This window comes from Mucilaginibacter sp., from assembly GCF_025359345.1.
Classification (GTDB): domain Bacteria; phylum Bacteroidota; class Bacteroidia; order Sphingobacteriales; family Sphingobacteriaceae; genus Mucilaginibacter.
Window position 1 is genome coordinate 1 of sequence record NZ_JANYGQ010000011.1, and the last position, 55866, is coordinate 55866.

59 protein-coding genes (1 of these 59 only partly in view) are annotated in these 55866 nt (G+C 45.0%); 26 read left to right on the forward strand and 33 right to left on the reverse strand.

Features of this window, described 5'->3' with window-relative positions:
• Positions 1–169 precede the first annotated feature (169 nt).
• From Q0R52_RS05815 to Q0R52_RS05840, 6 genes are all read right to left on the reverse strand, one after another.
• Positions 170–655 (reverse strand): hypothetical protein, encoded by a 486-nt coding sequence (locus tag Q0R52_RS05815; RefSeq protein ID WP_295793007.1) that lies wholly within the window; start codon positions 653–655, stop codon positions 170–172.
• 41 nt (positions 656–696) lie between these two features.
• The gene (locus Q0R52_RS05820) at positions 697–984 is read right to left on the reverse strand and encodes a hypothetical protein (protein WP_295793008.1); all 288 of its coding nucleotides are present in this window, start codon (positions 982–984) and stop codon (positions 697–699) included.
• Positions 985–1053: 69 nt separating this feature from the next.
• Positions 1054–2082 carry a hypothetical protein gene (locus Q0R52_RS05825; RefSeq protein WP_295793010.1) on the reverse strand — a complete coding sequence of 343 codons (1029 nt, stop codon included), beginning with the start codon at positions 2080–2082 and terminating at the stop codon, positions 1054–1056.
• A gap of 252 nt (positions 2083–2334) precedes the next feature.
• Positions 2335–2790: an ATP-binding protein gene (locus Q0R52_RS05830; RefSeq protein ID WP_295793012.1), complete on the reverse strand. Its 456-nt coding sequence runs from the start codon at positions 2788–2790 to the stop codon at positions 2335–2337.
• The gene (locus Q0R52_RS05835) at positions 2735–3583 is read right to left on the reverse strand and encodes an RNA-binding domain-containing protein (RefSeq protein WP_295793160.1); all 849 of its coding nucleotides are present in this window, start codon (positions 3581–3583) and stop codon (positions 2735–2737) included. Before Q0R52_RS05835 ends, Q0R52_RS05830 begins: the two co-directional genes overlap by 56 nt.
• Positions 3584–3641: 58 nt before the next feature.
• Positions 3642–4850, reverse strand: coding sequence for a site-specific integrase (locus Q0R52_RS05840; protein WP_295793014.1), 1209 nt, complete (start codon positions 4848–4850; stop codon positions 3642–3644).
• 382 nt (positions 4851–5232) lie between these two features.
• Between Q0R52_RS05840 and Q0R52_RS05845 the strand changes: the two genes are divergently transcribed.
• Entirely contained in the window at positions 5233–5637 is a 405-nt protein-coding gene (locus tag Q0R52_RS05845; protein ID WP_252791736.1) for a DUF2262 domain-containing protein, read from the forward strand.
• A gap of 426 nt (positions 5638–6063) precedes the next feature.
• Positions 6064–6759 carry a phosphatase PAP2 family protein gene (locus Q0R52_RS05850; protein WP_295793017.1) on the forward strand — a complete coding sequence of 232 codons (696 nt, stop codon included), beginning with the start codon at positions 6064–6066 and terminating at the stop codon, positions 6757–6759.
• An 88-nt stretch (positions 6760–6847) separates the two neighbouring features.
• Here Q0R52_RS05850 and Q0R52_RS05855 read toward each other — a convergent pair whose 3' ends face one another.
• A complete protein-coding gene (locus tag Q0R52_RS05855) occupies positions 6848–7873 on the reverse strand; it encodes an LLM class flavin-dependent oxidoreductase (RefSeq protein ID WP_295793018.1) in 1026 nt (341 codons plus the stop codon).
• Between the two features lie 161 nt (positions 7874–8034).
• Between Q0R52_RS05855 and Q0R52_RS05860 the strand changes: the two genes are divergently transcribed.
• The 5 genes from Q0R52_RS05860 (at position 8035) to Q0R52_RS05880 (ending at position 11523) form a co-directional block, all read left to right on the forward strand.
• Complete coding sequence (locus Q0R52_RS05860; protein WP_295793019.1) at positions 8035–8580, forward strand: alpha/beta hydrolase; 546 nt, start codon at positions 8035–8037, stop codon at positions 8578–8580.
• Between the two features lie 89 nt (positions 8581–8669).
• Positions 8670–9386 (forward strand): class I SAM-dependent methyltransferase, encoded by a 717-nt coding sequence (locus Q0R52_RS05865; RefSeq protein WP_366520857.1) that lies wholly within the window; start codon positions 8670–8672, stop codon positions 9384–9386.
• A 123-nt stretch (positions 9387–9509) separates the two neighbouring features.
• Positions 9510–10091: a Crp/Fnr family transcriptional regulator gene (locus tag Q0R52_RS05870; RefSeq protein ID WP_295793023.1), complete on the forward strand. Its 582-nt coding sequence runs from the start codon at positions 9510–9512 to the stop codon at positions 10089–10091.
• An 82-nt stretch (positions 10092–10173) separates the two neighbouring features.
• On the forward strand, positions 10174–11064 hold the full coding sequence (locus Q0R52_RS05875; RefSeq protein ID WP_295793025.1) for an MBL fold metallo-hydrolase: 891 nt from the start codon (positions 10174–10176) through the stop codon (positions 11062–11064).
• 69 nt (positions 11065–11133) lie between these two features.
• Entirely contained in the window at positions 11134–11523 is a 390-nt protein-coding gene (locus Q0R52_RS05880) for a nuclear transport factor 2 family protein (RefSeq protein ID WP_295793026.1), read from the forward strand.
• 22 nt (positions 11524–11545) lie between these two features.
• On the opposite strand, the gene Q0R52_RS05885 is transcribed toward Q0R52_RS05880, so the two are convergent.
• The 9 genes from Q0R52_RS05885 to Q0R52_RS05925 all read right to left on the reverse strand — a co-directional run bounded on the left by Q0R52_RS05885 (position 11546) and on the right by Q0R52_RS05925 (position 18198).
• The gene (locus Q0R52_RS05885; RefSeq protein ID WP_295793028.1) at positions 11546–11695 is read right to left on the reverse strand and encodes a hypothetical protein; all 150 of its coding nucleotides are present in this window, start codon (positions 11693–11695) and stop codon (positions 11546–11548) included.
• A 410-nt stretch (positions 11696–12105) separates the two neighbouring features.
• Complete coding sequence (locus Q0R52_RS05890) at positions 12106–12522, reverse strand: DoxX family protein (protein ID WP_295793029.1); 417 nt, start codon at positions 12520–12522, stop codon at positions 12106–12108.
• Positions 12523–12628: 106 nt separating this feature from the next.
• Positions 12629–13810: an NRAMP family divalent metal transporter gene (locus Q0R52_RS05895; RefSeq protein ID WP_295793031.1), complete on the reverse strand. Its 1182-nt coding sequence runs from the start codon at positions 13808–13810 to the stop codon at positions 12629–12631.
• Positions 13807–14568, reverse strand: coding sequence for a 5-oxoprolinase subunit PxpA (locus tag Q0R52_RS05900; RefSeq protein WP_295793033.1), 762 nt, complete (start codon positions 14566–14568; stop codon positions 13807–13809). Before Q0R52_RS05900 ends, Q0R52_RS05895 begins: the two co-directional genes overlap by 4 nt.
• A gap of 15 nt (positions 14569–14583) precedes the next feature.
• The gene (locus Q0R52_RS05905; protein ID WP_295793035.1) at positions 14584–15576 is read right to left on the reverse strand and encodes a biotin-dependent carboxyltransferase family protein; all 993 of its coding nucleotides are present in this window, start codon (positions 15574–15576) and stop codon (positions 14584–14586) included.
• Complete coding sequence (pxpB, locus tag Q0R52_RS05910) at positions 15573–16310, reverse strand: 5-oxoprolinase subunit PxpB (RefSeq protein ID WP_295793037.1); 738 nt, start codon at positions 16308–16310, stop codon at positions 15573–15575. The genes Q0R52_RS05905 and pxpB overlap by 4 nt, the downstream gene beginning before the upstream one ends.
• Positions 16311–16620: 310 nt before the next feature.
• Positions 16621–17112, reverse strand: a complete 492-nt coding sequence (locus Q0R52_RS05915; protein WP_295793039.1) for an SRPBCC domain-containing protein — start codon at positions 17110–17112, stop codon at positions 16621–16623.
• Positions 17113–17207: 95 nt separating this feature from the next.
• Positions 17208–17660, reverse strand: a complete 453-nt coding sequence (locus tag Q0R52_RS05920) for an SRPBCC domain-containing protein (RefSeq protein ID WP_295793041.1) — start codon at positions 17658–17660, stop codon at positions 17208–17210.
• Positions 17661–17760: 100 nt separating this feature from the next.
• A complete protein-coding gene (locus Q0R52_RS05925; RefSeq protein ID WP_295793042.1) occupies positions 17761–18198 on the reverse strand; it encodes a VOC family protein in 438 nt (145 codons plus the stop codon).
• 332 nt (positions 18199–18530) lie between these two features.
• Here Q0R52_RS05925 and Q0R52_RS05930 point away from each other — a divergent pair, with 332 nt between their 5' ends.
• On the forward strand, positions 18531–19985 hold the full coding sequence (locus Q0R52_RS05930; protein ID WP_295793044.1) for a TonB-dependent receptor: 1455 nt from the start codon (positions 18531–18533) through the stop codon (positions 19983–19985).
• A 37-nt stretch (positions 19986–20022) separates the two neighbouring features.
• On the opposite strand, the gene Q0R52_RS05935 is transcribed toward Q0R52_RS05930, so the two are convergent.
• Positions 20023–21909: a beta-L-arabinofuranosidase domain-containing protein gene (locus tag Q0R52_RS05935; protein ID WP_295793046.1), complete on the reverse strand. Its 1887-nt coding sequence runs from the start codon at positions 21907–21909 to the stop codon at positions 20023–20025.
• A gap of 168 nt (positions 21910–22077) precedes the next feature.
• Here Q0R52_RS05935 and Q0R52_RS05940 point away from each other — a divergent pair, with 168 nt between their 5' ends.
• The 5 genes from Q0R52_RS05940 to Q0R52_RS05960 all read left to right on the forward strand — a co-directional run bounded on the left by Q0R52_RS05940 (position 22078) and on the right by Q0R52_RS05960 (position 26170).
• A complete protein-coding gene (locus tag Q0R52_RS05940) occupies positions 22078–23772 on the forward strand; it encodes a WG repeat-containing protein (protein WP_295793049.1) in 1695 nt (564 codons plus the stop codon).
• Entirely contained in the window at positions 23760–24002 is a 243-nt protein-coding gene (locus tag Q0R52_RS05945; protein ID WP_295793050.1) for a YARHG domain-containing protein, read from the forward strand. The genes Q0R52_RS05940 and Q0R52_RS05945 overlap by 13 nt, the downstream gene beginning before the upstream one ends.
• Positions 23999–24634 (forward strand): DUF2306 domain-containing protein, encoded by a 636-nt coding sequence (locus Q0R52_RS05950; RefSeq protein WP_295793051.1) that lies wholly within the window; start codon positions 23999–24001, stop codon positions 24632–24634. The genes Q0R52_RS05945 and Q0R52_RS05950 overlap by 4 nt, the downstream gene beginning before the upstream one ends.
• A gap of 205 nt (positions 24635–24839) precedes the next feature.
• Positions 24840–25688, forward strand: a complete 849-nt coding sequence (locus tag Q0R52_RS05955; RefSeq protein WP_295793052.1) for a CHAD domain-containing protein — start codon at positions 24840–24842, stop codon at positions 25686–25688.
• A 5-nt stretch (positions 25689–25693) separates the two neighbouring features.
• Complete coding sequence (locus Q0R52_RS05960; protein WP_295793054.1) at positions 25694–26170, forward strand: CYTH domain-containing protein; 477 nt, start codon at positions 25694–25696, stop codon at positions 26168–26170.
• Between the two features lie 9 nt (positions 26171–26179).
• Here Q0R52_RS05960 and Q0R52_RS05965 read toward each other — a convergent pair whose 3' ends face one another.
• Positions 26180–26665, reverse strand: coding sequence for a peptide deformylase (locus Q0R52_RS05965; RefSeq protein WP_295793055.1), 486 nt, complete (start codon positions 26663–26665; stop codon positions 26180–26182).
• Positions 26666–27000: 335 nt separating this feature from the next.
• On the opposite strand from Q0R52_RS05965, the gene Q0R52_RS05970 reads away from it, so the two are divergent.
• On the forward strand, positions 27001–27489 hold the full coding sequence (locus Q0R52_RS05970) for a hypothetical protein (RefSeq protein ID WP_295793056.1): 489 nt from the start codon (positions 27001–27003) through the stop codon (positions 27487–27489).
• 325 nt (positions 27490–27814) lie between these two features.
• On the opposite strand, the gene Q0R52_RS05975 is transcribed toward Q0R52_RS05970, so the two are convergent.
• Entirely contained in the window at positions 27815–28399 is a 585-nt protein-coding gene (locus tag Q0R52_RS05975; RefSeq protein ID WP_295793058.1) for a DUF4142 domain-containing protein, read from the reverse strand.
• A gap of 232 nt (positions 28400–28631) precedes the next feature.
• Positions 28632–29282 (reverse strand): YceH family protein, encoded by a 651-nt coding sequence (locus tag Q0R52_RS05980; RefSeq protein WP_295793059.1) that lies wholly within the window; start codon positions 29280–29282, stop codon positions 28632–28634.
• 186 nt (positions 29283–29468) lie between these two features.
• Between Q0R52_RS05980 and Q0R52_RS05985 the strand changes: the two genes are divergently transcribed.
• A complete protein-coding gene (locus Q0R52_RS05985; RefSeq protein ID WP_295793061.1) occupies positions 29469–30305 on the forward strand; it encodes an MBL fold metallo-hydrolase in 837 nt (278 codons plus the stop codon).
• An 88-nt stretch (positions 30306–30393) separates the two neighbouring features.
• Here Q0R52_RS05985 and Q0R52_RS05990 read toward each other — a convergent pair whose 3' ends face one another.
• Complete coding sequence (locus Q0R52_RS05990; RefSeq protein ID WP_295793066.1) at positions 30394–31053, reverse strand: GntR family transcriptional regulator; 660 nt, start codon at positions 31051–31053, stop codon at positions 30394–30396.
• Between the two features lie 203 nt (positions 31054–31256).
• Between Q0R52_RS05990 and Q0R52_RS05995 the strand changes: the two genes are divergently transcribed.
• Positions 31257–32165 carry a metallophosphoesterase gene (locus Q0R52_RS05995; protein ID WP_295793068.1) on the forward strand — a complete coding sequence of 303 codons (909 nt, stop codon included), beginning with the start codon at positions 31257–31259 and terminating at the stop codon, positions 32163–32165.
• A 40-nt stretch (positions 32166–32205) separates the two neighbouring features.
• Here Q0R52_RS05995 and Q0R52_RS06000 read toward each other — a convergent pair whose 3' ends face one another.
• The 4 genes from Q0R52_RS06000 to Q0R52_RS06015 all read right to left on the reverse strand — a co-directional run bounded on the left by Q0R52_RS06000 (position 32206) and on the right by Q0R52_RS06015 (position 37266).
• Positions 32206–32970, reverse strand: coding sequence for an MlaD family protein (locus Q0R52_RS06000; RefSeq protein WP_295793070.1), 765 nt, complete (start codon positions 32968–32970; stop codon positions 32206–32208).
• Positions 32967–33755 (reverse strand): ATP-binding cassette domain-containing protein, encoded by a 789-nt coding sequence (locus Q0R52_RS06005; protein WP_295793072.1) that lies wholly within the window; start codon positions 33753–33755, stop codon positions 32967–32969. Before Q0R52_RS06005 ends, Q0R52_RS06000 begins: the two co-directional genes overlap by 4 nt.
• Before the next feature lies 1 nt (position 33756).
• Positions 33757–34536 (reverse strand): ABC transporter permease, encoded by a 780-nt coding sequence (locus Q0R52_RS06010; protein ID WP_295793074.1) that lies wholly within the window; start codon positions 34534–34536, stop codon positions 33757–33759.
• Between the two features lie 507 nt (positions 34537–35043).
• Positions 35044–37266 (reverse strand): DUF5916 domain-containing protein, encoded by a 2223-nt coding sequence (locus Q0R52_RS06015; RefSeq protein WP_295793076.1) that lies wholly within the window; start codon positions 37264–37266, stop codon positions 35044–35046.
• 390 nt (positions 37267–37656) lie between these two features.
• Between Q0R52_RS06015 and Q0R52_RS06020 the strand changes: the two genes are divergently transcribed.
• Positions 37657–38502, forward strand: a complete 846-nt coding sequence (locus tag Q0R52_RS06020; protein ID WP_295793078.1) for a hypothetical protein — start codon at positions 37657–37659, stop codon at positions 38500–38502.
• A gap of 67 nt (positions 38503–38569) precedes the next feature.
• Here the strand turns inward: Q0R52_RS06020 and Q0R52_RS06025 are convergent, their stop codons facing one another.
• Positions 38570–39181 carry an START domain-containing protein gene (locus Q0R52_RS06025; protein WP_295793079.1) on the reverse strand — a complete coding sequence of 204 codons (612 nt, stop codon included), beginning with the start codon at positions 39179–39181 and terminating at the stop codon, positions 38570–38572.
• A gap of 30 nt (positions 39182–39211) precedes the next feature.
• Here Q0R52_RS06025 and Q0R52_RS06030 point away from each other — a divergent pair, with 30 nt between their 5' ends.
• Positions 39212–39343, forward strand: a complete 132-nt coding sequence (locus tag Q0R52_RS06030; RefSeq protein WP_295793081.1) for a hypothetical protein — start codon at positions 39212–39214, stop codon at positions 39341–39343.
• Between the two features lie 31 nt (positions 39344–39374).
• Here Q0R52_RS06030 and rhaT read toward each other — a convergent pair whose 3' ends face one another.
• Entirely contained in the window at positions 39375–40454 is a 1080-nt protein-coding gene (rhaT, locus tag Q0R52_RS06035) for an L-rhamnose/proton symporter RhaT (protein WP_295793082.1), read from the reverse strand.
• 233 nt (positions 40455–40687) lie between these two features.
• Positions 40688–43414, reverse strand: a complete 2727-nt coding sequence (locus tag Q0R52_RS06040; RefSeq protein ID WP_295793084.1) for a glycoside hydrolase family 78 protein — start codon at positions 43412–43414, stop codon at positions 40688–40690.
• Positions 43415–43706: 292 nt separating this feature from the next.
• Here Q0R52_RS06040 and Q0R52_RS06045 point away from each other — a divergent pair, with 292 nt between their 5' ends.
• Entirely contained in the window at positions 43707–44666 is a 960-nt protein-coding gene (locus Q0R52_RS06045) for an NAD-dependent epimerase/dehydratase family protein (protein ID WP_295793086.1), read from the forward strand.
• A 25-nt stretch (positions 44667–44691) separates the two neighbouring features.
• Here Q0R52_RS06045 and Q0R52_RS06050 read toward each other — a convergent pair whose 3' ends face one another.
• From Q0R52_RS06050 to Q0R52_RS06065, 4 genes are all read right to left on the reverse strand, one after another.
• Positions 44692–45057 (reverse strand): CoA-binding protein, encoded by a 366-nt coding sequence (locus Q0R52_RS06050; RefSeq protein ID WP_295793088.1) that lies wholly within the window; start codon positions 45055–45057, stop codon positions 44692–44694.
• Positions 45050–45535: a DinB family protein gene (locus Q0R52_RS06055; RefSeq protein ID WP_295793090.1), complete on the reverse strand. Its 486-nt coding sequence runs from the start codon at positions 45533–45535 to the stop codon at positions 45050–45052. Before Q0R52_RS06055 ends, Q0R52_RS06050 begins: the two co-directional genes overlap by 8 nt.
• 2 nt (positions 45536–45537) lie before the next feature.
• Entirely contained in the window at positions 45538–47082 is a 1545-nt protein-coding gene (locus Q0R52_RS06060; protein WP_295793091.1) for an FAD-dependent protein, read from the reverse strand.
• 135 nt (positions 47083–47217) lie between these two features.
• Positions 47218–47451, reverse strand: coding sequence for a hypothetical protein (locus Q0R52_RS06065; protein ID WP_295793093.1), 234 nt, complete (start codon positions 47449–47451; stop codon positions 47218–47220).
• Positions 47452–47581: 130 nt separating this feature from the next.
• On the opposite strand from Q0R52_RS06065, the gene fumC reads away from it, so the two are divergent.
• The 4 genes from fumC (at position 47582) to Q0R52_RS06085 (ending at position 50869) form a co-directional block, all read left to right on the forward strand.
• A complete protein-coding gene (fumC, locus tag Q0R52_RS06070; protein ID WP_295793095.1) occupies positions 47582–48979 on the forward strand; it encodes a class II fumarate hydratase in 1398 nt (465 codons plus the stop codon).
• A gap of 56 nt (positions 48980–49035) precedes the next feature.
• Positions 49036–49545 carry a hypothetical protein gene (locus tag Q0R52_RS06075; protein WP_295793096.1) on the forward strand — a complete coding sequence of 170 codons (510 nt, stop codon included), beginning with the start codon at positions 49036–49038 and terminating at the stop codon, positions 49543–49545.
• Position 49546: 1 nt separating this feature from the next.
• Positions 49547–50341 carry a S1/P1 nuclease gene (locus Q0R52_RS06080; protein ID WP_295793098.1) on the forward strand — a complete coding sequence of 265 codons (795 nt, stop codon included), beginning with the start codon at positions 49547–49549 and terminating at the stop codon, positions 50339–50341.
• Positions 50342–50437: 96 nt separating this feature from the next.
• A complete protein-coding gene (locus Q0R52_RS06085; protein ID WP_295793100.1) occupies positions 50438–50869 on the forward strand; it encodes a low molecular weight protein-tyrosine-phosphatase in 432 nt (143 codons plus the stop codon).
• Between the two features lie 178 nt (positions 50870–51047).
• Here Q0R52_RS06085 and Q0R52_RS06090 read toward each other — a convergent pair whose 3' ends face one another.
• Entirely contained in the window at positions 51048–51566 is a 519-nt protein-coding gene (locus tag Q0R52_RS06090; protein ID WP_295793101.1) for a GNAT family N-acetyltransferase, read from the reverse strand.
• 37 nt (positions 51567–51603) lie between these two features.
• Here Q0R52_RS06090 and Q0R52_RS06095 point away from each other — a divergent pair, with 37 nt between their 5' ends.
• The 3 genes from Q0R52_RS06095 to Q0R52_RS06105 all read left to right on the forward strand — a co-directional run.
• Positions 51604–51933 carry a hypothetical protein gene (locus Q0R52_RS06095; RefSeq protein ID WP_295793103.1) on the forward strand — a complete coding sequence of 110 codons (330 nt, stop codon included), beginning with the start codon at positions 51604–51606 and terminating at the stop codon, positions 51931–51933.
• Positions 51934–51976: 43 nt separating this feature from the next.
• On the forward strand, positions 51977–53353 hold the full coding sequence (gene hisS, locus Q0R52_RS06100) for a histidine--tRNA ligase (RefSeq protein WP_295793105.1): 1377 nt from the start codon (positions 51977–51979) through the stop codon (positions 53351–53353).
• A 321-nt stretch (positions 53354–53674) separates the two neighbouring features.
• Positions 53675–55866, forward strand: the 5' portion of a protein-coding gene (locus tag Q0R52_RS06105; RefSeq protein ID WP_295793106.1) for a ligase-associated DNA damage response DEXH box helicase. It continues 409 nt past the right edge of the window; the window shows 2192 of its 2601 coding nt (coding positions 1–2192); the start codon lies at positions 53675–53677; the stop codon falls past the right edge of the window.

The following is a 55866-nucleotide window of genomic DNA, read 5'->3' on the forward strand; positions in this document are numbered from 1 at the left end:
GTTTGGTAATCCATCACCACTCTTGTCGGTTCACCGCTTTCGTCTGTCAAAATTTGTGTTTCCATACTCTTATCCATCGTTAATCAAATTTACTAATTTTTTTGGTTGTTTGATAGGGCAGCCGCCAAAACCGCTGCCCTACATTTAATGGGTTCATGGCAGAATTGAATTAGCGGACGTGGGTTAAATTCATATAGTGCCAGATCAGCATAATGGTGCCGACCGATGTTATCAGGCCTACCAATCCAAAGACGATCCATGAAAGCACTGCTTTGTATTGCTCAGGCGTTTTGGCATCTGAGAATAGCTGTAGTTTCCGTGTGATCGGGGCCGGGCCTCTGTTGATCGTCTCCCTGATTGCAACAAAGTCTGTAGCCATGCTTTTAGTGATGCCGGAAAGCCCGGCAGTAATGGCTTCCTTTACCACGGACAGATCAGGAGCTGGCGCAGTCACCTTCATATTGGCCAGCTTGGTTGCAAATTCTTCTTTTTGCTTCTTACTTTCGGCGAGCAATCGTTCGATCACGGTGTCTTTTTCCTTAATCGCTACTGCCTGAGTTTCCATGTATTTCTGCATTCTTTCTTCATGCTCGAAAATATTTTTGAGAATATCCGTCATAGTCACTTCATCGATAGCTGTTGCTTCATTCTTCATATTATCATTAATTAATAGTTTAACAATTCAATTTAATTTTCCTACCTGCTTATGTGGTAGCTTTGATCCTGGCCTAACTTTTTCTTCTTCTTTTTGCTTGGCGTTTCCGGTTCTTCTTCCGGCATATTTTGAAGCAGGCCAGCAAACAATTCGCCGCCAGCTGCCAGGGCTGCCCTTAAATAATGCGTTTCCGGTTCCCGCTTCAAATAGGTTTTCTGTTCCTTTTGCTCATTCTCGCTAATCACTTCCCGTAACTGATCGGCCAGGCTTTTGGGTGGTTCGTGCCCATACGCATGACGTTGATCGCGTGCCTGGTTTTTAGCCTGCATTTGCTGTACCTGCCGCTGTGTCTGCTCTTGCCGGATTTTCTTTTCGATACTGAACGAAGTTGAACGTAGTTAGGCTTTAATCCGGTAATCTTTGATCTTGGCTAAGATTTTCAATGCATTTTTAGCGTATTTGCTACTTTTGATTTCCCCCAACAACATAATACCGGCATCTTTCTTTTTGGTGATGTTGCCGGAAATGTCGGCTACGTTTTCAATGCCTTGGAAAGCGGAAAAAGATTGTTTTAGCAGTGCCGAATACGGCTCAAGTTTGATACGGGTAAAGGGATGGTTAAGCTTATAAGTAGCGTGCATCAGCAGGCAGAGGATAGGCTGATAATCGGAAGATAATTCGTAATAGCGGTGTTCCCTATCGGGTAAGGAGACGCCGGCGTTTTCAGACGCACAAAACAGTTCGCCCAACAAGTTTTCTACCTCTTTTTCGGTCTTAAAAAAAGGCAGTATTGCCACCGATTTGCAACGATGAATATCGAGCAGTACCTGCCATAGCTTGATGATCTCGTCTGCAGGATATTTGAGCGCGATCTTGTGTATTCCGTTAGTTTGCACCACGGTATTTTGTAACGTTAAAACTGGGGGTCCTGCCACCGGGGTAGCTTCGATTAATGGTTCGCCGGTTATTTCTTTGACAGATAATTTGGATAAGTTCTGATAGGTTTTGTAGGATTGAACCAGACAAGCCTGGATATACCCCAGGCTATATAAAACTTCGGGAATGACAAAGCCTTCAAAATACAAGTGGTGATGACAATAATTCATAAAATCAACCAGCACTTTAAGCTGTTCCGCAGGGGCTAATGAAAAGAAAAAAGAACCGATCTCCCGGTCGAAGTTTTGCAAGCCATCAGTATACCCTTTAAAAAATTGGGCCTTGATTTCTTCGACCAGTTCAGGATTGACCGGAAAGCTATTCTCCCGCAATAGTTGATCGAGGTTATATGGGTCGAACAGCTTTTGCAGGTTAATTTCACTAACAAAAAAATGCTCTTCTCTTAAAAAAATTTCCTTGAAAGGGAATAGCATGCCGCCATAATTGAATACTGATTGGTCACGCTCGAACAACCCATCAACCGATGACAAAAAAACGGCCTTATGGTAGTTGTCTGTATTGATACCCCTATTGGGGTGAAAATTCGGCAGGTTTAGAAAATACATGCTCAATTAGTTGACAAAATCGGATCAAAATTGGTGACATTATACATAACCAAATTATTTTATTTTTGTGTTGCCACGGTATTATTAACCACTTTTAATCCCTCATTTAATTCCCCATTAATCCCTCATAGTTTTACAAGACCTGCCAAAACCCACCTTTATCGGCTCCTATTCGTTCTAATTTTTTCTCTTTCTGTAGCTTGCTATATTCCGTTCAATTGAACGGTTTGAAATTCCTATATTTGCCGCAAGTTCAGCAATGGTAATGGTTGGGTTTTGTGTTACCATTAAAAGAATTTTCTCCGACGTTTTCTCCGACGTTAGTTTAGCGGCAGAATAGACTGTGACCTGAAAACCATGCTGCATATTTTCAAAAAGAGGTGACTTTAGCCCATAATCAGCAAACGCTTCCTGAATCCGTTTAATTCCAGAGCCATATTTTTCTATCAATTGAGCTTCTTTGAATGTTGCGGCTATTTTTTTATTTCTTGCTTGGGAAATATATTGACCACTTAGTAAGTTAGCAATAGATATATCACCGGGTAGCCTCCCTGGATTGAAAAACTCGATGTGATCATTAAATATCTTGACCGAGGAATCGCCGTAATGTGTATAGTCGCGATGGACGATCATATTGATAACGATTTCCCGAATAGCCGGTATGGGGTATTGCCATCGTTCTTCCCCGCTGTGGGTCGCCTGAAATGATGTAAGACTTATTAATATGCTTCCTGACAAAATTTATAACATCTTCAACCTCGGTAAATAAATTGGAACGAATTGATAAACTATCTTTGATACTTGTAGCGGTATCAAATCTACCCAACTCCATGCTGGCAGAAAAAACATCATGATCAGCAAATAGTAAGTAACATGCATTGGTGACCCCTGACGCTTTAATTAATTCAAATTTAGTAAGGACTGTTAAAGGGTCGTCCTCAATGCGAACCTCCCTATCTTTGTTACACATGGCAACAAAGTCGCGTACCTTATCCAGGGATAACGTGTCTACTGTGTATTCTGGATTAATATAGCTATCCCAACTTGAATTAAAAGATTTAAGATGCAGGTCTGAAATTTCAGTTAAAGAAAGTTGATGATTGGAATTTCTAACCCTTTTAAAATAGCGGCCTTTAAAGGAAACCGGCTTTATAGGAAATTCCTGAACATACAGGGACGCCACATCTTTTCCCTGTATGGTAATTATTTCCGCATCGGGTATGATATTTGGCTGCGTCTTATTCTTAACTTCATTTACCCAATTCTGAAGGGTTTCACCTCCGATGGTAAATGACTTTATAGGGTTGCCCTCGTTATCTACGCCGACAAGCACTTTGCCGCCCTTAGTGTTGGTAAAAGCGACCAAGCTCTCAATAACGGCATCGCTAAAGCTACTTTTAAATTCTGTATGGCTGTCCTCCTGTATTAGTTGCTATAAGTATTACAATATGGTTATCATTGGCTTGCCGCAAAAATAAGAATGTTTAAATACATTCGTTGATCCTGTCGTCAAACAACGGATCGCCTATTTCATCTAAATAGATTTCGGTGGTTTTAATGCTATCGTGACCAAGAGACTTACCAATATCTTCTTTCGATACCCCTTTGATTCTCAATGCAGAAGCGTAACTGTGCCTTGCAACATAGGTGGTCAGGTTTTTTTGTATTTCAGCATCTCCGGCCATGGTTTTCAAATCTTTATTAACGCGTTTCAATATTTTAAGTCTCCTGTCCCGTTGTGATCGCACAGTCGCGTGACGTTTATAAAGTATCGGAAAAACGTAACCGGCATCACTATTGCCTTCCAGAACACGGTAATAATCGAGTATTTTAAGAGCTTCGGGATGTAGTTTAAAATCAAACTCCTCTTTTGTTTTTGCACGAACATAGTTAATAAACCCGTCCCTAATATTTGTCCATTTAAGACAGGCAAGGTCAGCAAAATTTAGTCCGCGGCAATAATAGCTGAACAGGAAATAATTGCGCGAATTGATCAGCTTGTCGTCTTCGAGGTTTAATTCCACTATTTTATTGATCTGCTCGACACTAATTGCGCGTTTTTTGGTCTTTGGGGCATTATATTTCGAATAGGAAAAATCTTTAAACGGATAGTGGTTTTCCCGGCAGATCTTTTCTTTCATTGCATTACGCCAAACGGTGCGGAATGTCCGAAAATCGATGCTTCGAGTAGTGATTGCAATATTGTTCTTGATCAGCCAATCTTCAAACCGGCGCAAAAAATTAACATCAATATCTTCGAAGTTCATGTCTTTTTCTTTCATAAACTTGTTAAGGCGGCTGCGGGTCACAATATGAACGCCGGCATAACCATATCGTTCCATTGATTTTAAGCGGGCGACCTCGCTGTCAAAAAACTCCAAAAGCATCAATTTAGGGGTTGTTTTAACTGCACCTGTCAGCTTTTCAACAAGGGATTTAATTTCACTGACCCGTGGTGACCGGTCGTCGGAAACATTGGCAAAATAGAATGTGGCCTTAACCTTAATATTATTAAGCAGCGCATTGATAGATTTATGATTGATATGCGAATCCAGCACGCATTGTGTCGCCTTATTCCAATTCTCTTTCGTAGAACTAACCTTTGTCGACACCTCGTAGTTGTTCCGATTTTCTGTTATCCGAAACATGATCGGATGCTCGCCAGAGGGAAGTGTTTTGTTGATTCTCAACATTAATTTCGTCGTAATTGCCATATTAGGTCTAACATTTTGTAAATTTAACGATTAAAAGGCTCATTTTTAAGGTAAAATGCAACTTTTTAGGTCTAACATAGGTCTAACACTTTAGTCAAAAATAGCAAAAAATAACCTAAAAATACATAATCGCAAAAATAAAAAATGGCAATTTTAGCTATGAAATGCGGTTTTTAGTTAATGAAAATAGCTGACTTAAAGGCATGGGGTGCTGGAGGTCGGAAGTTCGAATCTTCTCATCCCGACGGAAGTCAAAAAGCCTTAAGTCGAAAGTCTTGAGGCTTTTTTGTTTTACAACAAAACCACATCGGCAATTAAATATCTATCCATTCGTTTCCCAGGCTTTCTTATATTTGAGTATATGAATTTAAGTTTTAACGCAGAAACCGGTGACTTTGAAGGAATAGCCACCTACAACGATAAGCAATACAGCATGACCTTGGTTGATTTTGAAGCAGAACACATGCAGAAGGCAACTGATTTGGCCACGCAAATAAATAATTGGCTTAATGAAGGGCTTGAAAGCGTTAAGCAATTTACAGCAACGTCGCTTATAAAACTTAAGAACGAGTCATGGCTTGATGAAGACCAACCTCTTGTGAGCGAAGACGTATTTATAAATACCATTGAATTAGATGGTGTTTTAGTATTTTCAGATGGTAGCTTTGAGGTTTATTTTGACGATAACGACCTGTTTTGGGGGCATACAATAAAGGTAGATATTGATCAGTCTTTTGAAATAGAAGGTGCGAACCTTTGGGGCTGATTACGAATGAATACAACCTATGTAAATTATATCGATCTCCGGCGTGAGTGAGGAGGTCGGAAGTTCGAATCTTCTCATCCCGACGAGTGAAGTCAATAGCCTTAAGTCGAAAGTCTTGAGGCTTTTTTGTGGCATCACGCCCCGGTTTGTGAATTTGTTAAAATAAAACCACTTGATAATGAGCATGTTTCACAGCGTTCCGGGTGTTCCGCTGAGAAAAATGGAACGCTAAATCGACACCTGACGGAATAGATCGGGAAGGTCGGAAGTTCGAATCTTCTCGTCCCTGTTATTTAAATTAGAATTCTTAAATTTAATGGCAGATCTACTTTAACAATTTAAAAGTTTTATTGTTAAGCCTATGTTGTTTTAAGGTTAAACATCTTTAAATTGAGCGTGAACATAATAGATCATACTAATATCGTTATGAAAATAAGGAGGAGCACAGGGTTAATCAATGCGTTATTTGTTCTGCAATTATTATTAACTGTACCCTTTGCGGGGAATGTTTTCGGGCAGGTAAAAACTGAAGAGCAACCCAAAACCCCGGAGCAAACAAAAACCACGACAGAAGTAAAGGTGCAGGCCGCGCAGGTAAATAACTTCATCCAACGCTTTGATGACAAATTTTTAATCAACCTCGCGCTGCAGCGCAATGATAGCGAGACAAAAAAAATGCTGTTTTTATCTAATTCGCTGGGGTATGTTTCCTATGGCATACCCGTGGCACTGATGGTTGGCGGTATTGTGCGGAACGACAGCCAGATGCGCCAGAACGCCTTATATGTAGGCAGCAGCGCCGCCGTAACTTTGGGCGTTACCTTGTTAATGAAAACTGTATTTAAGCGTCGCCGGCCATTCGTGCAAAATTTAAAAATCGTAGCGGTTTACAATGCAGAGAGCACTTCGTTCCCTTCGGGGCATTCGTCAACAAGCTTTGCGGTAGCAACTGCGTTATCAAGGGCGTATCCAAAATGGTACGTGATAGCTCCTTCGTACTTATGGGCGGGTTCGGTTGCCTACTCGCGTATGTACCTGGGCGTACATTACCCCAGCGATGTTGTTGGCGGGGCCTTATTGGGTACTACCACCTCCTGGCTATTAAGGCCGGCTTTTAAATAAGTATCCACAAAATCCCCGGAAATACGCAATTGGGGCCATAACTAACGGTTTACCACGTGCCTTTCCGTTGAAAGTCGCGAAGCCCGGCTTACGAAGCCCCATTCACCAAAGGTATCACCTCTCTCCCAATCAGCTCAATCGCCTTCATCAGTTGCGTATGAGTCAGTCCGGCATTATCCATTTGGAAAGTAAACCTGTCGACCCCGCCCAGTGCCTCGCTGTGACGTAACAGTTTTTCGGCAATCTGCTCAGGTCCACCGACAACCAAAACTCCCTTTGGTGCAACCAGCGAGTCGAATTGCGTTTTGGTTACAGGTGGCCAGCCGCGTTCCCTGCCCAGTTTGGTCCATAGTTCGGCGTAGCCCGGATAATAATCAGCCAGGGCCTGCTCATTCGTAGCGCCTACATAGCCGGGCGAGTGCAGACCAACTTTTAGCTGATCCGGCGTAAAACCAGCCCTGTCCCCGGCTTCCCGGTACAAGTCGATTAACGGCCGAAAGCGATGTGTTTCACCACCAATTATCGCAACCATCAGCGGTAACCCCAGGGCTCCTGCCCGGGCAAACGAAGCGGGCGTGCCGCCAACACCTAACCAAACCGGCAGTTTTTGCTGCAACGGCCGGGGATATACTGGCTGGTTTTGTAAAGCGGGGCGGAACTTGCCCTGCCACGTTACAAATTCGTTGTCACGTATCTGCAATAACAAGTCCAGCTTCTCTTTAAAAAGGGCATCGTAATCGTCGAGGTTAAAGCCAAATAACGGATAAGCTTCAATAGATGAGCCACGGCCGACTACCAGTTCGGCGCGTCCTTTTGATACCAGGTCGAGCGTTGCGAAATTCTGGAAAACCCGCACAGGGTCGGCGGCGCTCAAAACCGTAACCGCGCTGGTTAAGCGGATGCGTTTGGTGCGCGTAGCTGCCGCTGCAAGAATAACGGCAGTGGCCGAATCCAAAAATTCTTTTTTATGATGTTCGCCGATACCAAAAACGTCGAGGCCGGCCTGGTCCGCAAGTTCTATCCTTTCCAGCAGTTGTGCCATCGCGTCAACGCTGCTGAGCGAATTATTGGTGCCGTACATCGCGGAAGCAAAACTATCTATACCTATTTCCATTTATTTTCAATGCTGCTAGTGAATTCGAAAGTAATAATTATAGAATTGCTTTTGGTCATAGGGGATTCATTATCGCGTGTAGCTGGTATTAGAGTACGATTTCCTTGGCACATGATTTGATTTAACAGAAATCTTTTAGATTGAATTATAAATAGTTGGACATGAAAAAACAAGTGCTTTTTATACAAGGCGGCGGCAACGATGGTTACAAGGCAGATGCAAAATTGGTGGCATCGTTGCAGAATGCATTAGGTAAGGAGTATGAGATTAGTTATCCCAAGATAGAATCCGACGAGGCCCTCCCGGATTTTGGCTGGCTGAAGCAGATCGGAAACGAAATTGGTAAACTCAGCGGCGATGTTATTCTGGTCGCACATTCGTTAGGGGCTTCGTTACTGCTCAAATACCTTGCTGAAAATAAGGTTTCGAAAAAGATAGTAGGGGTTTTCCTGGTATCAACACCCTTTTGGAGCGGCGAAGAGGATTGGAAACAGGGGCTAAAGCTCCGCGATGATTTTGCTGAACGCCTGCCGCAAAGTACCCAAATCTTTTTTTACCATTGCCGCGACGATGAAGAGGTGCCTTTTGACAATCTTGCAACGTATAGGCAGAAGCTTCCGGCAGCAACTTTTTGCGAATTTGAAAGTGGCGGGCATCAACTCGGCAACAATGTTAAGCTGGTAGCAAAAGATATTAAAAAGCTATAAATTAATCTTGAAGTAAACTATAGGATGTTGATACTTTGCAAATATGATTAAACCCGGTAACTTCGGCAAAATCAAATGCAAGCATGAAAATGGATTATTCAAAAAAGGCAACAAACCAGGAGATAAGGGAAAGATTTGACAAGGACACCGAACGTTTTTCGAACCTCGAAACCGGCCAGCTAACCACTATCGACGCTCCATTAACCATGGAGTTGTGCACAGAAGCGGCAAAGTATGCTAATCCGCATGCAACGGAACTGCTGGATATCGGATGCGGCGCGGGTAACTATACCTTGAAGATGTTGGGTAAAGTTCCCGGCCTAAATTGTACCCTGAATGATTTGAGCCTGCCAATGTTGCAAAAAGCTAAAGAAAGGGTTACACCGCAAACAGGGGGCAGCGTCACTTTAATCCAGGATGACATGCGAAACCTGGATCTGCCGGATGATCATTTCGATATTATCCTTGCAGCAGCTACCCTGCATCATTTGCGCGATGACGACGACTGGGAACTGATGTTCAATAAAATTTATAAAGCGCTGAAACGGGGCGGGAGCTTTTGGGTGTCTGACTTAATCGCCCATGATTCCGATGTTATCACTAAGTTGTTCGGGGATAAGTATGGCAGTTATTTGGAGACACTTGGTGGCCCCGAATACCGCCAGAAAGTAATGGACTACGTAAATTATGAAGACACTCCCCGTTCGCTCAATTACCAGCTTGCCTTGCTTGCCAAAGTTGGATTTAGTAACGTAGAGATATTACATAAAAACTCATGCTTCGCTGCGTTTGGCGGGATAAAATAGACTTTTTAACTTTTATTCTGCCAGACTATGGAATGGTCGTTACTTTAATTTTCGTATCTTGTTTCGGCAAATTTGAAGTGCTATCTCAAGTTTTCTTATTAGCACCCGACCTGCCAGCCGCCTATGACAGAATTGCTTAAACAAAATATTAACCGGCATATCACACTACCAGCGGCTCAAACAGAAGCGTTTTGCAGCTTATTTCAACAACGTCTGATAAAGAAAAAGAGTTTCTTACTGCGGGCAGGTGAAGTTTGCAAGTTTGAGGGTTTTGTTACCAAAGGGATTCTGCGGGTTTATCATATTGATAAAAACGGCGATGAACAGATACTTTATTTTGCTATTGAAAACTGGTGGGTAACTGATATCGACAGCTTTACTAACAGCCTGCCGTCGCAGCTTTATATTGAAGCACTTGAAGACAGTGAGGTACTGTTGATCTCGAAAAAAGATAAAGAGTTGGCCTATACAAACATACCTGAAATAGAAAAGCTGTTTAGGGTAATGACGCAAAAAACCCACGTTGCCTTACAACGAAGAATGGTAGATAATTTGAGTAAAACTGCCGACCAACGCTATTCCGACTTTATAGAAAAATACCCTCAAATCTACCAGCGCCTTTCTAACCTGCAAATGGCCGCCTACCTGGGCATTAGTCATGAGTTTTTAAGTAAAATACGCAACAAGCTTGCCCACAAAAAGTAAACGGAATTTGATTTATTGAACTTGTTCAATCTTTCCTGGTACCCGGTGCCCCCATCTTTGCATCGTCATTAACAACAAAAAAATGAAACCAGTTATTTCAACAGCTTTTTTAATCATCTTAATTTTATTAAAAATGGACGTACAGGCACAAAGTTTCAAAACTATTGAAACAAACAGTTTAACACTACAAGTTTACAACGCATCAGAAAATAGTTTTGGTGTATCTTCGGTTGTCGTATCAGGAAAAACGGATGCCGTTCTGATCGACGCGCAATTCACCCTGGCTGACGCTGAAAAAGTAGCTCAGCAAATCAAAAAATCAGGCAAAAAATTAACCGCTATTTATATTTCTTGTGGCGACCCTGATTTTTATTTCGGATTGGAAGTATTCAAAAAATATTTTCCGGAAGTTACAGCTTATGCCGCACCGGCAACAGTGGAACACATTAAAGCGACGGCGCAGAAAAAATTAGATGTGTGGTGCGCTCAATTGGGTAAAAACATTACTTCGAATGTTATTTTACCACAGGTTTTAAAAGGCAACAGCATTGACCTGGAAGGCCAGAAAGTAGAGGTCATAGGCTTAGAAGAATTTCCGGCCAAAACGTTTGTATGGATACCTTCCATAAAAGCCGTGATAGGTGGCATCAACGTTTTTGGGAACACTTTCAATCTTTGGATGGCAGATGCACAAACAACGGAGGCCCGCCAGCAATGGATAAATGTTTTGGACAAAATTGAAGCGTTACAGCCCGCAATTGTGGTTCCGGCTCACGCCAAATCTGAAAGCGCATTCGACCTTAGCGCTGTGAAGCACACAAAAACCTATATAGAGTTCTATGAAGAGGTTTTGAAAACCAACAAAACATCAGGCGCTATCATAGCCACAATAAAAGCCAAATATCCTACGCTTACTTTTGATATCGCCCTGCAACTAGGTGCAAAAGTAAACTCCGGCGAAATGAAATGGTAAAATTATCAACATGGTTCAACCTGGCAGTGTTTATGGCGCTGCCGGGTTGTTCTTTTAAATTAAAAACGAATGACGAATTTAGAGATAGTAAAGAGCACATATGAAGGGAAAACTTCCGAAGAAAACGGCAGGAACCTTGTGGAACATGTTGCTGAAAATATAGCCTGGACTGAAGCTAAAGGATTTCCATACGGCGGTACCTATATCGGTTTGGAAAATATTACAAAGAACGTTTTTAGCCGTTTGGGCAGTGAATGGATCGATTATAAGTTTACACCGGAAGACTATGTTGCAAGTGGGGATAAGGTGGTTGCCTATGGCACTTACAAGGGTACTTACAAAGCCACAGGCCGGTTAATGGAGGCCCGCGTAGCCCACCTATGGAAATTAAACGCAGGCAAGATCATCAGCTTTGAGCAATTTGTTGACAGCCAGTCGGTAAACGACTCAATGAAATAAAAAGCTGGGCCTTTTTTGCAGTTTATTGTTTCTGCGGCCAATACGACCAAAGCACAGCAAACAAACAGGCAATAAGCACTACACTGTACTCCATACCGTTTCTGCCGCCGCCCACTACAAACCAGCCGTCGTGCATATGGTCGAGAAAGATACCCACCACAAGAACAACCATGTGACAGATACAGGCCGGAATAACCAGGCGGCCATAACGAGTGCAACGCTGGAGGCTAAAGTAGAAAGGGTAATAAGCCATGCGAGCGCCACCCCAAGCGGAAAGCCGATGGACCCGAGGAATTCTCCGAATCCGGCCACGTCCCCATTTATTATCCTGGTGATGGAATGTACACTTAGGACGAGTGCTACAACGATACGAACAATATCCAGCCCACGGGCGGGTCGGGATGAGGGTGTGATAAGCCAATTTTGTGCCATATAAAGTTTTCGATTGTTTGATAAAAAATTAATTCGGAACGAATGTAGTGTCGGAAACAGCACAGATCTGTGCAGAAATGCTCAATTTACTAAAGGGGGCATTTTTGTTTTAACTCAATAAAGGGGTTCGCGAATGACTGCGATATTGCTTCAGATCTTTTGTTTCCTTGGCCAATATGACCACATCACCGCGAACAAACAAGCAATAAGTACCACGCTGAACTCCATGCCGTTTCTGCCGCCACCTACAACAAACCAGCCACTGTGCCTATGGGCGAACAGGATGCCCATCATGAGAACGATGATATGGAAAATGCTGGCCGGAATAACCAGGCGGCCAATAACAAGCGCAACGCTGGAGGCCAAAGTTGAAAGGGTGACGAACCATGCAAGCGCTACACTGAAGGGGCAACCGACGGAACTTAGGAATTCCCCGAAATCGCCGACCAGGCCATCAGTCATCCTGACGATGGAATGTACGCTCAAAACGAGCGCTACAACGATACGAACAATATCCAGGCCACGGCCTGCGCGTAATGAGGGCGTGATAAGCCAATTCTGCGCCATACAAAGATTTCGGTTGATTTAAAAATTTATGCCGGAGCGAATATCACATCCGGCATAGAAGAGATCTGTGCAGAAATGCTCAATTTGCAAACGGGCGTTTTTAAATTCAATAACCCAGCATCTGCACAATTGCGCCGCAACTCATATAAGTCATAGCCACCACAACGACAACGCCCAAAATGGTGAGCCATAACGGTTGTTTGTAAGCGAATACTATTTTTGAGCGATAGGCCGCCACCAGCATTACGCCTAAGGCAATAGGCAATATAAAGCCATTAATGGCGCCAACTGTTAACAGGGTTTTAACAGGCTTTCCAATTATTTCAAAAATAATACAGGATACGATGATAAATGCAATGATGATCTCCCGGTTGAATTTCAATATCACCGGATGGAAGCTTTTTATAAACGAAACAGAAGTATAGGCCGAACCCACCACAGAAGATATTCCTGCCGACCATATGACAAGGCCAAATATCTTATACCCCAATGCGCCGCTGGCTAACTGAAATACCGATGCGGCAGGATTATCCGGGTTTAGTTTCCCCCCAGCGCTAACTACACCCAGGGCTGCAATAAACAGTAACAGCCGCATGGTTGATGCCAGCCCGATAGCGCTAAGAGCACCTTTATTGATAGCAGGCAAATTTGCTATTCCGGTCTGGCGTGCATCCAGCAGGCGGTGGGCGCCCGAAAATGTGATATAACCACCTACGGTTCCGCCAACAATTGTCAGCACAGCAGTAAAGCTAAAATGTGTGGGATTAACAGCCCGTAATGCAGCTTCGGCCAAAGGTGGTTTGCTAATATAGGCTATAAACAGCGCAAGCGATATTTTAAGCAGGCCCATGGTTTTGGCAAACGTATCCATTACCTTTCCTGCTTCTTTATAAATAAAAATGCCGATGGCAATAATAGCGCTCATGGCTGCCCCCTGGCTAACACTCACGCCAAACAATACATTTAAACCTAAGCCAGCGCCGGCAATATTGCCAACATTAAAAGCCATGCCACCTAAAAACACCAGGAAGGAAAGGAAATAACCAAGGCCCGGGAATACTTTGTTGGCAATATCCTGCGCGGGTTTATCGGCTACCGCAATAATGCGCCAGATATTGAGTTGGGCTATGGCGTCCAGCAAAATGGAAAGCAGGATAACAAATCCAAAACTGGCGCCTAACTGGGCGGTGAATACTGCGGTCTGGGTTAAAAAACCCGGCCCGATAGCTGACGAAGCCATCAGGAATGCTGCACCCAGTAGAACGCTCCAGTTAGATTTTTTCGTCATATGGAGGGCGCTTTGATGGTGATCCCCTCGTTTTGAAGTTTGAATCGGATCATTTTAGCAAACTGTACAGCATGCAACCCATCTCCATGCAGGCACAGGGTCTCGGCTTTTAACGGGATATTCTTTTTGTTGACAGAAATTACATGTTGTTGTTTCACCATCATTAATACCTGTTCTATTGATTGTTGCTCATCGGTGATGAGTGCATTGCTTTGTGTGCGTGGGGTAAGCGATCCATCGTCCTGGTAAGTCCGGTCGGCAAATACCTCCGAAGCGGTAACCAGGCCCGTCTTTTTGGCAGCTTCAACCATTTCGCTCCCGGCTAATGCATATAAAATTAAAGAAGAATCAAAATCGTGCACCGCTTCTACAATTGCTTTAGCCAGCGCGGCGTCTTTTGCGGCCATGTTATATAAAGCCCCGTGTGCTTTAACATGATGTAGTTTACCGCCAGCCGCCTTCACAAAACCATATAATGCGCCTATTTGATAAATCGTCATCTGGTAGGCCTCATTTGCGGATATTTTCATCTCTCTTCTGCCAAAGCCCTGCAAATCAGGCAGCCCGGGATGCGCCCCGATAGCAACTCCCTTTTTTATAGCCATTTTAACCGTGTGCTGCATTACCTCGGGGTCGCCGGCGTGAAAGCCACAGGCAATATTGGCCGAGCTGATATAATCCATTATAATATCATCATTAGGCATGGGGTAGTTGCCAAAGGCTTCACCCATATCACAGTTTAAATCAATGACTTGCATAGTGTGGTATTAAAATTATAAAAATATGCTTTTTAAAGCAGTTGTTAGTTTGCTCAACTCATCTTCTCTTTTAAGATAGAGAACTTCAGCCTCACGTCGGCTTATTTCTTTAAAATATATGGTATCTCCGGGTTTCAATTGGCCGCACAGGGACAAATCAACCGAAGCCACCTGTGCAATCCGCGGGTAACCGCCGGTTGTCTGGCAGTCGGCCATCAGCAATATCACCTGGCCATTACCGGTAACCTGGATGGTGCCCGGTGTTACTGCAGTTGAAATTAATTCATCCTTTTTGGTGCGAATGATTTCTGGCCCCTCCAAATGAAACCCCATCCGGTTACTGTGCCTGCTCAATTGATAAGGTGCCGATAAAAAATCAATAACTGATTGGCTGTTAAACCAGTTGGTCTCCCGGGCCAGCGTAACCCTGATAATCGTCCTGTTCATTGGCAATAATAACTGCCGGGGAATACTCCATTTAGCAAAATTAACCTGCTCGTTTTTTAGTTTGTTGAATACGCCTTTAGAAATATCCGTGAGTTGTTCGTTGCTGCTTAATACATCATCACCCTGCAATGGCCGCCCTTTGAACCCGCCAAACGATGCCGCTAAACAAGTACTCCTGCTGCCCAGTACTTCGGGCACATCCCAACCGCCGGCAATGGATAAATAGGTGTGAACCCCATTGGAATTATGGATAAGCTGGATGATTGTGCCGGCAGGGATAAAAATCGGCCGCTCTGGGGGTAAAATTTGCGCCCCGCATTGCAGTCGCATTCCATCCCCGGCATAAGCAATCAGCAAATCTGTTTCTGCCATAAACCCGGCGTCGGCATAAGCAAATTCAATTACCGCCTGGTCGTCAGTGTTTCCAACAGCCTTGTTGGCGATCCGGGCCGACAAACTATCCATAGCTCCCGAAATCGGAACCCCTTGGGATAGAAAATGACGACGGCCCATATCCTGTATGGTGCTCAATAAACCGGGTTTGAGTATACGGATTTTCATTCTGCCGCCGCTAAGTGATCGAATTCAAGCCGGGTTATTGGCTTAAAAATAACCCGGTCGCCGGCCTTTAACAAAGAGGGTTGCACGCGGTTGGCATCAAATAATTTAACCGGGGTTTGCCCGATAAGCTGCCAGCCGCCCGGTGTTTGCAGCGGATAAATACCGGTTTGTTTGCCGGCAATCCCCACAGAACCTGCGGGTACTGCATTTCGCGGTGTGCCCTTCCGGGGCGTGGCTAACGATTCGGTCATTCCGCCCAAATAGGCAAAGCCGGGCATAAAACCTATCATATGTACACTATATTCTGCTGCACTATGTAATTGGATCACGGCATCGACAGTCATGTTGTGAATTTTCGCCACTTCAGCAATGTCAGGTCCCAACTCCGCGTCATAACAAACAGGGATGATTACAATGTTTCCAGTAGCCACTGTTGTATTTTCCTGTTTTTCATGGAGCTGCGACAGGTAGCCACATACTTTTTCAAAACAAGCTGCACCGGGCATCTCATTTGATTGAATTACCTTAACAGGATCAAAAAAAACGCTAAGTGTGGTATAAGCAGGCACAGAAGCTATGAAACCAGGGAAAGGATATTGGTTAAGGGATCGATCAAATACGGGGATTACTTCAAGGATATCCTGGCTGATTTCCCGGCCAAATTCAATGGTTACCGCCTGTTCGCTTAAGCTGTAAATGGGTAATTTAGGATCAGACTTGAACTGCGTTTTCATTGCAACCATTTTCTTGTCCGAATTTACTTTTTTTGGCGCACAGAACAATAGCCGGATATAAACCTCAACCGGTGCCAAAGTTTAAACCTATGCCAGTATTATTGCCTGCAAAGCGTTCCATTTTAGCACGTGGAACACCCGGAACACTGTGAAACATGCTGATTATGAGTGGGTTTTATTTTGTTATAAATGTTTGTCCCGACAAATCGCAGTTCCACCGGTGCGTAATCTATACAATTCGGCCGGGGAAGTATAACCCGGCCGCATTGCTTTAACGCGTTTTTGACCATTGTTCATATGAATTTTGCGCCTATTCTTTTTCAGCCATTAACCGCTCTTCATCTTTTGTAGTTGGTTTACCGGCAGCATTAGGCTGGCCTTTACCTGTGGTAATCAAGCCACGCAAACTGTTTTGTATATAACTGGGCCAGGCGCCGTTGCATATTTCATAGCATTCGTAATCGGGCACCAGGCCATGGTGTGTAAAAACAAGCTGTGTTTTGCCGTCTTTTTCCGAAATATCGAAGCGGATTTTCGTGTCCACCCATTCGCTTTTGTCTGTTGTGAACTTAAAGTAGTTTTCCATAACCAGCCAAACCACTTTTTTATTGGGAACAACTTCTATCAATTTTATTTTGCAGGTATGAATGTCTTCAAAATGATAGTCGAACACGTCGTTTAGCATTTCAGTGTTGCCTTCAATTTCTTCCGACCACCAGCCGCGTGGGTTAATAGTGGCATCGAATACTTGTTTTGGTGTTTGGTTTACCACAAGGGTAGTTGTAAAATCTGCTGTTGTCATTTTTTTGTTTTTTTACGTAGATTAAATTGAGGGTGCTATTTGCACCCCGTTGATATTATGTTTAATAATGCCCGGGTTAGGTTTACTCCGGAGTATTAATTACTGGTTGTTCCCTGGCTTGCAGCGTTTAAATCGGCAATAATTTTGTTGATATTTTGAACCCAGCCTTCGGTCATGCCGTTGTATATCGCCAGGTTTTCAATTTCCGAGAATCCGCTGTGCACCAGCGTTAATTCGGTACCTTTATCTGTTTGGCGGAGTGTCCATAAAACTTTCGTATCAAGCGTTACGCTGCCATCCCCCGGCCCGGCCTGCCACGAGTAAGAAAGCTTTTTAAACGGAACGAGTTCCAGCACCCTGCATTGCATAATGCCGTCGATATTAAGACTGGGTATGGGCTTGGTGCGAAATTGAAAATCGTGGCCTATAACGGGTTGAAAATCGTTCTTCATCAGCCATAGCTCCAGTAGGTCCGCATTTGTAAGGTATTCCCAAACCACTTCAGGTTTATGCGGAAAGAAAAATTGGTGATTAATGCTTTTTGTCATAATGGGTAACTTTAAGGTTACGCAAATGTATATGTAACTTTTGGGTTACGCAAATTTATTTAAAAAAACTTTAATTGTTACCCGGCTACCGAACTGATGGTTAAGCCTTGCGCTTAAACCACTCCGAATATTTTGTTTCCTCGGGAACATCGGTTTGGCTTTCAAAGTCCAGGCGGTAGCCATCCGGGTCGGAAAATGCAACTACCCACATGTTGTTGCCCACAAAGGGCTCGTTAATTTCAATGCCATTGCCTTTAAACTCATGGAAAAGCGCCAGCGCATCAGCACATTGAAAGCAGATGGAGATTCCTTTGCCTGCTTCCTGCAAATGGTACACCCAATGATCGTCGGTAGCGGGCTGTTGTAACATCAGTGAAACGTTGTCGCGCTGCAGGCTGCACCATTCAATTTTGTCGCGGGGTGTCCATTGATGCGTCATGGCGAAACCAAGTTTATCTCTATAAAAACTTAACGAGGCTTCCATATCGCGTACGATAAAAAATGGTACAGCCAGGCGGATGTTGGGTGATGTAGCCATGGTTCAATTGGTGCGTATGTTCAAATTTAAAATTTATCCGGAAGAATAACCACGGAGTTCGCGGAGAAATGCGCAGAGAACGCAGAGACTAAAAAAAATAGAGAAATAGCGTTTTTAGCTCTGTGAACTTTGTGGCTCTTTGCGCACTCTGCGGTTAAAAGCGTTTAGGCAGAACGAGACTCTACCGTTAATTTTCCGTTAATCTACTATCAAATAATCCCCTGTTTGCCCGTTTTTTAAATTTCCCCTGTTCAAATCGCAAAAAAGCCGTATTTTTAAAACATCTGCACACAACTACTGAACATGCCGGCAAGCGTAAATAAAAATGGTTTATGAACGTCATCCATAATAAAGAAATTGGAACCAAACAAAAGGCGCTGGCTATAAACCTCGATCCTAAAATTTATGGCTCGTTTGCCGAGATCGGCGCCGGGCAGGACGTGGCTGCTAATTTCTTCAAAGCAGGCGCATCATCAGGAACTATAGCCAAAACAATGTCGGCTTACGATATGGTTTTCTCTGATGCCATCTATGGTGCGCAGCAAAGCCGTCGCTATGTGAGCGAGCCCCGCCTGATATCGATGCTGGAGCACGAATATGGCCTGTTAATTGAACGCCTGACCAGTCAGCGAGGCGATAAAACAACCTTTTTCGCATTTTCAAACACCATGTCGGCGCTTAACTATCATAAAACAAATGATGGGCACGGTTGGATGGGTGTGCGATTTCAGCTGGAACCCAACGGACCATTTAACGATGTGGTACTGCACGTTAAATTACTGGATAACGACAACGTTTTGCAGCAGCAGGCCGTGGGCATATTGGGCGTAAATCTTATTTATGCCTGCTTTTATTACCCCGAGATCCCGCCGGTATTTTTGCTATCGCTGATGGATAACCTCTCCCGCGATGCTATACAGATCGACATGATCCGTTTTGAAGGCCCGGACTTTTCCAAAGTTGATAACCGCCTGATGAGCCTGCACCTGGTAAAATACGGATTTTCGGACGCGGCGCTGTTTGGCCCCGACGGCAAAAACCAGCAGCCATCCGAAGTATTGTATAAAAAGCATATTGTAGTTATACGCGGTCGGTTCAGGCCTATCATAAACGTGCATTTAGATATGCTAAATACGGGGGTTAAGCAATTTGTGGCAGAGCCGGATGTCGACCGTAAAAACCTGGTAGTAATTGCCGAGCTTACGTTGCAGGCATTAAAAGAACGTAACGCCGGTGAAAGTGCTGAAATTGACGAAAAGGACTTCCTTGAACGGGTAGATATACTTTGCTCGTTGGGGCAAACGGTATTGATCTCCAATTTCCATGAATATTATAAGTTAGTGGCTTACCTGTCAGGCATTACCAAACTAAAAATTGGCATGGTGTTAGGCTATCCCAACCTCGAATATATTTTTACGGAAGAACACTATAATAACCTGCCGGGCGGTATCCTGGAATCGTTTGCCACGCTGTTTAGCCGGAAGGTAAAGTTGTTTATTTACCCTACCCTGCGCGATGGTGTTATATGGAACTGTCTTCGCTTTTACCCGCCGCCCCACCTTATCGACCTTTACCGCTACCTGATAGCCAACAACAAGATCGAGGATATCCGCCACTACAACGAAGGCAACCTGCATGTACAAACCGACAAGGTGCTGAACATGATTAAACAAAACGAAGAGGGCTGGGAGCAATATGTACCCGCCGATGTAGCTGCCATGATAAAAGATCGCTGTTTGTTTGGGTTTTCGTGTGTGAATGATGGTTTGGCAGCAGGTACCGAATAGCGTTAGCCAATAACAGAGCCTCATTGCAAATTTCATTTCATTCTCCCGCCTTGTTCACCAACTGCGCTCCCCAAACCTTATAGAACGATGGCTGTTTCCCATTTCCGGCGGACGCGTAATCGCAAAGCGTAATGCTAATCGGCCCTCCAGGGCTTTCGGTATATGATTCCGGGATAAAACTTGCCTTGAAAGCCATGTAAACATCGTCGGCTTTGGTTAAATCCTCAACGAGTTCAATATAACCGTTTTCATCAGTTACGGGTTTTAACGCGGCTTCCAGTCCCGCGTCTTCAAAACGAGAATCCCTTGCCAAAACTATTGGGCCGCGCATAATTGCCGCGCTGCGGGTGGTTGTGCCCATTTCAATTACCCGGCCACGCATATCAAAGTCAACGATAATCTTGTCCCCGGTTTTCCATGTGCGCTTTATGCTGGTATACCGACCAGCTTGTACATCATTAACAATCTCACCATTTACGCTCAGCTTTGTGTTTTTACTCCATGCTGGAATGCGGACGAAAATTTCCATATTCTGCTGTTGTTGTAATGTGATATCCATTTCAACGGTGCCGGATTTTGGATAGGCCGTATGTTGCGTTAAAACAACGCTGTCGCCTTGCGGGCTTTTAAGCTTAAATACCCCGTCCGAAAAATAGTTAACCTGCAGGCCTTCTTTTCGCGATGTAACCATGTAGGCCGGTATGTTAAATAACCCGCGCGGGCCATTGGCTTCGCAACAGTTAAGCCCCATACCGCATTGTTCGCTGCCGGGCAGGCGTTGGCCGTTTAGCGGGGTATATTTGGCCCAAACCGCTCCGTCAGCGCTCATGGAACTAAGTAATGCGTTATAATATGTCCGTTCGGCTTCATCAGCGTATTTTGAATCGCCAGTAAGGCGCAACAGTTGCCCGGTAAGTTTTAACCAGGTAACCGTAACGCAAGTCTCCTGGTAATGGGTGACAGGCCTGTCCTGGACTACATTACCGCCAAACCACATCTCTATAGATGCGCCCGATCCTACAATGTTTATTTCCGTATCGCGGATATTTTCCCAGGCGTCCATTACCGCTTTTTTGTAGGTTTCGTTACCTGTTAACCGGTAAAGCTCGGTAAGCCCCTCGTAGCACGACATCATTTCATAGGCCTTTTGACCCTGTTCCGGACTGTACCAGTTTTTGGGCTTTGGAAAGCGCGCACCAACGTTCACGTTCGCCTTGCTTATCAACTGCGGCCCATCAGGTGTCTCCCACTGCCGCACTATTTCCTTTGCAAAATCCAGGTATTTTTGATTATGGGTGGCTTTATATAACAGGCAAATGGGCTCCAGTACCGACGATGCCGCCATGCCCCTGAAATTACCCTTGGTTACAATTATGCCGTCTTTTTTATTTAAGTCGCTTATTAAATTATCGGCAAGACGGATTGCGCCGCTGAGACTTTTTTTATCGCCGGTAAGATCGTAATAAGACAGCAACCCGAGCATACAATATTTGCGGCCCCAAATATCCCACTCTTCCAGGCGATGGGCGGCAGCATAATTGCCGATATAACCATCCGGAGTTTGGGTGGCAAGCAACGAGCTAACCGAATGGTCGAGCACTTTTTTTAGTTCAGGTGAGGGTTGATATTTGTAGGCCAGCACAGCAGAGGTAAACCACTTACCCCAAAATTCATTTTGCCAAAGGTGTGTTTCGGTGCGGTTTTTCAATTTAAATGGTTCAATTAGCCGATCGGCATCCTGCGCCATTATACGATTGTTTAATGATGCGCTTAACTTATTCCCCAAGTAGCCGTTCAGTGCAACCGCCGGGGAAGGGGTTAGAACATTATCCACCGGGCTGTTTTTATTTTGGGCGGATAGCCTGGTGCAAAACAAGCAAGCGCCGGCAAATACAGCACATAGTAATATTTTCTTTAAAACCATAATTGTTAAAGCTATGGCTTTTTTACGAAAACTTAGAAGCCGGGTGATGTTTGTAAGCAGGTACAAACATCGCCCGGCCGATGCATATGGTTAATGGCCGGAAAGCGATTTCCCGCTCTTGCAAACGTTTCTTTTTTCGATTCCTATAAAATCTGTTATCTTGGTATCATGAAATCCAAACCTTTCCTAAAAACCCTGGTCGCTATTGCGCTTATTTCCGCTGTATTGTTAACGGTAAAATGCAAAACCACCGAGAAAGCACAAAAAGGCGAGATTGCTCAATTTTTGACTGCCTTTAATAAACAAGTTGAAGCGCGTAATACCGACTCCGTTTTGGCGTATTTCGCGGAGAGCCATTCTGGCCGCTCGTTTTTAGGCATGGCTAATTTACTTTCGGGGAAAAGCGAATTTAACAGCAATTCAAAACCCCTTGCAACCATCAATCTTGATATGGATAATGCCAACATCAAAATGATGAACGATAATGTGGCAGTAGTAAGCGTCGTCACAAAATTTAGCCATGACTCGCTTGCTTCGCGCGAGTCCCTTTTAAAATTCACGGTAAAGAAAACAACGTCCCATCAATATAAAATTCAGGATGTTGATGCGAAACGGTTTTTAGCCGAATATGCAGATTATGAAAGTGTGGTGCGGCAAAAAACGATGTCGCCGAAAGATATGTTTAGCCCCGAAACAATTGCCGCCTTTAAAACGGCCCGGGCACTTAAGCCGGCTTACGATACCGTTGTGTGGCTGGCCCACGTTGACAAAAAGACCTATTACTACGTGGTTAAAGGAAAATGGGATATGGATAACGATATTAATCGCTACCCCGACAGCGTTATAGCGCCTTACAAAATGGGCCTGGTTAACCCGGATTTAAAGGAAGTTATCCCGCCCCAATATGATTTGATACACAACATTAGCGGCACATTTCCCGGCCTGGTTGAGGTGGAAAAGGATGGTAAAAAAGGCTTTTATAACCTTAACGGCAAAATAGTGCTGCCGGTAAACTACGACCAGGTATTCCCGGTTAACGATGGCGATAACCTTGCTGTTTTACGCAACGACGCCGATTATTTTTACCTGAAGCGGGACACGACAGTTTCGGACAAAGTTGATTTGAAAATAAGCGACATTATGCCGAAAATTAAGGGACTGGCGGGTTCGTTCGACCTTTATAAAAGTGCGCTGAATGTTATAACCGAATATAATTCAGAAACTGAACACGGGGCAATCTACATCGCACCCTCTTACCTGGTTGATTTGAATATTATTGGAAAAGTGATGGATTTTAAAAACCCGCTGCGTAAAGTTGATTACGAGGAAACGCACCTCAATTATAAAGTAGCTTATGCCACAACAGCTAAGCCAGCTGAAAACTGGCTCGAAGCTACGTTTTACTCCATACGCGATTACTTTTTAGGTGGGAGAAGCGAGTTTTACGACAAAAAGAATATCGTAATTGTGGATAAGAAGAACAACCGCTTGTTTACGCAAGGTATTAGCTCTGATTATAGCCGGGAAGAAGCCTGGGGTGATGCATTGACCGGCGCTTGCGACGTGAACAGTATTAAGTTAATTAACGACTCGTTGTACGAAGTGAAAGCCGGCGCCACATTTTATTCCGAGCTTTATGACTCTACTAAAGATATAACAGGAGGCCCGTACTATCATTATTTCGCCGTTAAAAACAATAAACTGACCGAGCTGCCAAACGACCGCTTTTTTGGCTTTACCAAGTATGTGAAAATGGACGATAGCTATTTAAATGGATGTTATACAATGCTTGTCGGCTCGGGGATTATAATCACCGGCAAAAAAAGACAATCAATCAAATTTCGCCGGAAATGCTGCGCATGATAAAAAACGAGATATTTGCTGATTACGCTTATAAGTTCAAGGACAAACGCTGGGAAGATATATTTATGATGATGGAATCGTACAACCGGAAAACAATAGATAAACAACCCTATAATGTCAGCGTCGACGACTCATTAACCGTAATTGATAAATACAACATTAACTGGATTAACCAGCGGCTAAAAGGCAGTGCTGCTACCGCACCTAAAAACACCTTGGCGGCAAAATGAAACTCGCGCTAAAGGTATTGTGGTATACGGCTTTTTTTTGGGTAGCGATATTATGCGCAGGCACCTTTTTGCAGTATTACGATCTTAAGGGGCATTCGTCCTTTTTACAGATAAAACAGGCCGCAGTTAAAACCGGCTGGTATCTGCCTGCCTTTTATTGCCACATTATAGGCAGCAGCATAATTTTGTTCATTGGGTTTTTCCAGTTCTCGAAAAAGGTATACAACAACAGGCCGTTGCATAAAACCTTGGGAAAGATATACGTTTTCGGCGTGCTGTTTTTTGCAGCACCCGGTGCTTATGTGATGACGTTGTTTGTGAATCGCGGCCCGGGGGTCTTTACTTCATTCCTGCTACAGAACACGCTTTGGGTTGCTTTTACGCTGGCTGCATGGTTACTTGTATTAAGGGGCCGAATAAACCCACACATAAAAATGATGCGCCGTAGCTATGCCCTGGCCTTCGGTGCCGTAACTTTGCGGCTTTATATATTCCTGTTTACAGTGTTAGGCAGTGGCGTCGGTTTTGCGCACAACTACCTTATCATAGCTTTCTTAAGCTGGGTGCCCAACTTGCTGATAGCCGAATGGCTGAATTATACAGCGGAAACCCCTCAACTTTCGGTGAAATAAATTTTATATCTCCTGATATTTTTACCGGGGTGATTAATATTTATAGATTTCAAATATTTTTGAATATGTGATAACCAACGCCTTTAAGCATGAGCAATATCATTATTTAACTTTGCAGGGATAAGTACATTTGGTTGGGTTGTAAATGGATAACCTGCTGGTGTAAGCTGATAGGTTACTATTAAATAGTGTTAACCAAAACTTAATGTACACGGCTATGTTTAAAGAATCTGTAGTTGCCGCTGCGCCGCCTTTGTTTGCTATGAAAAAACGGGAAGAGGAAAAGTATTTTGATAAGCAATGGGAAACCATGACCGCCAGCCTGGCTGCGTACATGGAAACCGAAGATCCCGAAGACCTGCACCGCTTTAGGGTACAGGTAAAAAAATTGAGAGCCTTTATTATAATGGCTGATAGCGTTGAAGACGTTCCCGGGCTTGCGCCGCTTTTTAAACCTGTTAAAAGCATTTTTAAAAAAGCCGGCGAGATACGGAATGCCTATATGAACCAGCAATTAGGCAATGCACACCATACCGGCAACAATTTTCTGATGGAAAGTCAGCAGCTGCTGCAACTTAATGCCCACCGCGATTTTAAATTGGCAGGGGATAAACATCTTGATAAAATAAGTCGCGCGCAACACCAGTTAGAAGGAAAAATACCACCAATAAGCGATTTACACATTAATCTTTTTTATCAGAAATTGCTGCAGCAGATAGCCGACGCTGTTAAAAACATTAAATTTAACGAGGGATTGCACGAATGCCGCAAGCTGGTAAAAATTTTAATTTACAATCTTAAACTGGTGCGGCCTGTACTAACCATAGGGTTGAATGAGGACTACCTGGAGCAGATACAAACCGCCATTGGCGATTGGCACGATTGCGTGCTTGCTATAGAACTGTTCTCGGGTGGCGAAGCTAACGATAAAGTAATTGTAGGGTCGCTGAAAAAAGAAATGACCATTCTAAAAAGAAATATTAGGGTGCTCATCAAAGATTTTTATAACCAGGCAACAACTGTTGTCGACTTGCCAATTGAGCAAATAAGCTAACATATATGGGAGTAGAAATAGAAAGAAAATTTTTAGTTGATCACGATGCCTGGCACAAGTTGGATAAACCACAGGGCATACATTACCGGCAGGGATATATTTTGAGTGATGACGACAAGGTTGTACGGGTTAGGGTAGCCGGGCCACACAGCTACCTTACGCTAAAGGGCCGGGGCGCTAATAACATAAGCCGCAGCGAATATGAGTACGAAATACCCATAACCGACGGCGAGGAACTACTGGCCACATTCGCAAAAAATGGCACTCAAAAAACACGTTACCGTATACCCTATAGCGGCTTTACCTGGGAGGTGGATGTGTTTTCAGGAGATAACGAAGGATTAATTGTAGCCGAAATTGAACTTAACCACGAGGACGAGAAGTTTGAAAAACCAGCGTGGGTTACACAGGAAGTAACCGACGAGGGACGATATACAAATTCAAACTTAGCGGTACACCCGTTTAAAAACTGGACTAGTTAGAAGACTGGACTACCCCCTCCATTTAAAGGACTTATCGTCAATTGCCCGCATGGTGCATAGTACGCCATTTAAATGATCGTATTCGTGCTGCAACAGCTCAGATAGTGCGCCTTCCATTTGCCATTGTTGTGGTTGCCAGTTTTCGTCGAGGTATTTGATGGTTAGGGATTGGTGTCTTTTTACTTTTACGAGCAGGTTTGGGAAACTCATGCAATCGTCCCACAGTTCAAATAACTCGTCGCTCAGGTTATGCAGTTCGGGATTAATGAACACTACCGGTTTATCAATGTTCATATAAACTAGTCTTTTCATTATCCCCAATTGTGGAGCAGCTATTGCCCTGCCAAAGTTGTATTTAAGCCTGATTTCCTTCATTACATTATCCATATCGGCTACCCATCCTTTAACAAGGGGCAACTCGGCTTGCAAAACGGGATCGCAGGTTTCGTACAGACGCGCATCGCCCAGCAAAAGTAAATCGGAAAGGGTTTTCATATAATAGCACTTTAAACGGCCAAAATTAAGGGTTTTTGGTTACCGTGCGGGTTTTTATCTATACAAACCGCCTGCTGGTCGATTGCTTTTTTTTGTTGATAGCGGTTGAGGTAGTTTTGTAACGCTTATTAACGCAAATACCCAATTTGCTTTATGTGATAAAGGTTTAGGTTAAGGCCTCCGGACAGCGAGTGTTAGGAGGCCTTTTTTGTTGCACCCATTCACGTCCTTGCGATTTGTAGCTTTCTTCCCCAAAAATACCACATCTGTATTATTGATGCCGCCTTTGTAAAGCCGTTGGTTTGTAATTTAAAAACAAACAAAAATTAAAACCCATGAAAAAAGCATTTACATTGATGGCTGCGGTACTGGTATTGTTTACCATCGCCTGCAAAAAAGACAGCACTACCAAAAAAGCCGCTTCTGGCGAAAACAGCTGGATATTAGATGGTGTAACCTACAAAACCGGGATTACCAGTCGGGCCAACACGTCCGGCGGCGACAAAACCACTTTAATAAACTTTTGGACAGCGGTGCCCACTTCTGACTTTCGGGTTAACGGGGTTTCCGTGAGCTTCGCAACAGTGCCAACTGCAAGTGGAACATTCAAGCTAAAAGGCGGCGTGGGCGGAACGCTTACTGCAAGCCAGTTTGAACTTGCGGCTTCAACCCTTACAAAAACCTACGCCTACCTGGGCACCGATGTTGACATAACCGTAACTGTTACCGGCGGAAAAGTAAAAGTTGTTATCCCTGAAATAACGCTGAAATGCACCACCAGCGATCCTGATGTAAAACTTTCGGGTACCGTGCAGGAGCTATAATCCGCGTGATTAAAAAAAAAACAGGGCCCCGGTTCTGCGGGAGCCCTGCCTGGTGAGCTGCTGAAATAACACTGAAGTAGAATTTGTGCCCCTGTACTTGTCTGTGTTCCCACCAAATTTTATAAAGCGTTGGTCGCTTTTTATCTAAACCTCTGTAACAAAAATAACACACAAAATTGGCTGGCGGTTATACAATGCCGTACAAGATGATACATTTTGGTACACGGAATTTTTAGCTAAGAACGAAGCAAAAAAAGAAACGAACGCAACAAAAAAGGGAACAGGCGCCATACCCATTCCCCTCTTTAAACAGCGAGTGTGCTTATTATTTCATACTATCATGTATCTTATTGATGGCATCAAGGTGCGTTTGCACCACCGGCGCGGTCTTAACGGCGAAAGCTTTTAATTCGCTGTCTTTACAATCCTTAGCCGCCATGTTCAGCAGGTCGAGGGTTTTCTTGTGGCCGTCAACCATTGCATCAACATAGGCTTTGTCAAAATCTTTACCCGATAATTTAGAAAGGTCATCTAGTTTTTTCTGATGATCGGCATCTGGTGCGGCTGGCAGCGTAATGTTTTTTGCTTTTGCAATGGCAGCCAGTTCGTCATTTGCCTTCCCATGGTCGGTAACCATCATATCGGCAAAGTTTTTAACCTGTGGATTGCTTGCTTTTGTTTGCGCCAGTTTACCCAAGGCAACTTCGGCCAAACCGCCGTTGGCAGCGTCAGTAGCGAATTTAGCATCTTCGGCAGTTACCGCTATGCCTCCCGTGGCCGCAACATTTGTAGTGGTGTCCTTGGTTTTGTTTAAACTATCGGCATTTTCTTTGGCATCCTTGTTGCCGCCGCAACTCTGCATAGCACAGGCTGCAAATGCGATTACTATCGCGAAACTTAACTTCTTCATAGGTACTTAGTTAGTGTGTTTATAAATTCAATAAACAAACAACCGATACGCCATTAAGGTTTTAACTTTTAAATAAAATATAATCGTAAAAGGGAAAAGAACGAGAATCAAGAGCCAAGAATCAAGACGAGGGAGACAAATTTTTATTCTATTCAGTAGCAAACTGTTGAATTGGGATTGTTTTTTATCTTGACTCCTGGTTCTTGATTCTTGAACTCTTGCTTCTAAATCTTTATGTCAGTTCCTTCATCAATTTATCAAAAGCTTCGCGTAGTTCAGCAAGTTCGGTTTCCAGCTTGGTTACCCGTGCCTCAAGGGCGCCGCGGCTGCTTATCGGTGCGTCATCATTAAAATCGTCCTCGGTAAACTCGGGTACACCGCTCAACAGGTGGGCATAGCGCACTTCTTTTTGCCCCGGGCGGCGGGGCAACTGCATTAAAAAGGGCAGTTCTGGACTGCTTAGCCGCTCCAGTTTCTCCTGCACTTCTTCTATCGATTCAAACTCGTACATCCTGCCCGAGTTGGTATTTATCTCGCCGGGCGTTTGTGGTCCCCGCAACATTAAAAGGCAAATTATGGCTACCTCGGCCGGTAATACAGGGTACACAATGGCAAAGTTATGTTTGTATTTTACGCTGCGGATTGACCCTCCGGTGGCTGTTGATATTAGCCCGCGCCGCTTCAGCGTGTTTAATGCCTGGGCAACTGTGTCGTCATCATAATTAACAACCGGCCGGCGCGATGTCTTCTGGTTACAGGCAAGCGTAAGGCTGTTAATGGTCATGGGGTAATAATCGGGCGTGGTTTTGCTTTTCTCCATCAGCGAGCCAAGCACGCGCAATTCAACAGCATCAAGTACGGGTAATGTTATTGGTGAATCCATGAGGCTAATATATTGAATTTCGGATGTCGGATGTTCGATTTCGGATTTAATTAATATTGAATTAGCGATTTTTTGTTAACGGATATCTCCTTTGTGTATCTTTCAACTGTATTCCCCGTCCAAAAAATCCGAAATCGAACATCCGACATCCGAAATAAGAAATAATACCGTTATTTGTATCCTCATATGTCACTTTTCATCGCATCATTAAATTCGGGCAGTAACGGTAATTGCTATTACGTGGGTAACGAGCACGAAGCCGTATTGATTGATGCCGGCATATCCTGCCGCGAAACCGAGCGGCGTATGTTACGGCTGGGGCTGTCGATGAAAAAAGTAAAGGCCATTTTTGTATCGCACGAACATTCCGACCACATCAATGGTATCCCGGTTATCGCCAAAAAATACCACCTGCCGGTTTACATTACACCGCCAACATTGCAGCGAGGCGGACTACAGCTTGAGCAGGAACTGGTTATCTCCTTCGGCGCCTTTGAAACCGTTGTTATTGGCGATTTACATGTCTCCGCTTTCCCCAAACAGCACGATGCCAGCAATCCGCATAGTTTTTCGATAACCTGCCGGGGTATTAAAGTTGGGGTGTTTACTGATATAGGCGTTGTTTGCGAAAACCTTATCAGCCACTTCAGCCAGTGCCACGCAGCCTTTCTGGAGGCAAATTATGATGATGAAATGCTGGATAAGGGCGGCTATCCCTACCACCTGAAACGCCGCATCCGCGGTGGGCAGGGCCACCTGTCCAACAAACAAGCACTTGAACTTTTTGTGGCACACAAGCCGCCGTTTATGACCCACCTGCTGCTATCGCACCTCTCAAAAAATAATAACGATCCGCAATTGGTACAGCAACTTTTCGACGAATGCGCCGGTGGTGTAAATATTATTGTTGCTTCACGATACGCGGAAAGTGAAGTTTACTATATTGGCCAACGGGTGGAGAGCTACGCCATACAGCAAAGCGGCGTGGTTGACTTTAAGGCGCAACAAATATCGTTGTTTTAGGGAAGGTCCCTTTAACCGACCGATGGAATATTGAATCTCTGATCAAAACACTCACTATTCACAATTCTCCACTCACTGCTTCACCTCGTTATCTGCCCGTAATTTTCCCGCTCCAGTGCCAGGCCATTTTGGGGTCTTCGCGTAATACGGTATCAAATAATTTATGATAGTTTTCGGACGTGTTTTTAAAAAAGGAGGTATCCTGGTGCGCGTTCAGCAGGTCATTTTTAAGGGAAACTGAAAATAATTTATACAAATCGGCCAGCATGTCATTTTTTGATGCTTCGGCCATCAGGATGCAAAAGTTTACATGTGCGTCTATACAGTCTTCAACCAGGTTCTCGTTCGCAGCCTTTGTGCGTTTCTTTAGTGCGTGTTCGAGCTTTGAGATATCATTGCCGGTGCGGTTCATAGCCGCCTTTTCGGCAATCTTCATTTCCAGTATCTCGCGCACCTCGTCAATGTGTTTAGCTGATGCCCGTTTAAGGCGCTGCCCCAGCGGCTCATTAATGCCAGAGCTATCTTCAACAAAGGTACCGATGCCCTGCTGCACCCGCAGGAATCCGGAGTTTACTAAAGTTTTAACGGCTTCGCGGATGGTGGAGCGGCCTACGCCAAAACTTTTCATCAGTTCGGCCTCAACGGGTAGCTTCTGGTTAACTTTGTAAAGGCCTTTTAATATTTGTTCCTGTAATGTACCAGCAACTTCGTCGGCCAATGATTTTCGCGTAATTAGGGTTGGGTTCATCGTATCATCTGACGAGTATAAATATACGCGTAGTTTCAGGCATAGCAAGGGTTTTCATATTAACGTTATGTAACATTTTGATGTAGTTATTATTTGCTGCAGCCCACGTTTTAAATCGCCCGGGGTTTATCATTTTGTTGATATTAACCTCATAGTTGTTTTAATCCCGATGCTTAATTTCGTCTTTTATAAATGCAAAAAACATGCAACGACGATCGCTTATTAAAAACCTTGGCGGGCTGCTTTTAATCCCGGCACTGCCTTCTTTCGGCGCCATTGCGACGGATAAAAAACCGATGCTTCGGGTTGCACACCTCACCGACATTCATTTAAAAGACAAATGGGATGCGCCAGCGCGTTTTGCAAAATGCCTGCATCACGTACAGCAGCAGCCCGGCGTTGATTTTATTTTAAATGGCGGCGATGTGGTTTTTGATATAAATAAAGAAAACCTGGATGTTGTAAATGCACAATGGAGCCTGTGGCACAAAACCCTTAAAGCGGAATGCAACCTGCCCATGCATTATGTTTTGGGCAATCATGACGTATGGTGGAGCGAAAGCGATAAAGGCCAAACCCTGTATGGCAAAAAGTACTCGATGGACCAATTAAAGCTGGCAACCCCGTACTACAGCTTTGCACAAAACGGCTGGAAGTTTATTATGCTGGATAGCGTGCACCTGGATATTGATAACACTTGGTACATAGGCAAGCTTGGCGAGGAGCAATTTACCTGGCTGCAAGCAGAACTTCAAAATACGCCTGCAACTATGCCCGTTTGCGTATTATCGCATATCCCTATTTTATCAGCTACGCTGATGGTGGATGATATTGCTGATGGCAGCAATAAATGGGAAATATTAGGCGGCGATATGCATACCGATACAGGTAAAATCGTCGATCTGTTTTATCTCCATCCCAACGTAAAGCTGTGCCTAAGCGGCCACATACACCTGCGCGACAAGGTGGTTTATAACGACGTAACCTATATATGTAACGGGGCGGTTAGCGGTGCCTGGTGGGAAGGCAACAAACACCAAACCGCCGCCGGTTACGGCCTTATTGATTTTTATGCTGATGGAACGTTTACGGAACAGTATATAAATTACTGACCCCTGTAATTACGGCCGCCAAATTCAAAAGCGTTAAACCCTACTGTTGATCTGTTTTTGGTTTCTTGGCATCTTCAGCGGCCTTCGCTTTTTTAATAGAATCCTGCAGGGCTTTTTTCTTCTTTTTATTAAAGAAACCCTTTAACAGAAAATTACTTTGCGCAGCCTTCAAGTCGGTATTTAACGTTGTGGTGGTAGCGTGCACGTTAGCCATAGTCGTTTTGGCCTGCCTAACGGTACCTTCCAGGTCTTTCGATAATTTATCGCTGTTCAGCAAACGCCCGATACTGCCTTTGCCGCTATTTATTTTAGCCACAATTTCCGATAGCCCGGATGTCAGCGATTCTGCATTATCAGCCACCTTTGTCAGCTTGTTTATTATCTTGTCAACATCAAGCGGGGGTATTGATGCCAGCTGCCCGCCGGGAGATACTGGGGTGGTGCTTGTAATGCCGCCGGGGGCAATAACCACCAGCTTATCGCCCATCAGGCCATCGCTGCCTATGCTGATTTTTGAGTCGGTCTTTATAAATTTCTTTACTTCGTCATTCAGGGTAAGATCAACCCGTACTGAGCTGTCGGTTACAATAGTTATATTTTGCACTACGCCCACGTTTATACCGGCAAAGCGTACATTGTTACCCACCTGCAGGCCGTTTACATTTTTAAAGGTGCCGTAAACCCCAAAGGTTGAACTGAACAGGTTTTTTTTGTTGCCTATAAAAAAAACTATTAATACCAGCACCAGTAAGCCTATAAAGGTAAAAATGCCAATTTTTATTTTTTGTGATGCTGTTGCTTTCATGATATATCCAGAAAATATGATTTTACAATTTCGTTTTTTGATTTATGCAGCTCGTCAAATGTGCCCTCTGCAATGTATTTGCCGTCGTCCATAATTACCACCCGGTCTGATGCTATGCGGGCACATTCCATGTCGTGAGTAATAATGATGGATGACGTTTTTAGCTTTTTTTGAATGTTTAAAATAAGGTCGCTGATCTCCCGCGAGGTAATAGGATCGAGGCCCGTTGTTGGCTCGTCATATAACATAATCTCGGGGTTCACAATAATGGTTCGTGCCAGCCCCGCCCGCTTGCGCATGCCGCCCGACAGGTCCGACGGCAGTTTATCAATCGCATCCAGCAGGCCTACGCTTTCAAGGGCTTCTTCAACCTTTTTATCTATTTCGGCCTGGTCGGTCAATTTTAAAACACGGGTAAGCGGAAACTCCAGGTTTTCGCGCACGGTCATCGAGTCGTATAGTGCCCCGCTTTGAAACAGGAAACCGATCTTCATCCGCATTTCTTTCAACTCTTCGTCTGATAGTTCCGACACCTCCCGGCCAAATACCTTAACCGAACCTTCAGTTGGTTTCAGCATACCTACGATACATTGTATGGTTACCGATTTGCCGGTACCCGAACGACCGAGGATAACAATGTTCTCGCCCTTCCTTAGGTCGAGGTTTATGTCTTTGAGCACTTCTTTTGTGCCGAATGATTTTTTCAATCCCGAAACGCAAATAACAGTTTCCCTTTTATCGATAGTGGTATGTTTTTGTCCGGTTTTTGTTTTGTCCGCTTCCATGTTATTTATAGAATAATAAACTGGTTACCTGTACGGCAATGGCATCGATAACAAAAATCCAAAGTGAAGCCGTTACTACTGCCGAATTTGCCGCTATACCCACGCTTTCGGTGCCTTTGTTTGATGTGAAGCCCTTGTAGCAGCCCACAAAGCCTATGGCGAAGCCAAAAAATATAGTTTTTACCAATGCCGGGATAAAGTCGGTAAAATCAAGTGCGGCAATCACCTTGGTAAAATATAGCTGGAAGCTTATGCTGTCGCGGATATTGAGCGCCAAAAACCCCCCGAATAGCCCAATCGCATCGCCAAAAATTGATAGTATAGGCACCATTATGGTTGTAGCGATAATGCGCGTAACCACCAGGTACTGTGTTGGGTTTGCGCCAGACACTTCCATGGCGTCCAGTTGCTCGGTTACCTTCATGCTGCCCAGCTCGGCGCCTATGCTCGATGCTATTTTACCCGCACAAATTATGGCGATGATAACCGGCCCGATTTCGCGGATAAATGAAACCGACAACGTTTTTGGCAGCATACTTGCCGCGCCGAAAGCCACCAGGGTGGGCCGCAACTGCAATATCAGCACCACGCCCATAATGAACGAGGTAATACCCACCAGCATCAGCGACCGGTAGCCAATCTCGAAACACTGGCGCACAAATTCCGACCACTCAAAACCACCCACAAAAATGTTTTTGAAAAATTTAAAGAAAAACGCCACCTGGTCGCCAATGGCTTCAAACCATTTTTTCCAGGCAGGTATCATAACCTCTTCTTCCATAGGAACTTATATTTGTGCTATTAAAGCTTGTATCTATTAATTTGTTTTGGGCTCAATCAAATTATTTTAACTTGGGGTAATTCGGGCCGGCTGATAACATGGAGATTATGGGCAAACGGAATGCGCTTAGTTTTTATAATTGAGTTATAGAGATAACAGTGGGGAGGGGGATTTGTTTGAGGGTAGGATTACCAGGTTTGGGGAGATTGAAAAGCATTTGGGGAGCGTGCATTATTGTATAGTTTTACGTTGCTGTACACAGTGAAACACAATAAACAGGGTGAAACAGGAAAAAGTCAACCCAACTCGCTAAAAAGCTTGTTTCTGCATTGATAATGCACTTTTTGCCTTATTTGCCACCCTGAAAACACGAAAAGCATTGACAAATCAGTGTCAGTACTTTTTGTAAAAAATAGCTTATGGCGCTGTTATGCCGGCCACTTTAAAACAAGAAAATCTGTCCGCCAAACACCGGGCCGGTTTTGTAATATTTAAAAGAATCGCCTCCTAAAACTGCTGCAAATAACTAATCTTCGCAATCAAATGGTCCTCCGTCTGCGGGTGCACCGTTAAATTATTGGCCACGCCGGCCACGCCCCGGTTGTAGATAAGGTAAACATACGACAACGGCGAAAACTCCCACGACAGGCGGATATTATAATTATCGGCATTGTCGAACGAGTTTTTTTGGTAGATGCCAGTAAGCTGCACGCGCGGATTAAGCGCAAAGCGGCCCTGCAATATGTACAGGTTTACATTTTTGTTTACCTTTTGCTCGCCTACGCCGCTAAAATGATTTTGGTTAAACTCGCCCAGCAGCGATATGTATGGTATAGGCGCAAATTGCAACTTCCAATCCGCAGATGTTAAATGCCCGTTAAAGTATGTGCCGGTTTTCCAGTCGAGCATCAGGTTGATGATTTTTGAAGGGTCGGTACTCAGTAGGATATTGTGTACTGTGTAATTATAATCACCGGGCGCAATATTAACGTCGAGCGGGGCAAACACCTCCGTTAAATGCTGCCGGGTGGGTGTAAAACCATACCCCAGGTAGGCCCCGCTTTGCAGGTTAAACCAGATGGGATAGAACGCCAGGCTCATTTCTGCAAACTTACCGGTTGAGGCCGTATAATAAAGCTCAGGCAATATCCCCGGTTCAAGCGCGCGGATAAAGTTTTTAAATGGCAGCAACGAACCCCGGTAATAATAATTCATGCCCGGCGTGGTGCCAATAACATCCTTACGGGATACAAAACCCAACTGCGGGTCAAAATCCTTAGTAATGATCGATTCCGTCCACCATATTTTATACTGGTTGGTCGAGTTGATGTACTGCATTACCCCTGCAAACCCCTTGTTCCCCGTATTGGTGGTGGTTGATTGAGTTACAATAGCGTTGATTGATTGTGATTCGCCAAGCCGGAAAAAACCGTCAACAGTACTTTCCACATTTGAAGCGCCGGGCTGATTTTTAACGCTCACCAACGCACCTATCCTATTTTGACTGCCAAAGTTTTCAGAAACGCGCCCTACAAAAAAATTAGTGCCGGGCAGGTCATTATCCCCTCCCTGCCGCATTACAATTGCGCCATAGTTGAGGTTTGATGAACGATACACGAAGCGCCCGCCGCCTACTATCGGGATTGGGTTACCGTTATCATCCAACCCAATATTGCGGCTGAAAAAAGGCTGGTACCGCATCGCCCCGCCCGAACCATCAGCGAACTGGCTTACGCCAACGCCAAACAGCGAGGCATTTTCTAAAAAAAACTGCCGTTTTTCGGGAAAGAAGACCGAAAAACGCGTGATATTATTTACCTGCAAATCGGCATCGGCCTGTGCAAAATCAGTGTGGGCTGTTAAATCGAGGATGGCATTGGAGTTGATGGCCCATTTTAAATCGCCACCAGCCTTAAAATGAGTACTTTGTGGTTTAACATCTGCGCCGAAACCGCTGTAATGGTCATAAGAGGTCAAAATATAAGGCTGTACACGGATGTTTGTGGCGGGTGGCGGTGGTTGCAGGTTGGTAAGCTCGCCGGCGTAGTTCATATGCGTGGCGCTAAACACACGCGGAAACGGCGAAAATGCACTGATCTCGTTGGTGAGCCTGCGGTTGCGGTAAATATTCAGTCCCCAGCTTTGTATGGTATCTGTCCGTTTGGGGTAGCGCAGGGTTTTCCAGGGGATGGCAATTTCGGCTACCCAACCTGAGTCAGACCGGGCAGTGCGTACTTCCCAAAGGCCGTTCCAGTCGATATCAAAATATAAATCGTCAAAAGCCAGCAAGTCGCGCTGCACGCCGTATGCATTGGTGGCAAACACCATGGCATTACGCTTATCATTAAAAGCATCGAACGAGAGGTTGATCAAGTCGTGCTTCATGAAATCAAAATCGCGGATAAAATCAGTAGCCCGGATGGCCTTTTTACCCAGCGGGTCGGTTAATATGATGCCGAAGTATAGATATTTTTGATTGTAAAGCACTTTCACCCGGGTCTCAAAGGCCGTTGGCTTGCCCTGGTTTGGTTCAACCTGGATAAATTGCGGCGAAGGTGGCGCAAGGGCCCATTCCTGCTCATCAAGCGTACCATCAATATTAATCGTGGTGGAGATTTTGACAGCCTTTAGTTGCCTGCGGACGCTGTCGGGTTTGAAAAAGTCGGCATCCTGCGCTAAAGAGCGCATTGCGGGCATTAAAAGTAACAGGAAAAGTAAACGTTTGATCATGGTTTAAACAGGATGGCAGGGGAGCATAAAAATATAAAAATTTAGCGGAGCCACAAAGATCAGTTGGCAGTTACAGGGAAATCGCTTTTAAACTCTTTGTGCGACAAGGAGGCACCTCCGGAGCCCGAATTTTCGATTTGTCTGTACCTATAAACAGGTGACTCCGCTGGAGTCGAGCTGTTTGCTGTTTTAGCTCCGGAGGAGCGGCCTGTTTATAGACAATGGCCCACACATTTTTCAGGCTCCCGGAGGAGCCTCCTTTTTAAAAGCGATTTCCCTGTTGACTGTTAAGAGTTGACAGGGGAAAGAGCGTTAAAGGATTTATGTGTATTTCTTTTGCTTTTTCCACCCTATCCGTTAAATTTGATTCAACAATAAAACCTTATCCGAATGAGTAACAACGACGATTTAACCAACCAGCCCCTAAGTGATGACCCCGGGGAAAACCTGCGGATGGAAAATGAATTGTTACGCCTTAAACTGCAGGCCGAGCTGGGTGGTCAGTCGCACAGCTCGGGTAATTTGCCGCCCGAGATTGAGAATGAGTTCCTGAAAAATATTTTTGCATTTGAGCAGAATTATGCCAACGCCAAACGGATTGTGATATACGATCTACTTGGCAGACCGGAATTTATAAAAGCGGATGATTTGGACAACGCCTCTATTGGCCCCGGCCTTCAAAAGGTTACCGACCTGCTGGCCGCTAAAAATATCGTAGTGCATTTTGATGACGAGTACGATAGCCGTACCCGCTACCAGTTTATTACCGAAGAACTGTTTGAAAAGGAAACCGACGACTTTTCGGTCCCGGGAATGACCATCAATTTTGATTACGAAGAATTTCATCCAAATCATAATAAAGACATTCTGAACCGCACAACAGAGTTTATGACGGAGTGGTTTAAACAAAGTTTTGGTGAATACAGTTGGGAACTTGCCAACCAGTTTATTTTACCCGACAGGCGGATAATGAGCAAAAAGGATGTCATCGCACAAATGAATAATATCTTCGCGGCTTACCGCGAGTTTACAAACGAAGACTATTTTATTAAAGAAATAAAATTTGAACTGAATGAAAACGGCGGCATGGGTCACGCAGAAGGCGGCGTTCGCTACGACGCGGTTTTAGAAAACGGGGATACTGTGCTGATACAGGGACCGTTTAAGCTATATTTTTCGTTAGAAGTAGAGTGGTGGAGCATTTTTTATGTTGTTTTTCCGGGGTTTACTTATTAGTCTTAAGTCGTTAGTCTTGAGTCCAGAGTCAGGGAAAAACAGGCCTTTTACTTAGGGCTTAAGACTACTAGTTACGCTTCCCCTGCTTTAATACCTCCTTAAGCTTAACGAATGAATTATAGGGTCCAATGGACATGGTTGCGTTCACCAACCAGGAAGGGATACTGCCTCCCGGGTCGACACTAAAGGTGTAGTCAATTTTTAGCTTCCTATCGGGCGCCTGGGTTATCCTCCATGTGGCCAGGGAATACGGAACTCGTACAAACTTGTCGTTTTTCGGCAAATAGGCTGGCAGACTTTTTGCCTGGATATACAAAACATCCGCTTCCGGCGGGCCAATGTCGAGCTCTACTACCAAATCCCGGTCTTTAATGGGCCAGGGTAAGTTGGATTGCGTGTAATAAATAGTCTTTTGAGCCGAGGGCGTTTTTAAGATCTCAGTTTTTTTACTCGAATATACCCAGTCTTTGTAGTGGTCAATATCCTGAAGGGTTGTTATTAGTTGAGCTTTAGTGGCGTCGAACTCGCAGACCACCCTAAGTTCTTTCAGGTTTCCGTTTGCCGCCGTACGGGTATAAACGAAGATGCCGTTTTCGTTTTTTTTAAGTTGCCAGTTACCCTGTGCCATTGCCTGGCAAAGCGTTATTGAGAACAGCAATACCAGGCATAATTTTTTCATTTACATCAGCAAGTTAGCGATACTTACTGTATGAATACTGAATTACGGGCAAAAAGTTTTATACAAATGGTGATTATTCTGCCAGTTGCTGATGGCCTTAACAAAAAGCGCCGCGATGTTAATCCGAAGCGCTTTAGTATCAGTAGTTTGATTCCTGATTAGTGTCTCACACCTCAAGTCTCATATCTTACATCTATTTAATCGCGTTCCCGTACCCAACCACCAAAACCGATACTATAATAACGGCAATACCCAATATCACCGTGTTAAACGCCTTTTTACTTACGCCCTTCCATTCCTTTAAAATCAAGCCCCACATGTTCGCTATCAGGATAATAAAAGCCATGTGGAGTATCCATGAGCTTGCGCCGTTACCCAGCCTGCTTTCACCCATTCCGTAAAAAAAGAACTGTAAAAACCAGGTTGTGCCTGCCAATGCAGCAAAAAGATAATTTTTTAACAGTGGCGCCTTCTGATTAGCATAATCGCCAACGGTTTTATTGCGCGCATTTAGTATCATACACCAGATAAAATTGGTGGTCAGCCCGCCCCAAAGCACTACTATGTAAACCACATTATTGCGGTATAGAAACGATGTTTCGCCGGGATGTGATGCTAAATGGGCCGCATTTGCCACGTCAGCCATTGATTTCCCAGCTTCAAGACCAAAGTTAAAACAGGCACTTAAAATGCCCGATACTATCGCTACAAAAATGCCAAGGCCGAAACGGTAGTCTTTATTTTCGGCTTTAGCCTCCGAGTTTTTAGCCAGGTCTTTTTCCTTCATCATACCGGCTTTGCCGCAGATAATAATACCCAGCACGCAGATAGCAATGCCAAGCAAAACCATTTGCCCCCAGTGCGAGGTGGCGAGTATGGTGATAGTATCTTTACCTTCTTTCGGAAAGAAGTTATAGTAAACTGATGGTACCAGCGAGCCAAATACAGCACACAGGCCGAGAATAATGGTACTGCCTAATGATACCCCCAGGTAGCGCACGCCAAGTCCATAGGTTAAACCGCCGATACCCCACAGAACGCCCATCAGGTAGGTCCAACCCAAAACATCATAACCAGTGCTTTTTATGATATCCATAAAGCCCGGAATAGTTAGGTAAGCAGCCAATGGTGGTACAATCAGCCAGGAAAATATTCCGCCAACAATCCACATGCTCTCCCAGGCCCAGCCTTTAACTTTTTTGTAAGGAATGTAGAAACTGCCCGAGGCAAAGCCCCCGATGAAATGAAAAAATACGCCGAAAATAATGCCCATGGTTTTGGTTTATTGGTTTGATTTATTGTAGGGGCGTATTGCATACGCCCAATTGTAATTGTTTTTTGTCCCGGTTCTCCAATTTTTGTCATTACGGCCTACGCCCTTGTTGGTGTTGTCACCAACAAGAATGGGTTTGCAAAATGTTGATATTTTCCAATAACTCGCCGGCATTTTCGCCCTCACAAAAATCACCTGTTGTTGGTGACAACACCAACAACGGCGTAAACTAATCACGGCTTCGCCGTGCTGAAATCATAAACACCTGAGCCCACATTTACCGCCACATACCCGGTTGCCGATTCATTTGCCATCGTTACACCTGGTGCTGATGACAGCGCCACGCCTTTTTCGGTTATGCCGGTTGCATTTGCTGCAGGTATGTAAACCGTAGCGGTAGTGTTTGCAGGTATCTCCACATGCATCAACAAATTACCGCCGTCAATTTTCCAGTGCGAGCTAACTTTACCGTAGGTGGTATTGTAGTCGGCCTCAATGTTGGTCATGTTGCCGCCGGGGGTTGGTTTTATAATAATCTGCTTATAACCCGGGCCTTCTTCTTTTGTATCGATGCCTGCCACAACACGGTACATCCAATCGCCAATAGCTCCGTACGCATAGTGATTGTAGGAGTTCATGGTCGGGGTTTCAAGCGAGCCATCGGGGCGAATACCGTCCCATCTTTCCCAAATGGTGGTGGCGCCCATTTTTACAGGGTAAAGCCATGAAGGATAGGTGTCCTGTAATAGCAGGCGGTAAGCCACATCAACGTGGTTAAAACGGCTAAGCACGTGACAAAGGTACGGCGTGCCCAAAAAGCCGGTAGTAAGGTGGTTGCCATACCTGCGGATGTTATTCGCCAGCCTGTCTGATGCCTGCTGCCTTAAGTTTTCGGGCAGCATATCAAATTCCAGGGCCAGCACATAGGCCGTTTGGGTATCTGATGATATCAGGCCGTTTGGCGTTACGTATTCGTTAACGAATGCTTTTTTAATACGGGCCAGCAATGCGGTATAGTAATCCTCATCCTGTTTGTTGCCTAAAACTTTGGCCGTGTTAATTACCAACTGGGTGGAATGTGCAAAAAAACATTGCGCTATCAGGTATTTACTGGTAATGGCAGAGCTGCCGTCGGTGTCGTCGTTCACGCTGTAAAACAACCAGTCGCCAAAGTGGCCACCGGTGTTCCACAGGTCGTTTTTGCTGTGGTTTTCCATGTACTTAACCCAGGCCTTCATGCTGCTGTACTGGTTTTCCAATATCTGTTTATCTCCGTAGGCTACATACATGTTCCATGGTACAATGACAGACACATCGGCCCAGCCGGTGCTGCCGCCTGATTCGTTTTTATCGTTCCCCAAGACATCGGGAATAACGTGCGGAACACTGCCGCTTTTATATTGGTCGGCGGCAACATCTTTAAGCCATTTGGCAAAAAAATTGTGCACGTTCATGTTGTAAGTTGCTGTGCGCGAAAACACCTGTGCATCGCCGGTCCAGCCCAAACGCTCATCGCGCTGCGGGCAATCGGTCGGTACATCTAAAAAGTTACCCTTTTGTCCCCATTGAATATTGTGCTGCAACTTGTTGATCATATCATTCGAACTGGTGAATGTACCGGTAGGTTTCATATCCGAGTATAGTGCTATGGCCGTAAAATCAGCGGCGTTCAAATCTTTTTTGTAGCCTTCAACTTTAATATACCTGAAACCCTGCCAGGTGAACTGCGGTTCAAATGTTTCTTCGCCGCCACCCTTTAAAACGTATATATCCTGGGCGCGTGCCGCGCGGAGGTTGTCGGTATAAAAATTGCCCGGTTTATCTAAAATCTCTGCATGGGATAGACGGATGGTATCGCCCGCGTTGCCGCTCACTTTCATTTGCACCCAGCCAACCAGGTTCTGGCCAAAGTCAATTACTTCTTCGCCTTTGGGTGTTTTAAATATTTTTACCGGTTTAAAGGTTTCGTGTTTTCTAACAGGTTCGTTAACGGTAGCAACCAGCGTGTTTTTTGTATAGTCCTTAACCATCACACCCGACCAGCTTTTATCATCAAATGCGGCAGTCGACCAATTTTTTACCTGCATGCGGTTATCTATTGTTGCACCTGCGTAAATCTCGGCAAACCTAACCGGGCCGGTAGATGACTTCCAGGATTCGTCAGATACAATTGTTTCGGTACTGCCATCGGTATAAGTTACTTCCAATTGCAGCAACAGGGCTATGTCCTTTCCGTAGTAGTTCTTTTGGTTTGAAAAACCGATATGCCCGCGGTACCAGCCACTGCCCAGGGTTGCGCCAACAGCGTTTGCGCCGGGCTGCAGCAAGCCGGTAACATCATAAGCCTGGTATTGCAGGCGCTTGTTATAGGTTGTCCAGCCGGGGGTTAAAAACGCATCACCCACCCGTTTGCCGTTTATCTGGGCTTCATATAAACCATGCGAGGTAATATAAACCATCGCAGACGCCACTTTTTTATTCAGTGAAAATCCTTTGCGAAATAACGGACTTGGGCGATTAACTGAATCTTCAACAAAGCCGGGGGTAATCCATTTGGCTTTCCAGTCGGCAGCGTTTAACATGCCCATCCCAAAACTGGCTGGCTCGCTCCATGCAGAGGCTTTGCCCGCGTTATCCCAAACCCTTACCTGCCAAATATACTTTTGCCCCGATGCCAGCGGTTCGCCTTTATAGATAATATACATCGATTGGTCGGACGACACCTTGCCGGTTTTCCAGGCTTCGTGTTTGCCTTTTGCGCTGCTTACTTTTAGTTCATATGCAGTTTGCATAACGCCGCGTTTGTCGCCTGCATCCAGTTGCCAGCTAAACCGGGGGTTAAGGGCATCTATGCAAATGGGGTTAACCGCATTTTCGGTTTGTAAATATTGAACCTTAACCTGCGCTAAACAAATAGCCGAAACATGAAAGGCGACAAACAGTAACAAGAGCTTTCTCATATAAATATAACCAGGGATGTTTTTTAAATTGGTTAGGCAAGTTAATGAAAATGCATTTAGTTAACTATCCTGCACTGTCTTTAACTAAGATTTTCAGGAGAGAAGGATTATAGGATTTGTGGCGAAGAGTTTACATAAGGCGAAGCTTGCCCTGGCCTTTCTAAACATCAACTAACCCTGAAAGGGTTTAACCTATCAGCGCAGGTCAACGGCCTGCGCGAAAACGATTTTTCCCGCACTTTCAATCCTATAATCTTCAAATCCAATAAATCTTAGTTTATTTGCACACAGTATGATATTAGTTACCGGGGCAACAGGTTTTTTAGGTTCGGAAGTGGCGTTGCAGCTTTTGCAGCAGGGCAACCGTATCCGCTGCACCCGGCGGGCGCAATCATTGATCCCGGATATTTTGTTGCCTTACCAGGTACAATGGGTGGAGGCAGATATGCTGGATATTTTTGCGCTGGAAGATGCACTTAAAGATGTAACGCAGGTGTGCCACTGTGCGGCCTGGGTATCATTAAAGCAAGCCGATAAAAAGCCGATGATTAATGCTAATGTAATGGGCACGGCAAATTTGGTTAACCTGTGCATGCTGCACAATATCCGGCTGGTGCATGTAAGCTCGGTTGCGGCTATTGGCCTTGCTAAGCCCGGCGATTTGATAACCGAAAACCATCACCTGGATCAGGCTACCGAAACCGACGGTTACGCCATATCAAAATTGGAAAGCGAGATGGAAGTTTGGCGCGGCATTGCCGAAGGACTGGACGCTGTTATTGTAAATCCATCCATCATAATAGGCGCTAATGCCGGCACAGCAGGCAGCGGGCAGCTTTTTGAAACCGTGCGTAAAGGGCTTAAATTTTACACCGCCGGCAGTTGTGGCTTTGTTGATGTGGAAGATGTTGCCAAATGCATGATAGCCCTGATGAATACCGATATCTGCGGCGAACGCTATATCATTAGTGCCGAAAACCGCAATTACAAACAACTTACTACCGAAATAGCGAATGGCTTTGGCGTTACTCCTCCATCCACCTTAGCCAAACCATGGATGATGGGCATTGCCTGGCGCGCATCAAAAATAATCGGGGCCTTAACCGGCAAAAATCCGCCTATCGATAAAGTATCGGCACAAGCAGCCAGTTTGCAACGCAATTACGATAACTCGAAAATTAAAAAAGCTATCGGTATTGAGTTTAAGCCGATAAGCGAAACAGTGAAAGAGGTTTGTGAGCGGTTGAAATAGTAAATCCACGCATCCGCACATCAACTCAATATTGTCCTATCGACAACATCACCAGCGTACAGGCGTACTCGGTCTCAATTCCCTTGTCATTTGCCATACGACGGAGCTCGGAGTTTTCGGTGCCGGGGTTAAATATGATGCGTTTGGGGTTGGTAGCTAAAATATAGTTATACAGGCCCTGCTGATTTGCCGGGCCAACATAAAGGGTAATGGTGTCGATATCATTGTGAATGGTTTCGGGCTTCTCAATAGGCACACCGGCAACTTCTCCCTCTTTTATCCCCACGTTCACAATAGTATGCCCGCTCCGCACCAGCCTGTTGGCGGCAAGGTTGGCATAGCGCCCGGTGTTGGGTGTTGCGCCTAATATCAGTGTTTTTTTATCAGCCATTAATAATCCTTACTAAAATTGCTACCTGCCCCGAATGGTAAATATGATGTTGTATCAATCCCCGTACCAGTTCCTCGTTGCTTACGCCGGTACCCAGCTCCGGGTTACGTTCATCCAATATCGGCTCAATCCATTTTTCTTCGTCGAAGTTTTGGATAATACCCAGCAAATTTACGTTCACCAACTTTAAATCATTGACATATTGCTGCCATTTTTGTTCATCAGGCGCGCTTGTCTCGGGCCAGTCGCCGCTGGAGGGCACCGAAGCCGTCATGCCGTTCAGCCGGTCCATTACTTCTTCCGTCCACGATAGCATGTGTAATACTATAGCAGCGATAGTATGGGCGGCGCCTGCCGGTCTTTCAAACGCGGTTTCAAAGCTTACCGTATCCAGTATTTTATAAACTGAAGAACCATACCATGGGTTGCCCGACAGTACCTGTTCTAACTCTTTACTTATTTTTTCTGAATTTGTCATGTTTATAGTTTTGATGCCGCAATGGCGCAGTTAATCCCGTCAATAGCAGCAGAAATTATGCCACCGGCATACCCCGCGCCCTCGCCGCAGGGAAACAATCCTGTTACCTGCGGGTGCTGTAATGTTTCTTTGTCCCTCGGAACCTTTACCGGTGACGAAGTGCGCGACTCAACTCCCACCAATATCGCCTCGTTGGTGTAATAGCCCTTCATTTTTTTGCCGAATACAGGCAACGCTTTGCGCAGGCGTTCATTTATCCAGCCCGGTAAAATTTCTTTTAGTTCGATACTTTTGGTGCCGGGCAGGTAGGAGTTTTCGGGGAGGCTATTTGATAAACGGTTCTCACAAAAATCAATTATGCGCTGGCCGGGCGCAACAAGATGGCCACCACCGGCGGTATAGGCAAGCTTTTCTATTTGTTGCTGAAAGCGCAGCATCCGCAGCGGGTCGTTTTCATTGCCTTTTACATCCTCCAAATTTACCTGCACCACGGTGCCTGAGTTTGCAAAAGGATTATTCCGCTTAGATGGGCTCCAGCCGTTTACCACAATTTCATCAGCCTCCGTAGCGCAGGGGGCGATGATACCGCCGGGACACATACAGAACGAAAATACACCCCGGCCATCTACCTGTTCAACCAGGTTATAATATGACGGCGGCAGGTCGGGCCCACGGAATTCACAATGGTATTGCGCCTGGTCGATAATTTCCTGCGGGTGCTCAATGCGCACACCCAAGGCAAACGGTTTAGCCTCAATCAAAATATTTTGATGGTGCAGCATTTCAAAAATATCGCGTGCAGAGTGGCCTGTTGCCAGTATTACGGCACCGGCCTTCAGCCTGTCACCATTAGCAAGTTCAACACCCTTTATTTTACCAAACTCAACCAGCAGGCGGGTAACCTTTGCATCGAAAAGCACTTCACCGCCAGCATTGAGTATGCTGTCTTTTATCGAGGTAATTATCTGCGGCAGCTTATTGGTGCCGATATGCGGACGGGCATCTATCAAAATATCTCCAGTTGCGCCATGGGTCACAAAGGTTTTCAGCACAGCATTAACATCGCCGCGCTTGGTGGAGCGGGTGTACAATTTACCATCCGAATAAGTGCCTGCCCCGCCCTCGCCAAAGCAATAGTTCGATTCGGGATTTACCAGGCCCTGCTTGTTGATGTTAGCCAAATCGCGGCGGCGCTGTTTTACATCTTTGCCGCGCTCAACTATTATAGGTTTTAACCCAAGTTCAATGCATTGCAGAGCCGCAAATAACCCGGCGGGCCCGGCGCCAATAATTATTACTGGTTTGGCGGCTTTTACATCGGGATAGTTAACTGTAAATGTTTCGGGCACATATACCTCATCCACAAAAATCTGCACCTGCATGCGGTAAACCACCTTGCGGCCGCGCGCATCGATAGAGCGTTTCAGAATTTTTAAGGCTGATATATTTTGTGGTGATATATTTAGCGATGTGGCAGCAATTTTTATTAAAGCGGCTTCATCTTCCTGCTGCCCGGGCGGGCAAACAATTTCAATTTCTTTTGTCATGTGTATGCCGGGTTTTTATCCCGGATAAGGCAAAGGTACACAGCTAAACCGAAGATTGGAATCCTGGAGCCCAATTAAATCCGGCGCGTCACAAAATAATTGAACGAACGCAAAACGTTAAGCAGTAAAAATCTCTTAGGAAACCTTCACCTCAACTTTTTTAATGTCAGGATTTTCGTCCCCGGGAAACTCCATTTTGGCCGCTGCTTTGCCGGCGGCCAATGCCTCAGATGCATCTTCCGCTTTTACCGATTGGCCGCTGTACAGCAGCACTTCGCGCTCCTCGTCCTCAAGTTTGTCAAAGCCGTTACCGTTCCAGAGGTAGATTTCTTTATTTGGCGATCTGTATATGATGTTATATTTATGCATTTGTTAAGGCCCTGTTTATTTACACAACACCTGCGGTTTATTATAGTTTTTGTACCAAAAAGTTTACCCTTTTGCATTTACATCCACCATATAAAACCCTACCTTTGCCCCTGCAAAAAATACAAAAACCATGAGTTTCAGAACCGAACACGATACCATGGGCGAGGTACAGGTACCTGCCGATAAATACTGGGGAGCACAAACCGAACGGTCACGCAATAACTTTAAAATTGGCCCCGAAGCATCGATGCCGAAGGAAATTATTGCCGCTTTTGCCTATCTTAAAAAGGCCGCAGCATACACCAATACCGATTGCGGCGTATTGCCGGCCGAAAAACGTGACCAGATCGCACAGGTTTGTGATGAAATACTAGCCGGTGGCTTAGCCTCCGAGTTTCCATTGGTGATATGGCAAACAGGTTCGGGCACGCAGTCAAACATGAATGTTAACGAGGTTATTGCCAACCGTGCACACGTATTGGCCGGCAACAAACTGGGCGAGGGCAAAACATTTATCCACCCGAACGATGATGTAAATAAATCCCAGTCGTCAAATGATACCTACCCGACGGCTATGCACATTGCAGCCTATAAAATGGTTATTGATGTTACTATACCGGGAATTGAAAAATTGCGCGATACCCTACAGGTTAAATCGGAAGCATTTAAAAGCGTGGTAAAAATTGGCCGTACCCATCTTATGGACGCCACCCCACTTACACTTGGCCAGGAATTTTCGGGCTATGTATCACAATTAACCCATGGCTTAAAAGCGCTAAGAAATACACTTGATCACCTTTCGGAACTTGCCCTTGGCGGCACAGCCGTTGGTACAGGCATCAATACACCAAAAGGTTACGATGTAAAGGTTGCCGACTACATTGCTAAATTTACCGGTCTGCCATTCCGCACTGCCGACAATAAATTTGAGGCCCTTGCTGCTCATGACGCCATAGTAGAAAGCCATGGCGCATTAAAGCAAATTGCGGTATCACTAATGAAAATTGCAAACGATATCCGCATGCTGGCTTCGGGGCCACGCTCGGGTATTGGCGAAATACATATTCCGGACAATGAGCCGGGTTCATCAATTATGCCGGGCAAGGTTAACCCAACCCAAAATGAGGCAGTGACAATGGTTGCGGCACAGGTAATGGGTAACGACGTTACTATATCGGTCGGAGGTTCTAACGGTCACTATGAGTTGAATGTGTTTAAACCCGTTATGGCGGCTAACTTTTTACAGTCGGCACGTTTAATCGGTGATGCCTGTGTGTCATTTAACGATCATTGTGCTGCCGGTATCGAACCAAACTACGCCGGCATTAAAAAGCACCTGGAAAATTCGCTGATGCTGGTAACTGCGCTTAATCCGCACATTGGTTACGAAAATGCCGCAAAAATCGCCAAGAAAGCGCTAAAGGAAAACCTTTCGCTGCGCGAAGCCGCACTAGGCCTTGGGCTGTTAACCAACGAACAGTTTGACCAATGGGTACGCCCTGAAGATATGATAGGTGGTTTAAAATAGTAAAAGCCTCACCCCAAACCCCTCTCCGGTGGAGAGGGACTTTTGAAAAACATTTCATGCAAAAGCCTTTCGCCTTTTACCTTTTACCTTTCGCCTTACTAATGGCTTTGGGCGCCGCATGCACCTTTAATCCCGACAAACAAAAACCGGGACAAAACTGGGTACAGGGCGAGTGGCGCCAGGATTCGGTGCCCGCACAAAAGCGATTGGTAAGCTATTCCCTTTATGATTTAAAGTTTAGCTGCGATTCGTTTTTTGTAACGATACATTCATTTAGTAAGGTAAGCGCCGGTAGTGATACCTGTACACGCAGCGGTAGATGGACCGAATACTGGAAAGGCACCTACGAGCAACGGCACGACACCCTGCGCATGAAAGGCGAATTTTGCAAAGCCGACAAAAGCGTAAAAGACGAAACAACCTGTCTGCGTTTTGGCGACTATGAAGAATATTTTAAGATCACCAAAACAACCGATTCGCTGGTTCAATTTGCAAGTATTACAAACGTTATCCCGATTAATGCACGTTTAATAAAACGAACAAGCTGTATTCCAAAACCGCTATAATATGAAAACAAAGTTTTTTAAGATAATTGCTTTAGGCTTTGCAATTATTTATGCACCGTTACAGTCAGTGGCCTGGGGTACTAACGGCCACCGTATTTGCGGGCAAATTGCCGACAGCTATTTGTCGCAGCAGGCGCGTAAGGCTATTAAAGGCATTTTAGGCGATGAATCAATTGCCATGGCCAGCAACTGGGCCGATTTTATAAAATCGGACGATAACTACAAATATTTATCCACCTGGCATTATATCGATTTTGACAAACCCTACACCTACCCCGAAATGCAGGAATTTTTGGCACAGGATACTAAGGTTGATTCCTATACCAAAATGAATTTCCTGATTGGCGAATTAAAGAAGAAAAGCACCAGCAAAGAAAATAAACTACTTTACCTGCGTGTGCTGATACATATTATTGAAGATGTACACCAGCCCATGCATACCGCGCATACCGACGACCAGGGCGGCAATGGCTTTAAAGTAAAATGGTTTAACAACGATACCAACCTGCACTCGGTATGGGATTCGCAGCTGATAGACTTTCAGCAATTAAGTTATACCGAATACGCTAACGCTATAAACCATACTACCGCAGCACAGCGCCGCGAATTGCAAAAAGCACCGATAGCGATGTGGCTATATGAATCGAACCAAATTGCCGAAAAGCTTTACACCGAAATAAAACCCGGTGACGTATTAAAATACGATTATAATTTCACCCATATTGCCACCCTAAACCAGCAAATGCTGAAAGCCGGCGTAAGGCTTGCAGGGGTGCTGAATGGTATATTTAAATAGTTGATTTCTGTTGAAAGGTTGTAAGGTTGAAATGTTATTTACTTTAAACGGCAACTTTACAACATTCTAACTTTTCAACCTTACAACAACAAAAAAATGAAAATCCTAATGGTTTGCCTCGGCAATATCTGTCGTTCGCCGCTGGCGCATGGTATAATGGAGCATTTGGCTAAAGAGCAAGGCCTCGATTGGGAGATAGAATCAGCCGGCACCGGCAACTGGCATATTGGTGAAGGGCCGGATCGCCGCTCAACCCGCACCGCTCAGGAACACGGCATTGATATAAGCGGCCAGATTTGCCGTTTATTCCGCATCAGCGATTTTGATTATTATGACCATATTTTTGTAATGGACAAAAGCAACCTGGCCGATATCCTGGCCATGGCCCGCAACGATGAAGACCGCAAGAAAGTAAAATTGCTATTAGGCGATAAAATAGTACCCGATCCGTATTATGATGACGCCCAATTTGAGCCGGTGTTTTTGATGATTGAGAAGGGTTGTAAGGAAATTTTGAAAGATAAATAAAAGCCCGTTATTAAGGAACGAACCAATCTCTGCACAGGAAGGATGATTTGTTGAACGTGTGATGGCATGTCACCCTGAGGCACTCGAAGGGCGCGCGTAGAGGCCCTTGCCCGCGTGCTAAGCAAGTAGTACAGGGCATTGCGCTCATGCTTCGAGTGCCTCAGCATGACACCCTTTTTTATTCTTCAATCGGTGAAATCCCAACAAACCTAAAATAAGCCAGTTCCATTCCCGCCCGCCAATAGTTTTCCCGTCTTTGCATTCCTGCTTTTTCGAGCACACGCTGCGAGGGGATATTTTCCAAATCCGTTACCGCGCCAAACCTTGCATCGGGCTGCACGGTTAACATATGGCCCAATAGTGCAATCGCCATTTCGGATGCGATGCCCTTGCCCCAGTAGTCGTACCGCAGGGCGTAACCCAGCTCAATTTCGCCGCTGTCATTATCAAACGGGCGCAGCAGGCTCATTCCTATAAAATCGTTATCGGCTTTGTTAAACAAACCCCAGCGCCCGGTAATGCTGCCGGGCTCGCCTTCGGGAAGGTGCTCCCTAAAAATCTGGATATGCTCCTCGCGGGTGCGGAAAGGCAGGTATTGCATTACGCGCTTGTCATCATAAAGCGCCAGGTACATTTCTTCTTCTTCGACTTTGAACCGCCTGATGATGAGGCGGGGAGTTTGGGTAAGGATATTCATTAGCCAAATATATAACGATAATTTTATAACTTTCGTGATGGAAATTGGTGATGTTTCATTCCACGATGCAAAAATATTAGAGGCAAAGGAATTAGTTGGGCGTCAAATTATGGAGTTTTTGATTGACTTCCCGGTTGATTGGGAGAATAATATATTTGAACACCGGATATTACGTTTTGACTGGGTAACACACTATGCTGTTAACGAAATTCCTTTTGAAGGCAATCCTACAATTCTTGAAGTAAATGAATCAGTAAGTGAAAGAGGCGCAAACAGGGTAGAATTTGCGACTAACGCAGGGAATAGAGTAATTGATTACTTAAACTGTGAACTTGTAAATCCTAATGAAGCGACAACAAATCTCTAACCCCTAATCACTTTAAACCACAAAAAAAGTACCTTTGCCCCCTATGGCATCCATCAAACCATCTGTACCAAAAGGCACCCGCGATTTTTCACCAACCGAAATGGTGAAACGTAATTTTATTTTTGATACCATTAAAGGAGTTTTCCGCAAATATGGGTATCAGCAGATAGAAACGCCTACGATGGAGAAGATGTCGACACTAACCGGGAAATACGGGGAAGAAGGCGACAAGCTGATATTTAAAATATTAAATAATGGTGATTTCTTAGCAGAAGCAGGTCTTGATTCATCAAATATAAATACCGACAGCAAGACGCTTTCGTTTAAAATCGCCGAAAAAGCCCTCCGCTACGATCTTACCGTTCCTTTCGCCCGCTATGTAGTACAACACCAAAACGAAATTACCTTTCCGTTTAAGCGTTTCCAGGTTCAGCCGGTTTGGCGCGCTGACAGGCCGCAGAAGGGCCGTTACCGCGAGTTTTATCAGTGTGACGCGGACGTGGTTGGCTCGGATAGTTTACTAAACGAAGCCGAATTCGTATTGATTTATGATGAGGCTTTAAGCAAGCTTGGCCTGAAAGATTTCACCATAAAAATCAATAATAGGAAAATATTATCCGGCATAGCCGAAATTATTGACAAAGCTGATAACATCATCGACCTTACTGTCGCGATTGATAAGCTGGATAAAATCGGCCTCGATGGGGTGATAAAAGAGCTGATGGAACGTGGCTTTACCGCAGATGATATTGAAAAAATAAAGCCTGTTATATTATTGGAAGGCAGTAATACTGAAAAGCTGGCAAGCCTGCGCAGTGCACTCGCAAATTCAGCAACCGGGCTAAAAGGCTGTGATGAAATTGAAGTAGTATTCAATTATCTTGCCAACTGCCAACTGATAACTGCCAACTTAGAACTGGACATCACCCTCGCCCGTGGTTTAAATTATTATACTGGCGCCATATTCGAAGTAAAAACCAACGAGGTTGCCATGGGCAGCATTGGCGGCGGCGGCCGGTATGACGACCTTACAGGTATGTTCGGCTTAAAAGGCCTAACCGGTGTAGGCATCTCCTTTGGCGCCGACCGTATTTATGATGTGATGGACGAACTTAACCTCTTCCCAGAAGCAGCCAATCAATCCACCCAACTGTTAATTTGCTGTTTCGATAAAGAGGGCGAAAAATTTGCCCTGCCTATTCTGCAGCAATTGCGCAACCAGGATATCAACGCCGAGCTTTACCCCGCAGGCGCCAAGCTCAAAAAGCAGCTGGATTACGCCAATAATAAAAACATCCCTTACACTATCATCATCGGCAGCGATGAAATTGAAAGCGGGTTGTTGACTATAAAAAATATGCAAACAGGTGTGCAGGAGAAAGTGACGGCGGAACAGGTGTTGGACACGATTAGCAAATAGCAATTTTGTCATTGCGAACGAGGAACGAGTGTGGCAACCGTGAACTTTACAGAGCCAGTTGAAAAGTAGCAGGACTTGCATTGCGGTTGTACACGGCGTGCGGTTGCCGCGCTGCGCTCGCAATGACAAGTTTATAGTTTTCTACTCAATTACACTTCATCGGCGATACCCCGAACTTCTTTTTAAAAGCAGGGCTAAAATGCTGAATTGCAAACCTCATTATAGCCATGGTGCTAATAATAAAACCATTCAGCGATAATTCCCACCATATTATTTCACCCCTATCCTAACTTATTCCATTTTCCGTTGTATATTATTGGCATGATTACAAAGGGGCAGCAGGTAATACAGGATTGGTACCAAAATAAAAAATGGGAACAATTTGCCTTTCAGCGCGAAATGGAAGCGGCTTATTTGCAGGGCTTTTCGGGACTGCTCAATGCCCCTACCGGCAGCGGTAAAACCTTTGCGCTGTTCCTGCCTTTTTTGGCCGATTTTATAAACAAACATTCCGATACTTATAACACCAAAGCAGATAACGGCCTGCTGATGCTCTGGATTACCCCGCTGCGCGCCTTAACCAACGACATCCGCAAAGCCATGCAGGAAGTATGCGATGAACTGGGCCTGCCCTGGCGCATCATGACCCGCACCGGGGATACATCCGCGTCCGAAAAAGCCGCCCTTAAAAGGAAACTGCCCGAGGTGCTGCTCACTACCCCCGAAAGCTTGCACCTGATGCTGGCCCAAAAGGAATATCCCAAGATATTTAAAGGCCTGCAGGTGGTGGTGATTGATGAATGGCACGAGTTACTGGGAACGAAAAGAGGGGTGCAGGTAGAGTTGGGTTTGAGTAAATTGAAAGTCCTGAGTCTTGAGTCGAAAGTCTTAAGTCAGGATTCTTCAGACTCAAGACTCAGGACTTCAGACTTCGGACTCCGCATTTGGGGTATCAGCGCAACCATCGGCAACCTGGAGCAGGCTGCGGAGGTTTTACTGGGAAAAGATTTTCCGCCGGAGCGGGTAAAAATGGTGCGGGCTAATTTGGAGAAAAAACTGCTCATCAAATCCATCATCCCCGAAAATATTGAAAATTACTCCTGGGCGGGACATATCGGTTTAAAGTTGCTGCCGCAGGTAATGGAACTGGTGGCCAAAAGCAAAACCACGCTGATATTTACCAATACCCGTTCACAATCCGAAATTTGGTACCACGCCATTTTAGATAATTATCCGGAGTATGCCGGCATTATGGCGATGCACCATGGCTCGCTTGATAACGAGTTGCGCAACTGGGTTGAGGCTGCGCTGCATGCCGAAGCGCTGAAAGTGGTGGTATGCACATCCAGCCTTGATTTGGGTGTCGATTTTCGCCCGGTTGATACCGTGGTGCAGGTTGGCAGCCCTAAAGGCGTTGCCCGGTTTATGCAGCGCGCCGGCCGGAGCGGGCATGCCCCGGGCGAGGTGTCCAAAGCTTATTTTGTGCCCACACACTCGTTGGAACTACTGGAAGGAGCCGCCCTTAAGCAAGCCATTAAAGCCGGCATTTTTGAAAGCCGCGACCCGATGCTGCTTACCATGGATGTGCTGATACAATACATGGTTACGCTGGCCGTGTCCGATGGTTTCCGCGCGGATGAGTTGTTTAAAGAAATAAAAAGCACCTTCGCCTTTACCGACCTTACCCGCAACGAGTTTAACCAATTGCTCGATTTTATTACTACCGGCGGTAAAACCCTGGCGCAATACGATGAATTTTTAAAGGTAGAGGTAGAAAACGGGCTGTTTAAAGTAAACAGCCGCCGCGTTGCCATGCGGCACAGGCTCAGCATCGGCACCATAACCAGTGAGCTAAGCATCCGCGTGAAATGGCTCAGCGGTGGCAGCCTGGGCACATTGGAGGAATCGTTTATATCGAAACTTAAGCCGGGCGATACATTCTGGTTTGCGGGGCGGAGTCTGGAATTTATCAAGATAAAAGAGATGTCGGCATATGTAAAAAAATCGAATAAAAGAAAGGGTTTGATTCCCAGCTGGGCAGGCGGTCGTATGCCTTTGTCGTCGCAGTTATCGGCAATGTTCCGGGTTCAGCTGGATGAAGTGGCGCATGGCATTGAGACCGATGAAGAAGTTATCGCACTAAAGCCCTTGTTTGATTTGCAGGCGCAGCTATCACATCTGCCGCAAAGCCACGAGTTTTTGATTGAATCCTTTAAATCGCGCGAGGGGCACCATTTGTTATTCTACCCTTTCGAAGGGCGTTTGGTGCACGAGGGCATGGCATCGCTGTTTGCTTACCGCCTCAGCAAAATAAAGCCGGCCAGCTTTTCCATCGCCATGAACGATTACGGCTTTGAGCTGCTAACAGATGAGGATATACCTATCGAGCAGGCCCTGGAAGACGCCGCATTTTTTTCGATAGATAACCTGCTGGATGATATTCAAAATAGCTTAAATGCTAATGAAATGGCACGCCGGTGCTTCAGGGATATTGCCCATATCGGTGGGCTTGT

What these genes read in the sequence shown, in the direction of transcription:
- Q0R52_RS05860 (WP_295793019.1), top strand. Translation starts at nt 8,035, where the DNA reads ATGAAAAAACAAGTGCTTTTTATACAAGGCGGCGGCAACGATGGTTAC.
- Q0R52_RS05965 (WP_295793055.1), bottom strand. Translation starts at nt 26,665, where the DNA reads ATGAAAACCCTTTCCGATTTACTTTTGCTGGGCGATGCGCGTCTGTAC.
- Q0R52_RS05850 (WP_295793017.1), top strand. Translation starts at nt 6,064, where the DNA reads ATGAAAATAAGGAGGAGCACAGGGTTAATCAATGCGTTATTTGTTCTG.
- Q0R52_RS05870 (WP_295793023.1), top strand. Translation starts at nt 9,510, where the DNA reads ATGACAGAATTGCTTAAACAAAATATTAACCGGCATATCACACTACCA.
- Q0R52_RS06015 (WP_295793076.1), bottom strand. Translation starts at nt 37,266, where the DNA reads ATGATCAAACGTTTACTTTTCCTGTTACTTTTAATGCCCGCAATGCGC.
- Q0R52_RS05875 (WP_295793025.1), top strand. Translation starts at nt 10,174, where the DNA reads ATGAAACCAGTTATTTCAACAGCTTTTTTAATCATCTTAATTTTATTA.
- Q0R52_RS05830 (WP_295793012.1), bottom strand. Translation starts at nt 2,790, where the DNA reads ATGATCGTCCATCGCGACTATACACATTACGGCGATTCCTCGGTCAAG.
- Q0R52_RS05915 (WP_295793039.1), bottom strand. Translation starts at nt 17,112, where the DNA reads ATGACAACAGCAGATTTTACAACTACCCTTGTGGTAAACCAAACACCA.
- Q0R52_RS05890 (WP_295793029.1), bottom strand. Translation starts at nt 12,522, where the DNA reads ATGGCGCAGAATTGGCTTATCACGCCCTCATTACGCGCAGGCCGTGGC.
- hisS (WP_295793105.1), top strand. Translation starts at nt 51,977, where the DNA reads ATGGCATCCATCAAACCATCTGTACCAAAAGGCACCCGCGATTTTTCA.
- Q0R52_RS05905 (WP_295793035.1), bottom strand. Translation starts at nt 15,576, where the DNA reads ATGAAAATCCGTATACTCAAACCCGGTTTATTGAGCACCATACAGGAT.
- Q0R52_RS05970 (WP_295793056.1), top strand. Translation starts at nt 27,001, where the DNA reads ATGAAAAAAGCATTTACATTGATGGCTGCGGTACTGGTATTGTTTACC.
- Q0R52_RS06020 (WP_295793078.1), top strand. Translation starts at nt 37,657, where the DNA reads ATGAGTAACAACGACGATTTAACCAACCAGCCCCTAAGTGATGACCCC.
- Q0R52_RS06085 (WP_295793100.1), top strand. Translation starts at nt 50,438, where the DNA reads ATGAAAATCCTAATGGTTTGCCTCGGCAATATCTGTCGTTCGCCGCTG.
- Q0R52_RS06080 (WP_295793098.1), top strand. Translation starts at nt 49,547, where the DNA reads ATGAAAACAAAGTTTTTTAAGATAATTGCTTTAGGCTTTGCAATTATT.
- Q0R52_RS05930 (WP_295793044.1), top strand. Translation starts at nt 18,531, where the DNA reads ATGAACGTCATCCATAATAAAGAAATTGGAACCAAACAAAAGGCGCTG.
- Q0R52_RS05925 (WP_295793042.1), bottom strand. Translation starts at nt 18,198, where the DNA reads ATGGCTACATCACCCAACATCCGCCTGGCTGTACCATTTTTTATCGTA.
- Q0R52_RS05955 (WP_295793052.1), top strand. Translation starts at nt 24,840, where the DNA reads ATGTACACGGCTATGTTTAAAGAATCTGTAGTTGCCGCTGCGCCGCCT.
- Q0R52_RS05880 (WP_295793026.1), top strand. Translation starts at nt 11,134, where the DNA reads ATGACGAATTTAGAGATAGTAAAGAGCACATATGAAGGGAAAACTTCC.
- Q0R52_RS05995 (WP_295793068.1), top strand. Translation starts at nt 31,257, where the DNA reads ATGCAACGACGATCGCTTATTAAAAACCTTGGCGGGCTGCTTTTAATC.
- Q0R52_RS05945 (WP_295793050.1), top strand. Translation starts at nt 23,760, where the DNA reads ATGCTGCGCATGATAAAAAACGAGATATTTGCTGATTACGCTTATAAG.
- pxpB (WP_295793037.1), bottom strand. Translation starts at nt 16,310, where the DNA reads ATGAAAACGCAGTTCAAGTCTGATCCTAAATTACCCATTTACAGCTTA.
- Q0R52_RS05960 (WP_295793054.1), top strand. Translation starts at nt 25,694, where the DNA reads ATGGGAGTAGAAATAGAAAGAAAATTTTTAGTTGATCACGATGCCTGG.
- Q0R52_RS06065 (WP_295793093.1), bottom strand. Translation starts at nt 47,451, where the DNA reads ATGCATAAATATAACATCATATACAGATCGCCAAATAAAGAAATCTAC.
- Q0R52_RS05855 (WP_295793018.1), bottom strand. Translation starts at nt 7,873, where the DNA reads ATGGAAATAGGTATAGATAGTTTTGCTTCCGCGATGTACGGCACCAAT.
- Q0R52_RS06025 (WP_295793079.1), bottom strand. Translation starts at nt 39,181, where the DNA reads ATGAAAAAATTATGCCTGGTATTGCTGTTCTCAATAACGCTTTGCCAG.
- Q0R52_RS05900 (WP_295793033.1), bottom strand. Translation starts at nt 14,568, where the DNA reads ATGCAAGTCATTGATTTAAACTGTGATATGGGTGAAGCCTTTGGCAAC.
- Q0R52_RS05990 (WP_295793066.1), bottom strand. Translation starts at nt 31,053, where the DNA reads ATGAACCCAACCCTAATTACGCGAAAATCATTGGCCGACGAAGTTGCT.
- Q0R52_RS06075 (WP_295793096.1), top strand. Translation starts at nt 49,036, where the DNA reads ATGCAAAAGCCTTTCGCCTTTTACCTTTTACCTTTCGCCTTACTAATG.
- Q0R52_RS05950 (WP_295793051.1), top strand. Translation starts at nt 23,999, where the DNA reads ATGAAACTCGCGCTAAAGGTATTGTGGTATACGGCTTTTTTTTGGGTA.
- Q0R52_RS06060 (WP_295793091.1), bottom strand. Translation starts at nt 47,082, where the DNA reads ATGACAAAAGAAATTGAAATTGTTTGCCCGCCCGGGCAGCAGGAAGAT.
- Q0R52_RS06030 (WP_295793081.1), top strand. Translation starts at nt 39,212, where the DNA reads ATGAATACTGAATTACGGGCAAAAAGTTTTATACAAATGGTGATTATT.
- Q0R52_RS05815 (WP_295793007.1), bottom strand. Translation starts at nt 655, where the DNA reads ATGAAGAATGAAGCAACAGCTATCGATGAAGTGACTATGACGGATATT.
- Q0R52_RS06055 (WP_295793090.1), bottom strand. Translation starts at nt 45,535, where the DNA reads ATGACAAATTCAGAAAAAATAAGTAAAGAGTTAGAACAGGTACTGTCG.
- Q0R52_RS05935 (WP_295793046.1), bottom strand. Translation starts at nt 21,909, where the DNA reads ATGGTTTTAAAGAAAATATTACTATGTGCTGTATTTGCCGGCGCTTGC.
- fumC (WP_295793095.1), top strand. Translation starts at nt 47,582, where the DNA reads ATGAGTTTCAGAACCGAACACGATACCATGGGCGAGGTACAGGTACCT.
- Q0R52_RS05865 (WP_366520857.1), top strand. Translation starts at nt 8,670, where the DNA reads ATGGATTATTCAAAAAAGGCAACAAACCAGGAGATAAGGGAAAGATTT.
- Q0R52_RS05895 (WP_295793031.1), bottom strand. Translation starts at nt 13,810, where the DNA reads ATGACGAAAAAATCTAACTGGAGCGTTCTACTGGGTGCAGCATTCCTG.
- Q0R52_RS05820 (WP_295793008.1), bottom strand. Translation starts at nt 984, where the DNA reads ATGCAGGCTAAAAACCAGGCACGCGATCAACGTCATGCGTATGGGCAC.
- Q0R52_RS05975 (WP_295793058.1), bottom strand. Translation starts at nt 28,399, where the DNA reads ATGAAGAAGTTAAGTTTCGCGATAGTAATCGCATTTGCAGCCTGTGCT.
- Q0R52_RS06010 (WP_295793074.1), bottom strand. Translation starts at nt 34,536, where the DNA reads ATGGAAGAAGAGGTTATGATACCTGCCTGGAAAAAATGGTTTGAAGCC.
- Q0R52_RS05920 (WP_295793041.1), bottom strand. Translation starts at nt 17,660, where the DNA reads ATGACAAAAAGCATTAATCACCAATTTTTCTTTCCGCATAAACCTGAA.
- rhaT (WP_295793082.1), bottom strand. Translation starts at nt 40,454, where the DNA reads ATGGGCATTATTTTCGGCGTATTTTTTCATTTCATCGGGGGCTTTGCC.
- Q0R52_RS06000 (WP_295793070.1), bottom strand. Translation starts at nt 32,970, where the DNA reads ATGAAAGCAACAGCATCACAAAAAATAAAAATTGGCATTTTTACCTTT.
- Q0R52_RS06095 (WP_295793103.1), top strand. Translation starts at nt 51,604, where the DNA reads ATGGAAATTGGTGATGTTTCATTCCACGATGCAAAAATATTAGAGGCA.
- Q0R52_RS06040 (WP_295793084.1), bottom strand. Translation starts at nt 43,414, where the DNA reads ATGAGAAAGCTCTTGTTACTGTTTGTCGCCTTTCATGTTTCGGCTATT.
- Q0R52_RS05940 (WP_295793049.1), top strand. Translation starts at nt 22,078, where the DNA reads ATGAAATCCAAACCTTTCCTAAAAACCCTGGTCGCTATTGCGCTTATT.
- Q0R52_RS05885 (WP_295793028.1), bottom strand. Translation starts at nt 11,695, where the DNA reads ATGGTTGTTCTTGTGGTGGGTATCTTTCTCGACCATATGCACGACGGC.
- Q0R52_RS06090 (WP_295793101.1), bottom strand. Translation starts at nt 51,566, where the DNA reads ATGAATATCCTTACCCAAACTCCCCGCCTCATCATCAGGCGGTTCAAA.
- Q0R52_RS05985 (WP_295793061.1), top strand. Translation starts at nt 29,469, where the DNA reads ATGTCACTTTTCATCGCATCATTAAATTCGGGCAGTAACGGTAATTGC.
- Q0R52_RS06005 (WP_295793072.1), bottom strand. Translation starts at nt 33,755, where the DNA reads ATGGAAGCGGACAAAACAAAAACCGGACAAAAACATACCACTATCGAT.
- Q0R52_RS05840 (WP_295793014.1), bottom strand. Translation starts at nt 4,850, where the DNA reads ATGTTGAGAATCAACAAAACACTTCCCTCTGGCGAGCATCCGATCATG.
- Q0R52_RS06050 (WP_295793088.1), bottom strand. Translation starts at nt 45,057, where the DNA reads ATGGCTGATAAAAAAACACTGATATTAGGCGCAACACCCAACACCGGG.
- Q0R52_RS05980 (WP_295793059.1), bottom strand. Translation starts at nt 29,282, where the DNA reads ATGGATTCACCAATAACATTACCCGTACTTGATGCTGTTGAATTGCGC.
- Q0R52_RS05845 (WP_252791736.1), top strand. Translation starts at nt 5,233, where the DNA reads ATGAATTTAAGTTTTAACGCAGAAACCGGTGACTTTGAAGGAATAGCC.
- Q0R52_RS06045 (WP_295793086.1), top strand. Translation starts at nt 43,707, where the DNA reads ATGATATTAGTTACCGGGGCAACAGGTTTTTTAGGTTCGGAAGTGGCG.